Genomic DNA, 47,758 nt, shown 5'->3' on the forward strand with positions numbered 1-47,758 from the left:
GCGCTCGGGGTCGTGGGCGTTGCGCGGCGTGCCGGTATGGTTGTTGTGGCCGGTCACGCCGAGTGCGAACTCGACCATGTTGAGCCGGCCGACATCGATGGCACCGGCCTGGTCCAGGCGGGTGAGCACGGTGGCGGTGCGTGCGGCCTGGAAGTCGGCGCGGATGCGCGAGCCCTGCCCCGCGATCTGGCCCTGGCGGTAGAACATGTCCTTGTGCGCCATCGGCACGCCGTGCAGCGGCCCGCGCAGCCGGCCGTGGGCACGCTCCTCGTCGCAGCGCGCGGCCTCGCTCAGGGCATAGTCGCTCCACAGCCGCGCGGTGGCGTTCAGCGCCCGGCCGCGGCCTTCCAATGCGGTCAGCACCGCCTCGGTCGCCTCTACCGAGCTGAGCTTGCCGGTGCGGATGGCATCGGCCAGCTCGGCCAGCGACAGGGCCAGGATGGCGCTGGTCATGGCTTCTGCTCCGCGGTCGCGTTGCGCTCCAGGGCGACCAGGAAGTCGCCGGGCTCGCATTCCACAGGCAGGTCGCGGCACTCCTCGCGCAGGAGTGCTACCAGTTCCTCGCAGGTCGCGACCGCCGAGCGGGGCACGGCCACGCCCGACACGGTGTCGACCTGATTGTCAGCTTCGCCCGCCACCCTGAACCACCCCCCTGTAGATCGGTGCCGACTGCGCGCCAGCGCATGGCAGAGCGTCTAGCACTCCGCTACGCTTTGAGACAGCCACGGCGACAACGAGACCAGGAGAGGGCCCCATGATCGACTCACGCACCGTCCAGAGGCTGGAGGCGATCGAGAAGAAGCTGCTCTGGCTCTCGTCCTGGACCATCCACCACGCCAACCATCTCCGTCCGGCGCGCGACAAGCTCAAGGTCGGCGGCCACCAGGCCTCCTGCGCGTCCTGCGCCACCATCCTGACCGCCCTGTTCTTCCACACCATGCGCGGCGCCGACCGGATCGCGGTCAAGCCGCACGCCTCGCCGATCATGCACGCCGCCCTCTATCTGATGGGGCTGGAGCCGAAAGAGCGGCTGGAGCGGTTCCGGGCACTGGGCGGTGCCCAGGCCTATCCGTCGCGCACCAAGGACGTGCCGGTGGTCGACTTCTCCACGGGCTCGGTGGGCCTGGGCGCGGCGGTCACCCTGTTCGCCTCGCTGACCCAGGACCTGTTGCGCCAGCGCGGCCTGGTCGACGACGCGCCGGCTCCTGGCCGGATGATCGCGGTGGTGGGCGATGCCGAGCTGGACGAGGGCAACGTGTTCGAGGCCCTGCTGGAGGGCTGGAAATACGACGTCCGCAACGTCTGGTGGGTGATCGACTACAACCGCCAGTCGCTGGACCGGGTGGTGCCGGAAAAGCTGTTCAGCAAGATCGAGGGCTTCTTCGACGAGGTCGGCTGGGAGGTCGTCACGGTCAAGTACGGCAAGAAGCTCCAGGCCGTGTTCGCCGAGCCGGGCGGCGAGGTGCTGCGCCGCTGGATCGACGACTGCCCGAACGACCTCTATGCCGCACTGACCTTCAAGGGCGGGGCCGCCTGGCGGGCCGAGCTGCAGGCGACCGCGGGCGGCGACCCGTTCATCAAGGCGCTGCTGGAGCGGCTGGGTGACGACGAGCTGGCCCAGCTCATGACCAATCTCGGCGGGCATGACGTCGAGGCGATGCTGGAGGCGTTCGGTGCGGTCCAGGACGACCGGCCGCGCTGCTTCATCGCCTATACCGTCAAGGGCTGGGGCCTGCCGCTGGCCGGGCACAAGGACAACCATGCCGGCCTGATGACGCCCGACCAGATCGACCATCTGCGCACGCAGATGGGTATCGCCCAGGGCGAGGAATGGCAGCCTTTTGCCGGCATGGCCGAGTTCGCGGAGGACCTGACGGCCTTCATCGACCAGGTGCCGTTCCGCCAGCGCATCTTCCGCCACCAGGCGCCGCCGGTGGCGGTGCCGGAGGGCCTGGGCGACGTGTCGATCGGCCAGACGGCGTCCACCCAGGAAGTGTTCGGCAAGCTGATGGCGGAGCTGGGCCGCAACGATTCCGAGCTGGCCGGGCGGCTGGTGACCACCTCGCCGGACGTGACCGTCTCGACCTCGCTGGGTGCCTGGGTCAGCCGGCGCGCGGTCTTCCATGGCACGGCGCGCGAGGACGTGTTCCGCCAGCACAATGTCGCGTCGCCGACCCGCTGGCGGACTTCGCCCACCGGCCAGCACATGGAGCTGGGCATCGCCGAGAACAATCTGTTCCTGCTGCTGGCGGCACTGGGCCTGGCGCACGAGACCTTCGGCGCGCGCCTCCTGCCGATCGGTACGCTGTATGACCCGTTCATCTGCCGCGGCCTCGATGCGCTGAACTATGCCTGCTACCAGGACGCCCGCTTCCTGCTGGTCGCCACCCCTTCCGGGGTGACGCTCTCGCCCGAGGGCGGCGCTCACCAGTCGATCTCCACACCGCTGATCGGCATGGGCCAGCCGGGCCTGACCTATTTCGAGCCGGCCTTCGCCGACGAGCTGGCGCCGCTCATGCGCTTTGCCTTCGAGCACATGCAGGCAGAGGGGGGCGGCTCGGTCTATCTGCGCCTGTCCACCCGGCAGATCGCCCAGCCGCAGCGCAAGCTGGACGAGGCGGCGCTGCTGGCCGGTGGCTACTGGCTGGTTCCGCCGGCGGAAGGTGCGGAGCTGGCGATCGTTGCCCAGGGTGCCGTGCTGCCCGAGGCGATGGCGGCCCATGCCGAACTGGCCGAGGACGTGCCGGGCATCGGCCTTCTGGTGGTGAGTTCGGCCGACCGGCTGATCCATGACTGGCGCTCCGCCGGCAAGGGCTCGCACGTGGCGGGGCTGCTGGCACCCCTGGCGCCGGACGCGGCCCTGGTGACGGTGCTGGACGGCCATCCTGCCACGCTCGCCTGGCTGGGCTCGGTGCGCGGCCAGCTGGTCGAGAGCCTGGGTGTGGACCGGTTCGGCCAGTCGGCGGATATCCCCGATCTCTATGCGGTGCACGGGCTGGATCCGCTGGCGATCGTGGACGCGGCGGCACGCGCCATGGTGGCGAAGTTGTCCAGGAGCGTTATCGTGAATTCTGGAACCACGCGATAAGCTTGCGTGTTTTCGTGACCTGGGGCACCGCTCCCCGGGGCCGAGATTAGACGAGAGGAACGCTCTACATGGACATGACCGGCGAGTACCGGATCCCGGCTCCGCGCCAGATCGTCTGGGATGCGTTGAACGATCCTGAAACGCTCAAGGCGGCGATCGTCGGCTGCGAAGAGCTGAACCGCACCGGCCCGAACAGCTTCGAGGCCAAGGTCACCGCCAAGGTCGGGCCGGTGAAGGCCAAGTTCGGCGGCAAGGTGACGCTCGAGGACCTGGACCCGCCGAACGGCTACCGGATCGTCGGCGAGGGCTCGGGCGGGGCCGCGGGCTTCGCCAAGGGCGGTGCCAAGGTGGACCTGATCGACGAGGGTGCCGAGACGATCCTGCGCTACGAGGCGAAGGCCGATGTCGGCGGCAAGCTTGCCCAGATCGGCTCGCGCCTGGTGGCCGGCACGGCGAAGAAGATGGCCGACGACTTCTTCGGCCGATTCTCCCAGATCGTGAGCCAGCGGGCGGCGGCGAGCGGCGCGCCGGCAGCGGCGGCCCCGATCGCGTCGACCACCGTCCCGCCGGCCGCAGCCGCGGTGGGCGCCCCGGTCGTGGAGACCCCGCCCGAGCCCGCCACGCCGCCGGATCTCGGCACGGTCCCGCCGAGCGTGCCGCCGGCATCCGCACCGGATGCCGTCGCGGCCACGGGTGCGGAAGGTGCGGTGGAGCGACCCTATGTCGGCGGGATGCCCGAGCCCCAGCCGGTGGCCGAGACCGACCCCCATGCCGGGGGCTACGAGCCCGGCCGGGTCACGACGGAGCCGACCACCGCCCCGCCCGGTCCGGTCGCCACCGCCGCGGAGCCGCTGGAGCCGGTCACGGTGGACGATCCCGCCCGGACCTCCGCCCATATCCAGGCCGCCGCGGAGCCTGCCGCAGTGACCCCGCCCCCGCCGGTAGCGCCCGCGGCACCGGCGACGATGCCCAGGGCCGAGCCGCGTCCGGCCACCCCGCCGGCACCCGCGAAGGGCGGCCTGCCCTGGACCTGGATCATCGTCGCGATCGTGGTCGTGCTGATCCTGCTGTTCCTACTGAACTGACTTTAGAAAGCGCCAACGCCGCGTTGACGCTGCGTTGGCATTTCAATAGCTTCCGCGCAAAGACCGCGTGGTTCCAGCGGCCCGCCTCCAGCGGGCCGCGTCCGTTCCGGACCATGCGGCGCAGGACAGGTGCAGGCAGCCCGCGCCGAAAGGCGGGTGGGGGAGAGGTTGATGACCAGCGTCACGATGACCGTCAACGGCAAGGCGGTTACGAAGGATATCGAGCCGCGCATGCTGCTCTCCACCTTCCTGCGCGAGGAGTTGGGGCTGACCGGCACCCATGTCGGCTGCGACACCTCCCAGTGCGGCTGCTGCGTGGTGCATGTGGACGGCGATTCGGTGAAGGCCTGCACCGCACTCGCGGTGCAGTTCGACGGCGCCTCGGTGACCACGATCGAGGGCCTCGGCCAGAACGGCAGCCTGCACCCGATGCAGGAGGCGTTCCGCGAGAACCACGGCCTGCAGTGCGGCTTCTGCACGACCGGCATGATCATGTCCTCGGTCGACCTGGTGAAGAAGGCCAAGGAGCAGGGCATCACGATCGACGAGCACTATGTGCGCGAGGGTCTGGAAGGCAACATCTGCCGCTGCACCGGCTACCACAACATCGTCAAGGCGGTCATCGCCGGCGCCCAGGCCATGTGAGCCGGGGGCGCACCGGCATCCGACAAGAACAACGAAGACAGCTGACCTCGTGATCAGGGGCGGACCACCACATGGCGACCAACGGCATCGGTAGCTCGGTGAAGCGCAAGGAAGACCTGCGCTTCATCACCGGGAGCGGACGCTACACCGACGACATCCAGGTTCCGCACCAGGCCTATGCCTGCTTCGTGCGCAGCCCGCATGCCCACGCGACGATCGAATCGATCGACCGCTCCGCGGCCGAGGCGATGCCGGGCGTGCTCGGCGTGTTCACCGGCGAGGAGGTGGCGGCCGACGGGCTGGGCGGCCTGATCTGCGGCTGGATGGTCAAGTCCAAGGACGGCTCGCCGATGAAGGCCGGGCCGCACCCGATCCTGGCGCACGGCAAGGTGCGCTATGTGGGCGACCATGTCGCCGTGGTGGTGGCCGAGACCCTGCAGCAGGCGCGCGACGCGGCCGAGGCGGTGATCGTCGATTATGGCGTCCTGCCGGCCGCAGTGGACGTGGCCAAGACGCACGACAGCGGCATCGAGATCCACGCCGACATTCCGAACAACCTGGTCTATGACTGGGAGATCGGCGACAAGGCGGCGACCGATGCGGCCTTCGCCCAGGCCAAGCACGTCACCCGTGTCGAGCTGATCAACAACCGCCTGGTGCCCAACGCGATGGAGCCCCGGGCGGCGCTCGGCCACTACGATGCGGGCCAGGACGCCTACACGCTCTACACCACCAGCCAGAACCCGCACGTGGCCCGGCTGGTGATCTCGGCCTTCGTCGGCATCGCGCCTGAGCACAAGCTCACTGTGATCGCGCCCGACGTAGGCGGCGGGTTCGGCTCCAAGATCTTCATCTATGCCGAGGAATGCGTCTGCCTCTGGGCGTCGAAGAAGGTGCGCCGGCCGGTCAAGTGGACCGCCGACCGGACCGAGGCGTTCCTGTCGGACGCCCATGGCCGCGACCATGTCTCGGTCGCCGAGATGGCGATGGACGAGAACGGCCAGTTCCTGGCGCTGCGGGTGAACACCAAGGCGAACATGGGTGCCTACCTGAGCACCTTCTCGTCCTGCATCCCTACATATCTCTACGCGACGCTCTTGGCCGGCCAGTACAAGACCCCGGCCATCTATTGCGACGTCCAGGCCTACTACACCAACACCGCGCCGGTGGACGCCTATCGCGGTGCCGGCCGGCCGGAGGCGACCTACCTCCTGGAGACGCTGGTCGAGGAGTGCGCCAAGGACATGCGGATGGACCCGGCGGAGATCCGCCGGCGCAACTTCATCCCGAAGGACGCCTTCCCCTACCAGACCCCGGTGGCCCTGCAGTACGACACGGGCGACTACGAGCCCTGCCTGGACAAGGCGCTGGAGCTGGCCGACTATGCCGGGTTCCCGGAGCGGCGCCGGCAGTCCGAGGCCAAGGGCAAGCTGCGCGGCATCGGCTTCTCCGCCTATATCGAGGCCTGCGGCATCGCGCCTTCGGCGGTGATCGGCTCGCTGGGTGCCGGCGTGGGCCTGTGGGAGAGTGCCAAGGTCCGCTTCAGCCATACCGGCAAGGTGCAGGTGCTGACCGGCACGCACAGCCACGGCCAGGGCCACGAGACCACCTTCGCCCAGCTGGTCGCCTCCAAGCTCGGCGTGGCCTATGAGGACGTGGACGTGATCCACGGCGACACGTCCAAGACCACGGTCGGCATGGGCACCTATGGCTCGCGCTCGCTGGCGGTCGGCGGCGAGGCGCTGGTCAAGGCCTGCGACAAGGTCATCGCCAAGGGCAAGAAGATCGCCGCGCACCTGCTGGAAGCGTCCGAGCAGGACATCGTCTTCCAGGACGGCAACTTCTCGGTGGCGGGCACCGACCGGTCCAAGTCGATCGGCGAGATCGTGTTCGCTGCCCTGGTGCCGCACAACTACCCGGCCGGCCTCGAGCCCGGCATGGAAGAGACCGCCTATTACGACCCGGCGAACTTCACCTACCCGTCCGGCGTCTACATCTGCGAGCTCGAGGTCGACCCGGACAGCGGCGTCGTCGAGATCCAGAAGTTCACCGCGGTCGACGATTTCGGCAACGTCATCAACCCGATGATCGTCGAGGGCCAGGTGCATGGCGGGCTTGCCCAGGGCATCGGCCAGGCGCTGCTGGAAAACGCCGTCTATGACGAGAGCGGCCAGCTCATCTCCGCGTCCTACATGGACTACACCATGCCGCGCGCGGACGACCTGCCCTCGTTCGTCGTGCACACCACCGCCGGCACGGCCTGCACCCACAACTCGCTGGGCGTGAAGGGCTGCGGCGAGGCGGGTGCGATCGGCTCGCCGCCCGCGGTGATGAATGCCATCGCCGACGCGATCGGCACCCGCATCTCCATGCCGGCCACCCCGGAGAAGGTGTGGCGCGCCCTGCAGAAGACCCAACTGGCCCAGGCGGCCGAGTGAACCTGAGAGAGAGCTGAAGCGATGTATGCATTCGGATATCATCGGCCCGGGTCGGTCGCGGATGCGGTGAAGCTGCTGGCCGATCATCCGGACGCCAAGCTGCTGGCCGGCGGTCAGACCTTCATCCCGACGCTCAAGCAGCGCCTGGCCCAGCCCAGCGACGTGATCGACCTGGGCGGCATCGCCGAGCTGCGCGGGATCCGCGCCGAGGGCGACAACCTCGTCATCGGCGCCATGACCAAGCATGGCGAGGTGGCGAAGGACGCCACGGTGAAGTCGATGATCCCGGCGCTGGCCGACCTGGCGGGCGTCATCGGCGACACGCAGGTGCGCAATCGCGGCACGCTCGGTGGCTCGATCAGCAACAACGACCCGGCCGCGGACTATCCGGGTGCCGTGGTCGGCCTGGGTGCGACGGTGATCACCGACCGCCGCCGGATCGCCGGCGACGACTTCTTCACCGGCCTGTTCGAGACCGCGCTGGAGGAAGGCGAGATCGTCACGGCGGTGAGCTTCCCCAAGCCGGTGGCCGCGGCCTACGAGAAGTTCCGCAACCCCGCCTCGCGTTATGCCATGGTCGGCGTGTTCGTGGCCAAGACCGCGAGCGGCGTGCGGGTCGCGGTGACCGGGGCCGGTCCCTGCGTGTTCCGCCTGCCCGAGTTCGAGCAGGCGCTGTCCACGAACTTCGCCGCGGATGCCATCCAGCACCTGAACGTCGACGCGAGCGGCCTGAACGCGGACATCCACGCCTCGGCCGAGTATCGCGCCCATCTGGTCAAGGTAGTCGCCAAGCGGGCGCTGGCAAAGATCGGCTGATCAAGCCGGACCAGGCTTATCGGTAACGGTGGAGGGCCCCCTTTTGCGGGGCCCTTTGCTTTTGGTGCCCTGGCTCAGGCAGTACCGTCGTTCAGCCAGAGCGGATCCAGGAGCTGGGCGAGCGCGGTCAGCAGGTCGGTGGAGATCCGGTCCACCCCCTGCTCCACCGCCCCGGACAGGAAGTGGTGGATGGCGTGCTCCACCGGCTCCTCCGCTGCCACCGGCAGGCCCAGCTGCGCCAGATCGGCGGTGATCTTCTGGTCGGCCGGCATGTAGCGGTTGCCGGCCTCGACCTCCTCCTGGCCCGCCGGCACCCGCACCATCACGACCCTCGTAGTGCACAGGGGCGGCTGCGGGCCGATCAGGGCGGCACCGGTCAGGTGGCCGATCAGCACGCTGCTGGGCGCGTTCGGGCGCAGCAGCGAGAAGAACAGCGGCTGCTCGCCCTGGTCATGCGTCAGGCTCAGCACCAGCGTACTGGGGCTGTCGAGACTGCTGCCGTGCATCCGGGTCAGGCCCGCGGCGAGCATCTCGCTGTATACGACATCCAGCCGGCCCGGCCGCTTCGATCCCTGGATCGCCAGCGTGCCGCGGATGAGCCGGCCGGACTGATATGGCGACCAGGCCCAGGAATAGGTAGCGAACACCCCTTCCATCTGCCGGTGGAACGCCAGCGGCGAGCCTTCGACGGCCTCCTTGCCGAGAAAGGACTTGGCCTGCTGCCAGAGCTCCGTTCTGTCCTGTCCCAGACTGCCAGCGACCGCGTCCAGGAACTCCTCCGTGCTGCTCTCCAGGATCCAGTCACGCGATCGGCCCAGCCGCAGCAGGCCCAGCCATTCCGTGTACAGCCTGGGATCACGCGGCTGGGCCCGGCCCTGCAGCCATTTGTACGACCGGTCCAGGTCGAAGCTCGTGCCAGGATTGGCCTTGGCGAAGGCGCGGGCCAGATCCTTGCGCGTGGCGCAACCAAGTACCGCAGCCGTGATCGCGAACTTCACGGCCAAGTTAATCGCCATCCGCGGTTCCTTGACCAAAGTGACGATGCCCGTCCAGCGGACCGTATTTCGCGACCACGGTCTGCTGGCAGGACGGCACCATTGATCTCAGAGAACACTACCGGCATGGCGATGGCAATATCGCGATCGAGGTGCGGCTCACCACTCCTGGTCCCGTCGATCTTCCAGACGCGGCCCGGCGCGAATCCGCTCCTGTGCTTGGTTGCCTGTCAGGCTCGCAGGACTGGCGCAGCCTCGCCGTGGCGTCGCGGCGGCGGCTCGTGGGCGATGACATAGCGATGGTGCGCGTTGCAGCGGGTCACCTCGGCCAGCCGCCGCCACTCGCCCAGCGCCCGCTCATAGCTCAAGAACGGGCCGGTCAGGCTCTGGGTGCCGTCGACCAGCCGCTCGAAGCTGACATCGTCGTACTCGGCACCGATGATCCAGAACTTGCTCGCGATCGTGGTCATGACGCTCTCCTTGCCCGTCTGGTCAGTGGAACTGGCTGGCCTCGGTGGATTCGCCGAGCGCGGTGGTCGCAGCCCGGCCGCCGGAAATGGCCAGGCTCACCAGGTCGAAATAGCCGGTGCCGACCTCGCGCTGGTGGCGGGTGGCGGTGTAGCCCTGGGCTTCGGCGGCGAACTCCGCCTGCTGCAGCTCGACATAGGCCGCCATCTGCCGCTGGGCATAGCCGCGGGCCAGCTCGAAGGTCGCGTAGTTGAGGCTGTGGAACCCGGCCAGGGTGATGAACTGGAACTTGTAGCCCATGGCCCCCAGCTCGCGCTGGAACTTCGCGATGGTGGCGTCGTCCAGCTTGGCTTTCCAGTTGAAGCTGGGCGAGCAGTTGTAGGCCAGGAGCTTGCCCGGGAACTCGCGGTGGATGGCTTCGGCAAAGCGCCGCGCCTGGCCGAGGTCCGGGGTCGAGGTCTCCATCCAGAGCAGGTCGGCATAGGGCGCGAACGCCAGGCCGCGGGCGATGCAATACTCCATGCGCTGGCCGGGCAGGATCGGGTGGAAGCCCTCGTCGGTGCGGCTGGTCCGGTCGATGAACGGATGGTCGCGCTCGTCGATGTCCGAGGTGATCAGCTTGGCGCTCTCGGCATCGGTGCGCGCGATCAGCACGGTTGGCACGTCCATCACGTCGGCGGCGAGCCGCGCGGCGTTGAGCGTGCGCACGAAGCTCTTCATCGGCACCAGCACCTTGCCGCCCAGATGGCCGCACTTCTTCTCCGAGGCGAGCTGGTCCTCGAAATGCACCCCGGCAGCACCGGCCTCGATCATCGCCTTCATCAGCTCGAAGGCGTTGAGCGGACCACCGAAGCCGGCTTCGGCATCGGCCACGATCGGGACGAACCAGCGGCGCTGCGCCCCGCCCTCGGCATGCTCGATCTGGTCGGCGCGCTGCAGGGCGCGGTTCAGCCGGCGCACCACTTCCGGGACCGAGTTGGCGGGGTAGAGGCTCTGATCGGGATACATCGCACCGGCGGTGTTGGCATCCGCCGCGACCTGCCAGCCCGAGAGATAGATCGCCTCCAGACCGGCGCGGACCATCTGCATGGCCTGGTTGCCGTTGGTGGCGCCGAACGTGTTCACGAACTCGCGGCTGTGCAGCAGCTGCCAGAGCTGCTCGGCGCCGATCCTTGCCAGCGTGTGCTCGATGTGGAGCGAGCCGCGCAGCCGCGCCACGTCCTCGTCGCCATAGTCGCGGCGGATGCCGTCGAACCTGCCGCCGACGGTCGGCCGGCGTTCGAGCACCGGCAATGCGTCCCTGCCCATATTTGTAAATCCTTTACACCTGATGCCCGGTGGGCGATGGGTTGCCTTGCATGATCACCAATGCGGGGCGGTTCGCAATGGATCGAGGCAGGTCGGAGCAAGGTGATCAGGCGAAATTGTAAATCGTAGCGGTGAAGTTCTGTAAGTTTGTATCATTTTTTACAAGCGAGGACCGATGAGCCGCAAGCGCATGCTCGGCCACAAGATTCGGCGGCTGCGTCGCGAGCGCGGGCTGACCCAGGCGCAGCTCGCCCAGCAGCTCGCCATCTCCACCAGCTATCTGAACCTGATCGAGAGCAACCAGCGCGCGGTCACCGTCGAGATCCTGCTCAAGGTCGGCGCAGTGTTCGACGTCGACCTCGCCAGCTTTGCCGAGGACGAGGCCGAGCGCCTGGTGAGCGGCCTCACCGAGGTGTTCGGCGACCCGCTGTTCAGCCAGTCCGGCCGGCCGGGGGGCGCGCTCGCACGTCAGGACCTGCTCGATCTCGCCAGCGAGGCGCCGGCTGCCGCGGAGGCGGTGATCACTCTCTACCGCTCGTTCGCCGAGGCGCGCGAAACCCTGCGCCTCCTGGGCGAGCAGGAGGCCGTGCCCGATGCGCCGCTCCGGACCAGCTCGCCGTTCGACCAGATCAATGACTGGGTGCAGGGCCGCGAGCATCATTTCCCGGAGCTGGAGGCCGCCGCCGAGGAGATCTGGCAGGTGGGCGAGATCGAGGACGGCGACACGCTGGCCGGGCTGGTCCGCTATCTCGAGCAGGAGCTGGCCCTCAAGGTGCGGGTGATGCCGGTCGACGTGATGGGCACGGTGCGGCGCCGCCACGACCGGCACAGCCGCCGGATCCTCCTGTCCGAGATGCTGCCGATCCCGAGCCGGACCTTCCAGCTGGCGGTCCAGGTGGCGCTGCTGCGCTACCGCCCGCTGCTCGACGAGATGGTGGCGCGGACCGGCCTGTCCGGCCCGGACACGGCCAGGCTCGGCCGGATCGTCTTCGCCAACTACCTGGCCGGTGCGGTGATGATGCCCTACGAGCGCTTCTGGCGCTCGGCCACCGCGCTTCGCTACGACATCGAGCTGCTGCAGAGCCGGTTCGGCGCCAGCTTCGAGCAGGTGGCGATCCGGCTCACCACCCTGCACCGCCCGGGTGCCAAGGGCATCCCGTTCATCCTGATCCGCGGCGACAAGGCCGGCAACGTGTCCAAGCGGCTGGGCGGCGCCCATACCGCGTTCGCCCGCCAGGGCGGTGCCTGCCCGCGCTGGAACCTGTACGACGCCTTCCGCGCCCCCGGGCGTATCCTGGTCCAGGTCTCGGAGATGCCGGACGGCATGCGCTGGTTCAGCGTGGCCCGACTGATCAACAAGCCGGGCGTGGGCTACCGCACGCCCGGCAAGAGCTTCGCCCTGGCCCTTGCCTGCGACGTCGCCCATGCCGCGGGCATCGTCTATGCGGACGGGATCAACTTCCGCTCCGATGACACCGCCGTGCCGATCGGGCTGCACTGCCGCCTGTGCGAGCGGCTGGACTGCGACCAGCGTGCCTTCCCGCCGCTCAACCACCGCATCGTGGTCGACGAGAATCTGCGCGGTCCCAACAACTACCTGTTCGAGCCCCGCCCGTCCTGATCGGGAACCCTGCCCCGGCCGGGCAACTAGGTGAAAGCACCACCAAACTCGGGGGAATGGAACGCATGAGCACCACCAGCGGATCGGCAGTCTGGCAGGGCGGCCTGAAGGACGGCAAGGGCGCCATCTCGACCAAGAGCGGCGCGCTCGAGAACTACCCGTACGGCTTCGCCAGCCGCTTCGAGGGCAAGCCCGGCACCAATCCCGAGGAGCTGATCGGTGCGGCCCATGCCGGCTGCTTCACCATGGCCCTGTCGTTGATCCTGGGCGAAGCCGGCTTCAAGGCCGACGAGATGTCCACCCGTGCGGACGTGACCCTGGACAAGCAGGACGACGGCTTTGCGATCACGGCCGTCCACCTGACCCTGAAGGCGAAGATCCCGGGCATCGACCAGGCGAAGTTCCAGGAGCTCACCGACAAGGCCAAGGCCGGCTGCCCGGTCTCCAAGGTGCTGAACGCGAAGATCAGCCTGGATGCGTCACTGGCCGGATAGCCGCCCGGCGCAGGGCTACCAGCCGCACTGGCGATCGCGGTTCTGCTCGTCGAGCCAGGTTTTCAGCGGGGCGAAATAGGCGAGCAGCGCCGTGGCATCCAGGCGGTCCGTGCCGGTGAACGCCTGGAGGACCTCCGGCCAGGGGCGGCTGGCGCCCATCGCCAGCATCGCCTGGAGGCGCTGGCCCACCTGCTTGTCGTCGTAGATCGAGCAGCGGTGCAGCGGCCCCTCGAAGCCGGCCTGCGCACAGGCGGCCTGGTGCAGCTGGTACTGGAGGATGCGGGCCAGGAAGTAGCGCATGTAGGGCACGTTGCCGGGGATGTGGTACTTCGCCCCCGGATCGAACGCGTCCGGCCGGCGTGCGACCGGCGCCTTAATTCCCTGAAAGTCCTCCCGGAGCTTCCACCAGGCCGCGTTGTACTCGGCAGGTTCCACTTCTCCGCTGAACACCTGCCAGCGCCAATGGTCGACCAGCAACCCGAACGGCAGGAAGGCCACCCCGTCCAGCGCCTGCCTCAGCAGCAGGCCCGTGTCCCGCGATGCGTCCGGCGCCTGATCCAGCAGGCCGATCTTCACGAGATATTCAGGGGTGATCGACAAGGCGATCGTGTCGCCGATCGCCTCGTGGAAGCCGTCATTGGCGCCGTCGCGGAACAGGAGCGGCTGGTCCTTGTAGGCGCGGAAGTAGAAATTGTGCCCGAGCTCGTGGTGGGCCGTGCGGAAGTCCTCCTCGTTGATCTTGACGCACATCTTGATGCGCAGGTCTTCCTGGTCGTCGAGGTCCCAGGCACTGGCGTGGCAGACCACCTCGCGGTCCTCCGGCTTGGTCAGGAGCGACCTTTGCCAGAACGTCTCCGGCAGGGGCGTGAAGCCCAGGCTGGTGAAGAACCCCTCCGCCGTCCGGACGATGGCTTTGGCATCGAACTCGCGCGCCTCCAGGATCTCGGTCAGGTCATAGCCTTGGCCGGCGCCCTCGGGTGCTACCAGATCGTAGATGTTGCCCCATTCCTGCGCCCACATGTTGCCGAGCAGGTGGGCGGGAATCGGCCCGGTCGGCGGCACCACGTCCGTACCGTAGGCCTCGCCGAGCTTCGCCCGCACGTGGCAGTGCAGCGCCTGGTAGAGCGGCTTGACCTCGTTCCAGAGCCGGTCGGTCTCCGCCACGAAGTCGGCGGGCGGCATGTCGTAGCGGGACTGCCAGAAGCTGCCGACGTCGGCGAAGCCCAGGTCGCGGGCTCCCTCGTTGGCGATCGCCACCATGCGGGCATACTTGTCCTTCATAGGTGGTGCGATGCCGTGCCAGCCGGTCCATGCGTCGAGCAGCGCCGCCTCGTCGCGCGAGGTGCGCATCAGCTCCGACAGCTCTTCCAGGTCCCGGCACTTGCCGTCTTCGCAGTACTCGCCCTGGCCATACATGCTGTCCAGCTCGGTGGTGAGCCTGGCCAGCTCCGCCGACTTGGCCGGGTCATCGGGCGGCGGCACGTCGATCTGGCGCTTCAGCAGCTCGAGCTTGCGCGCGAGCTCGTCCGGCAGGTCCATTCCGTCATAGGACTTGGCGCGCCCGAGCAGGTCCACGATCAGGTTGTTGTAGTTCTCGGTGGCATTGGCCGCGAGCAGGTCGGTGTCGAAGGTGATGAAGTTCTGCTTCACCCAGAGCGTCCGGTTCAGATGCTCACGCGCCTGGGCGAGCTGAGCCTCCGCTTCGTCCACGAAGGTCTGGGCCGCGGCAACGCCGGGAGCCGCCCCCTCGTCATTGCCCGCCGCCGATCCAGCGCATGGATGCAGGGCTGCCAGCGCCACCAGACCAAGCAGCAGGTTGCGGCTCATCGGATCGCTCCCAGACCGGACCCATGGGAAGGTATCTGCCAGGGGCCGACAGTGCGCCCATGCGGCCTGTCCGTCAAAGGACCCGCAGCGCCGGCCTCTCGCATGCCGGCAGGCTTGTCCCGACCGCTGCCGGTCGCCAACTGAATACCGGCTGGCGGCAGGCCATGATTCCTCTATCCTGCCAAGGCAGCCACCTTTGCTCTACCGTCCACGAGAATCTGATGCCCCTGCCGATGCCCTCGTCCGTCGACGCCACCGTCGACCTGCTCCGTCACGGCTCCTATGTGGCCGACCGCTCGCTCGCGACCTCGCTGTACCTCGCCCTGAAGCTCGGCAGGCCACTGTTCCTGGAAGGCGAGGCCGGCGTCGGCAAGACCGAGATCGCCAAGGTCCTGTCCGAGACGCTCGGCCGCAAGCTGGTGCGCCTGCAGTGCTACGAGGGCCTGGACGTCGCCTCGGCGGTCTATGAGTGGAACTATGCCCGGCAGATGCTGGAGATCCGCCTGGCCGAGGCGTCGGGCGACACCGACCGCTCCACGCTCGCCAAGGACATCTTCTCCGAGGAGTTCCTGATCCGCCGGCCCCTGCTCCAGGCCCTGGAGCCCGATGTCGGCGGGGCGCCGGTGCTGCTGATCGACGAGCTGGACCGTACCGACGAGCCATTCGAGGCCTATCTCCTGGAGGTGCTGTCCGACTTCCAGATCAGCATCCCCGAGCTCGGCACGGTCAGGGCCGAGCAGCCGCCGATCGTGATCATCACCTCCAACCGGACCCGCGAGATCCACGACGCGCTCAAGCGCCGCTGCTTCTACCACTGGGTCGATTACCCGAAGGCGGAGCGCGAGGTGGAGATCGTCCGCGCCCGGCTGCCGGACGTGGAGCGCGCCTTGAGCGAGCAGATCGTGGCGTTCGTCCAGAAGCTGCGCCAGCAGGACCTGTTCAAGCTGCCGGGCGTGGCCGAGACGCTGGACTGGACCCGGGCGCTCAACACGCTGGACTGCATGGAGCTCACCAACGAGGTGATCAACGATACGCTCGGCACGCTGCTGAAGTACCAGGACGACATCCAGCGCATCCAGGGCAGCGAGGCGGCCCGGCTGCTTTCCGAGGTCAACCTGGCCACGCGGCCGGCCGTGCGCTGAGCCGGGACGACCACGGCATGGAGAAGTCCGAAGCGCCGGCGCGCGCCCGCGCCCCGGTCGAGGTGTTCGAGACGACCGGCACGCCCGGCCGCCTGGCCCTCAACATCATGCATTTCGCCCGCACCCTGCGCGCCGCCGGCATGCCGGTGGGACCAGGTCATGTGCTGCGCGCGATGGAGGCGGTGCGCACCGTCGGTATCGGCCGGCGCGACGACTTCTACTGGGCGCTGTTCTCCGTGTTCGTGGCGCGAAGGGAGCACAAGGAGCTGTTCGACCAGGCCTTCCACATCTTCTGGAAGGACCCGCGCCTGCTCGAGCGGCTGATGCAGATGCTGCTGCCGCAGATCCGCCCCGACGAGAACTTCAAGCAGACCGACCAGCCGAACCGGCGCCTGGCCGAGGCCCTGGCCCCGCAGCGCCTGCCCGGCCAGGGCGAGGACGAGGGCGAGCTCGCCGAGGAAGAGATCGAGCTCGACATGTCGCTGACCTGGTCGGACAAGGAGCTCCTCCAGAAGAAGGACTTCGAGCAGATGTCCGCGGACGAGCTGGAGGAGGCCAAGCGCGAGATCGCGCGGCTCCGCCTGCCGATCGTGGACGTGCCGACCCGCCGCTTCCGGGCCGACGCGCTGGGCTCCCGGGTCGACATGCGCAAGACCCTGCGCAACTCGCTGCGCGGCGGGGGCGCCGCCATCGACCTCGCCCGCAAGGAGCGGGTGCGCCGCCATCCGCCGCTCGTGGTCATGTGCGACATCTCCGGCAGCATGGCACGCTACTCGCGCATGCTGCTCCTGTTCATGCACGCGATCACCAACGACCGCGACCGCGTCCACAGCTTCCTGTTCGGCACGCGGCTGACCAACGTCACCCGGGCGCTGCGCGCGCGCGACGTGGACGTGGCGCTCGACAAGATCGGCAAGCTGGTCGACGACTGGGAAGGTGGCACCCGGATCGGCCATACGCTCGCGGAGTTCAACCGGCGCTGGTCGCGCCGGGTGCTGGGCCAGGGTGCCATGGTGCTGCTGATCACCGACGGCCTGGACCGTGATGCCGGGGACGGGCTGGAGGAGGAGATGGAGCGGCTGCACAAGTCCTGCCGCCGCCTGATCTGGCTGAACCCCTTGTTGCGCTATGACGGCTACGAACCCATCTCGAAGGGTGCCCAGGCGATGATCCGGCACGTGGACGAGCTGCGCTCGGTGCACAGCCTGTCCAGCCTGAAGCAGCTCACCCAGGTCCTGTCCCAGGAGGGGCAGCGCCGGCCGGAGAGCGTCGACAGCTGGGTGAAACGCGCCCGCAAGGAGGCGGCATGATCGCCGACGAGAATCTCTTGGAGCTGGCCCGCGACTGGAAGCAGGCCGGCAGGAAGGTGGCGCTGGCCACCGTGGTCAGCACCTGGGGCAGCTCGCCCCGCCCGGCCGGCAGCCAGCTGGTCGTGGACGAGACCGGGGCGATGATGGGCTCGGTCTCGGGCGGCTGCATCGAGGGTGCGGTGGTGCGCGAGGCGAAGGACGTCATGGACGGGGCCCCACCGAAGCTGCTCGAGTTCGGCGTGACCAACGAGCAGGCCTGGGAAGTCGGTCTGGCCTGCGGCGGCAAGGTCCAGGTCTGGGTCGAGGCGGTGGAATGAAGCTCGCCCTGCTGGACGCGCTGGAGGCTGCGCGCAAGGCCAAGCGCCAGGTCTGCCTGGTCCGCCTCCTGGACCAGGGCGGCACCGAGGCGCTGGTGGTCGATGGCCGGCAGACCGAAGGTGCGCCCTTGCCCGAGGACGCGCTGGAGGCGGCGCGCGCCGCCCTGCGCGAGGACCGCTCCAAGACCGCTGAGACCAGCGCCGGCAAGGCGTTTCTCCAGGTGTTCAACCCGCCCTTGCGCATGATCATCGTGGGGGCCGTCCACATCACCCAGTCGCTGGCGCCGATGGCGGAGCTGGCCGGCTACGAGGTGACGGTGGTCGACCCGCGCCGCGCGTTCGCCACCGACCAGCGCTTCCCGAACACGCGCGTCACCCAGGACTGGCCCGACGAGGCGCTGGAGCAGCTGGCGCCCGACCGGCGCACCGCGGTGATCGCCCTGGTCCACGATCCGAAGCTGGACGATCCGGCGCTGGACGTGGCGCTGAAGAGCGACGCCTTCTACATCGCAGCCCTGGGCTCCAAGAAGAACGCCGCCGCCCGGCAGGAACGCCTGCAGGCGCTGGGCCACGACCCGGCGACCACCGCGCGGATCCGCGGCCCGGCGGGCCTGCCGATCGGTGCCGTGAGTCCGGCGGAGATCGCGATCTCCGTGCTGGCGGAATGCACCCAGGCGCTGCGGCAGGGCAGCTGACCGGCGAGCCGTTGCGGGTCGATGCGGGATCGCGCGGCCTTCTGCGGCTCGTTTCACTTTATTGCCACACTAGAATCGAGCGCAAAGCCTGGGTATGTCGGGCGCAGCGCCGCCGCAGGCAGGGGAAAAAGGCATGGCTAAATTCGGCTTCGGACAGTCGGTCAAGCGCGTGGAGGATGCGCGCCTGGTCAAGGGCGAAGGGCGCTACACCGTCGACGTCAGCGTGCCGGGCCAGGCAGTGGGCTTCGTCCTGCGCTCGCCGGTCGCTCATGCGACCATCACCTCCATCGACACGTCGGCCGCCGAGGCGGCTCCGGGCGTGCTCTGCGTGGTGACGGGCAAGGAGCTGGCCGCCGCGGACGCCAACAACCTGCCCTGCCTGGTCCCGCTCAAGAACCATGACGGCACCGACCGGACCGATCCCGGCCGGCAGATCCTGGCGGTGAACAAGGTCCGCCATGTCGGCGACCACGTGGCCTTCGTCGTCGCGGAGACCATGGAGCAGGCCAAGGATGCGGCCGACCTGATCACGGTCGACTACGACACCCATCCGGCCGTGGCGGACATGCTGAAGGCGATCGAGCCCGGCGCGCCCCTGGTGCACGACAGCACCAGCTCGAACCTGTGCTTCGACTGGGTGCACGGCGATGCCGGCGCCACCGACCAGGCCTTCGCCTCGGCCGCGAAGACCGTGAAGATCGACCTGATCAACAACAAGGTCGTCGCGAACTCCATGGAGCCGCGGGCCTGCGTCGCCGAGTGGGATGCCGCCGAAGGCAAGCTCACCATGCATGCCGGCACCCAGGGCGGCTGGATGTTCCAGGACATGCTGGCCGAGCAGGTCCTCAAGCTGCCCAAGGACAAGGTCCGGGTGATCACGCCGGACGTCGGCGGCGGCTTCGGCATGAAGGCGTTCTTCTATCCCGAGTACGCCATGGCGGCCTGGGCGGCGCGCAAGACCGGGCGCCCGGTGGCCTGGACCGCCGAGCGGACCGAGGGCTTCCTGTCCGACGTGATGGGCCGCGACCACATCACCACGGCCGAGCTCGCCTTCGACGCAAACAACAAGATCCTGGCGCTGCGCGTCATGGTCCATGCCGGCATGGGCGCGTATCTGTCGATGTTCGCGCCGTTCATCCCGACCTATGCGGCGCTCAAGGTCCTGCCCGGCGTCTACGACATCAAGACGCTGACCTACCGGGTGAAGGGCATCTTCACCCACACCACCCCGGTCGACGCCTATCGTGGCGCCGGCCGTCCGGAATCGATCTACTGCATCGAGCGCCTGATGGACGCTGCCGCGCGCGAGCTCGGGGTCGACCCGATCGAGCTGCGCAAGCAGAACTACATCAAGCCGGAGCAGATGCCCTACACGACCCCGGCCGGCGAGACCTACGACACCGGCGAGTTCGCCAAGGTCACCGACCTGGCGCTCGCCAAGCACGGCTATGAGAGCTTCGCCAGCCGCAAGGCGCAGAGCGAGGCCAAGGGCCTGCTGCGCGGCATCGGGCTCGCCTATTACATCGAATCGACGATGGGCAATCCCGAGGAAGCGGCGGCGATCAAGTTCGTCGACGACGGCACGGTCGAGGTCTGGGTCGGCACCCAGACCAACGGCCAGGGCCACGAGACCGCCTATGCCCAGGTCTTCGCCGACGCGCTCGGCATCGACATGGACAAGATCCGGGTCAAGCAGGGCGACACCGACGTGGTGAAGTTCGGCGGCGGCACCGGCGGCTCGCGCTCGCTGACCGCCCAGGGTGTGGCCATCCGTGCCGGTGCCCGCGAGGTCATCCGCAAGGGCATCGAGGCCGCGGCCCAGCAGTTCGAGACGGCCGCCGCCGACATCGCCTACGAGGACGGCGTCTTCAAGGTGAAGGGCACCGACAAGCAGGTCGACGTCTTCACCCTGGCCCGGACCGTGAAGGCCCAGCCCGGCAGCATCGACGGCCTGAACGCCGACGTGAAGATCAAGCTGGACGCCTGGACCTTCCCGAACGGCTGCCACATCGCCGAGGTCGAGGTCGACCCGGACACCGGCGTCACCAAGGTCGACCGCTACACGGTGGTCGACGATTTCGGCAAGGTGCTGAACCCGATGCTGGTGGCGGGCCAGGTCCATGGCGGCGTGGCCCAGGGCATCGGCCAGGCGCTCTACGAGCAGGTCGTCTATGACGACACCGCGCAGCTGATCTCCGGCTCGTTCATGGACTACACCATGCCGCGCGCCGACAACCTGCCGAGCTTCGACACCGACACCTACGAGGTTCTGTGCAAGAACAACGAGATGGGCGTGAAGGGCTGCGGTGAGGCCGGTTCGGTCGGTGCCTGCGGGGCGGTGATGAACGCGCTGCTGGATGCGCTGCGGCCGCTGGGTGTCGACCGGGTCGACATGCCGGCCACGCCGGAAAAGGTGTGGCAGTACATCCAGGCCGCACAGGTCGCCAAGGCCGCCTGAGCCGGATCCGGCTCTAGCGCCAAGGCACGGAACTCGACGGGGCGGGATCGGCGACGGTCCCGCCCCTCGTGATTCCTGGACCGGATCGCTATATCTGACGGGAAACGACGGACGGTAGCGATGTTCTTCGGCAGCATGGCGGTGAAGGACGCCCTAGGCGCCACCCTGGCCCATGGCGTGAAGTTTGGCCGGAGCGGCTTCAAGAAGGGCCGCACCCTGGACGCGGCCGACCTGGCGCTCCTGGAGGAGGCGGGGATCGAGCGGGTGAGCGCCGTCCGGTTCGAGCCGGGCGATGTCGAGGAGGACGCCGCCGCCCATAGCCTGGCCAAGGCGGTGGCCGGCCCGGGCCTGCGGGTGGCCGAGCCGTTCACCGGCCGCAGCAACCTGTTCGCCGAAGAGGACGGCATCCTGGTGCTCGACCTGGAGCGCCTCCAGGCGCTCAACCAGGTCGATCCCGACCTCACGGTCGCCACCCTGCCCCCGTTCGCCCGGGTTGCCGCCAAGGACATGGTCGCGACCGTCAAGATCATCCCGTTCGCCACGCGGGAGGACGTGCTGGCGCGCGGCCTGGCGGTGACCGAAGGCGGGCCGCTGCTGCGCCTTGCCCCCTTCGTCGGCCTGCGGGTACGGCTGGTCCAGTCGACCACCTCGGCGACCTCGGACAAGCTCCTGGACAAGACGGTGGAGGTGACCCGGCAGCGCCTGGAGGCGGTGGGCGCCACGCTGCTGGGCGAGCGCCGCTGTCCGCACACTACCGAAGGCATCGCGGCGGCGGTGACGGCCAGCCTCGCCGAGGGTGGCGACATGGTCCTGATCGCCGGGGCCTCCGCGGTCACCGACCGGCGCGACGTGCTGCCGGCCGGCATCGAGGCTGCGGGCGGCACGGTCGAGCATGTCGGCATGCCGGTCGATCCCGGCAATCTCCTGGTGTTCGGCCGCCACGGCGACATCCCGGTCATCGGCCTGCCCGGCTGCGCCCGCTCGATCAAGCTGAACGGATTCGACTGGGTGCTGGAGCGGCTGGCGGCAGGGTTGCGGGTGACGCCGCGGGACATCATGGCGATGGGGGTCGGCGGCCTGCTTTCCGAGATCCCGACCCGGCCACAGCCGCGCGGCGGCGCCAAGCCGGGCGAGCAGGCCGGCGCCACGATGCGCCTGCCGCGGATCACCGCCCTGGTCCTGGCCGCGGGCCGCTCGTCGCGGATGCGCGGGGCGAACAAGCTGCTGACCCCGATCGACGGCAAGCCGCTGGTCGCTCACGTGGTCGACGCGGCGCTCCAGTCGTCCTGCGACCGGGTGGTGGTGGTCACCGGCCACATGCAGGCCGAGCTGGCCGAGGCCCTGGCTGGCCGACCCCTCACCCTGACCCACAACCCCGACTTCGCCGACGGGCTCGCCTCCTCGCTCAAAGCCGGGCTGGCGGCGGTGCCGGCCGAAGCGGACGGGGTGCTGGTGCTGCTGGGCGACATGCCGGACATCGACCGACGGCTGATCGACCGGATGATCGCCGCCTTCAGCCCGGCCGACCGCCGCTCGATCGTGGTGCCGGTGGCGAACGGCAGGCGCGGCAACCCGGTGCTCTGGTCGAGCGCTTTCTTCGGCGAGATGCGCGAGCTGGCAGGCGATGCCGGTGCCCGCGCGCTCATCGACCGGCACGAGGACCAGGTGGCGGAGATCGCCGTCGAGCATCGTGGGCCACTGGTCGATCTCGACACGCCCGAGGCGCTCGCCGCCTATCTGGAGAACCGCACGTGAACCCGATCCGCCAGGATTTTCCGGCCTTCGATCAGCTGGATCGGCCGCTGCACTTTTTGGACAACGCCGCGACCAGCCAGATCTGCCGGCCGGCCCTCGACGCGCTGATCCGGTTCGAGACGGCAGACCGGTCGAACGTCAAGCGCGGCGTCTATGCCCGTGCCGAGCGCGCCTCGATGGCGTTCGACGATGCGCGCAAGGCCGCCATGGAGTTCCTGAACGCGTCTTTGCCTGAGGAGGTCGTGTTCACCTCGGGCGCCACGCTCGGGCTGAACACGGCGGCGCACATCCTCCAGGACCGGCTCCAGCCCGGCGACGTGATCCTGGTGAGCCTGCTGGAGCACCACAGCAACCTGGTGCCCTGGCAGCTCGCCGCCGAGCGGCGCGGCGCCAGCCTGCGGGCGATCCCGGTGACCGATGGCGGGAGGCTCGACCTGGAACGGCTGGACGAGCTGGCCGACCGGGTGAAGATCGTGGCGGTGACCCATGCGTCCAACGTGACCGGGGCGATCACCGATGTCGCCCGGCTGCGCTCGTTCTGCGACGCCACCGGCGCGCTGCTGGTGCTGGACGGCGCCCAGCGTGCCGCGCACGGGCCGATCGACGTGCAGGCGCTCGGCTGCGACCTCTACGCCTTCTCCGGCCACAAATGCTTCGGCCCGACCGGGATCGGCGTGCTCTGGGGCCGCTACGACCTGCTGGATGCCGCACCGCCCTTTCTGGGCGGTGGCGAGATGATCCGCCGGGTGAACCTGGAGCGCTCGACCTTCGCGCCCCCGCCGCACCGCTACGAGGCCGGCACTCCGCCGATCGGCGGTGCCATCGCGCTGGGCGCCGCGCTGGACTGGTCGATGGCGCAGGACTGGGACCGGCTGGGCACACAGGAGCGCGAGCTCGCCGTCAGGATGCTGGACGGGCTGGCAGCGCTGCCGGGCTGCCGCATCTATGGCGACACCGGCACCCAGCAGCGCATCGGCGTGGTCTCGTTCGAGCTGGAGGACGTGCATGCCCATGACGTCTGCCAGCTCCTGGACAGCGACCACGGCGTGATGCTGCGCGGCGGCCACCATTGCGCGCAGCCTTTGATGGAGCGGTTCGACACGGTCGCCACCGTGCGCGCCTCGCTCGCCCCCTACAACGACAGCGCGGATGTCGACGCGCTGCTGAACGGCCTGGAAGCCGTACGCCGGAAGCTGGCATGAACGACGCTCTCTACGACCAGGCGATCATCGCCGAAGCGCGATCCAAGACCGGTGCCGGCCGGCTGGAAGCCCCCACCGTCACCGCCGAGTGCGACAACCCCCTGTGCGGCGACCGCATCACCGTGGATCTGGCGGTACAGGACGGGGCCATCAGCGACCTCGCGCACAAGACCCGCGGCTGCCTGCTCACCCAAGCCTCCGCCTCCCTGCTGGCGCGCTACGCCAAGGGCGGAGACGTGGCGGCGGCAGGCGAGCTGCGCGCGGCGATCGAGGCGTTCCTCAAGGGGCAGGAGGACGAGCGGTTCGCCATCCTCACCCCGGTGCGCAACGCCAAGAGCCGCTGGGACTGCGTCACCCTGCCGTTCCAGGCGCTGGCGGACGCCCTGGCCGACCTGGAGAAACGGGGCTGACCCGCGGCATCGCCGGGCTTCCCTGATCCCGAGGCTGGACGGACGGCGCTGACCCGGGACACTTGATCGCGATCAATGCCCGGCGGGAAAAGCTTGGGCATTTCCGGGCAGCGGACCGCGATCAACCAGGGACAGAGGACGCGATGGCGACGGCCCTCGATGCAGGCAAGCGGCAACTCGCTCGGGAGCCGGCCGAGACACCCTGGCATGCGCTGGCCGTCGACGACGTCCTGAAGCGGCTCGACACCGATTGGCACGGCCTGCCGAGCGACGAGGCGCGGCGGCGCCTGGAGCGGCACGGCCCGAACAGCCTGCCACAAGCGCCGGGGCGCCACCCGGTCCTGCGCTTCCTCGCCCAGTTCCACAGCGCGCTGATCTATTTCCTCCTGGCGGCGGCGGTCGGCGCCTGGGTGCTCGGCCATCACGTCGACGCGGTCGTGATCCTCCTGGTCGTCACCATCAACGCGATCGTCGGCTTCGTGCAGGAAGGCAAGGCCGAGGAGGCGCTGGCCGCGATCCGCCAGATGATCTCGCCCCAGGCCAACGTGCTGCGCGATGGCCAGCGGGTGGCGGTGGCGGTGGCCGAGCTGGTCCCGGGCGACATCGTGCTGCTGGAGGCGGGCGACCGGGTCCCGGCCGACCTGCGCCTGCTGAAGGTCCACGGTCTGCTGATCCAGGAGGCGGCGCTCACCGGGGAATCGGTGGCGGCCGAGAAGGACGGCCGGCCGGCCGCGGCCGACGCGGCGCTGGGCGATCGCCACGGCATGGCGTTCTCCGGCACGCTGGTGGTGGCAGGTCGGGCAAGCGGCTTGGTGGTCGCGACCGGTAGCGGCACCGAGATCGGCCGGATCAGCCGGCTGATCAGCTCGGTGCAGGAACTGACCACGCCACTCCTGCGCCAGATCAACCGCTTCGGCGAGCGCTTCACCCTGTTCGTGTTCGTCGGCGCGGTGCTGCTGTTCACCTTCGCGATCCTGGTCCGGGGCCATGACTGGAGCGATTCGCTCCTGGCGGTGGTCGCGGTCGCGGTCGGCGTGGTGCCGGAGGGCCTGCCGGCGGTGATCACCATCACGCTGGCGGTGGGCGTGCGGCGCATGGCGGCGCGCAAGGCGGTGGTCCGCCGCCTGCCGGCGGTGGAGACGCTGGGCGCCACCTCGGTGATCTGCTCGGACAAGACCGGCACGCTGACCCGCAACGAGATGACTGCGCGCCGGATCGTCACCGGCGGCCACCGGATCCAGGTGGAAGGCTCCGGCTATCAGCCTGAGGGCGCGCTGGAGGCGCTGGGTGTCGATGACGATGCGGCAGCGCTGGCCGCGGCCGTTCCACTGATCAGCTGCGCCCTGCTCTGCAACGACGCGGAACTCCGCCAGGACGGGACGGGCTGGAGCGTGAACGGCGACCCGATGGAGGGCGCGCTCGTGGCGCTCGCCATGAAGGCCGGCCTCGATCCCCGGCATGCCCGCGCCGAATGGCCGAGGCTCGACGAGATCCCGTTCGACGCCCAGCATCGCTTCATGGCCAGCCTGCACCGCCGCCCGGGCGGCGGGACCACCCTGTTCGTCAAGGGCGCGCCCGAGCGGGTCCTGGAGATGAGCCGGGCCGAGCTGGGTCCGGACGGACGTCCCCGGCCGGTCGACCAGGCGTTCTGGGCCGAGGCCATTGCGGCTACCGCGCGGGACGGCGAGCGGATCCTGGGCTTCGCCATGGCCGAACTGCCGGATGGCCAGGAGCAGTTGGCCTTCGCCGACCTGGAGCGGGCGCCACTCATCTTCCTCGGCATCGTCGGCTTCATCGATCCGCCGCGCGACGAGGCGATGGATGCCATCGCCGAGTGCCGCTCGGCAGGCATCAGGGTCAAAATGATCACCGGCGACCATGCTGCCACCGCCGGGGCGATCGCCCGCCAGCTCGGCATGAGCGAGGACCCCGAGGTCGTCACCGGCGCGGAGCTGGACCGTATGGACGAGCCGGCGCTGGACCAGGCGGCCAAGCGTGCCACCGTGTTCGCCCGCACCAGCCCCGAGCACAAGCTCCGGATCGTGCAGGCTCTGCAACGGCAGGGTGCCGTGGTGGCGATGACCGGCGACGGGGTCAACGACGCGCCGTCGCTCAAGCAGGCTGATGTCGGCGTCGCCATGGGCCACAAGGGCACCGAGGCCGCCAAGGAGGCGGCCGAGATGGTGCTGCTCGACGACAATTTCGCCTCGATCGTGGCCGCGGTCCACGAGGGCCGCACCGTCTACGACAATATCCGCAAGGTGATCTCCTGGACCCTGCCGACCAATGGCGGCGAGGTGATCGCGGTGATCGCGGCGATCCTGTTCGGCTTCGTCATGCCGATGACCGCCACCCAGATCCTGTGGATCAACCTGATCCTGACCGTGACGCTGGGCCTGGTGCTGGCGTTCGAGCCTTCCGAGGACGGCGTGATGGCACGCCCGCCGCGCCGGCCCGACGCCCCGCTGCTCTCGCCCTTCCTGCTCTGGCGGGTGGTGTTCGTCTCGGCCCTGTTCACGATCGCCGTGCTGGCCGTGTTCTTCTATGTGCTCGGCCGGGGCGACGACGTGGCGACCGCCCGGACCATGGTGGTGAACACGCTGGTCGTGCTGGAGATCTTCTACCTGTTCAACGTGCGCTACCTGCACATGACCTCGATCACCTGGAAGGGTGCGATGGGTACGCCCTTCGTGCTGGCGGCGGTCGCCGCGGTGGTGGTGGCGCAGTTCGCCTTCACCTATCTGCCGTTCATGAACAGGATCTTCGACAGCCGCCCCCTGTCCTTTTCCGACGGCATGCTCACCGTGGTCATCGGAATCACGATGCTCATGGTACTGGAAGCGGAGAAGGCCCTTTTCCAGCGCTTCGGCATCTTCCAGACCTCGCGCAACTGATCATCGCCCTTCGGGAGGACCGACATGACCACCGCCCCGCCAAAGCCGACCATCCTGCTCGCCTCCGACCTGTCGCCCCGGTCAGACCGGGCGACCGACCGCGCCATCGCCCTGGCGCAGGCCTGGGGGACGCGGCTCGTGGCGGTCCATGCCCTGCCGCCAGAGAGCAAGGTCCTGCCGCTCGGCACGGGCTCGCCCCATCCCGAGGTGACCGCCCGCCGCCGGCTAGCCGCCGAGTTCGCGGTGCTGGGCGACCAGGCCGTGCTCGTGGTGGCGGAGGGCAAGCCGGCCGAGGTGGTGGCCCGCTATGCCAAGGAGCAGGACTGCGAGCTGATCGTCACTGGCGTGGCGCGCGAGGAAACGATCGGCCGGATGTTCCTGGGCGATACGGTGGACGACATCCTGCGCAGGTCGGCCGCGCCGGTCCTGGTGGTGAAGAACCGCATGCGCGGCGACTACCGCACGCTGGTGTTCGCCACCGACTTCTCCGACACGTCGAAGCTGGCGCTCGACACCGCCCTCACCCTGTTCCCGCCGGAGCGCCTCGTCCTGTTCCACGGCTATTCCACGCCGCTGGCCGGGATCACCGGTGATCCGGCCAGCTACCGGCGCCAGTATGGCGACGGCGTGGTCCGCAAGGACTGCGAGGCGTTCGTGGCGAAGCTGGACCTGCCCGAGCGCCTGCGCAACGGCCTGGAGATGGTGCTGCAGGACGGCTTCCCCGGCCAGCTCCTGGCCGAATATGTCGAGACCCATCCGGCCGACCTCGTGGTCGTGGGTGCGCGCGGCCAGAGCCCGCTCCGGGAGATCGTGCTCGGCAGCACCGCCAAGGAGATCCTGGCGACGGTGTGCTGCGACACGCTGGTGGTGCGGCGCTGACCTTCCCGCCGCCGGAGCCTCTTGGACCGGCGGCAAACCATCCGCTAGGCTTTGCCCGCGTCACAGGGCGGGGAGGCATGATGAGTGGGTCCGACATCCTGATCGGCAAGGCCGGAACCCTCGACCAGCACCTCCTGCTCCGCCAGGCCAACCGGCACGGCTTGGTCGCCGGTGCCACCGGCACCGGCAAGACGGTGACGCTGCAGCGGCTCGCGGAGAGCTTCGCCAAGGCCGGGGTGCCGGTGTTCGCGGCCGACGTGAAGGGTGATCTCTCCGGCATCGCCAGACCCGGCGCCACCGACAGCAAGCTCGCCGAACGTGCCCGGGAACTGGCCATTCCGGACTGGGTGCCGGCGGGCGTGCCCACTGTGTTCTGGGACGTGTTCGGCGAGCAGGGCCATCCGGTGCGCACCACCGTGGCCGAGATGGGCCCACTCCTGCTCGCCCGGCTGCTCGAGTTGAACGACGTCCAGGAGGGCATCCTCAACATCGTCTTCCGCATCGCCGACGAGGAGAAGCTGCTGTTGCTCGACCTCGCCGACCTGCGCGCCATGCTGAACGAGGTGGCCGAGCGGGCGGACGAGCTGCGCGCCACCTATGGCAATGTCAGCAAGGCCTCGGTGGGCGCCGTGCAGCGGGCACTATTGGTGCTGGAGCAGCAGGGCGGCGACCGGTTCTTCGGCGAGCCGGCCCTGGCGCTGGCCGACCTGATGCGCACCACACCGGACGGGATTGGCCAGGTGAGCCTGCTGGCAGCCGACCGGCTGCTGCACAGCCCCAGGCTCTACTCGACCCTCCTGCTCTGGCTGATGTCCGAGCTGTTTGAGGAGCTGCCCGAGGCCGGCGACCTGGACAAGCCCAAGCTCGTGTTCTTCTTCGACGAGGCGCATCTCCTGTTCGATGGCGCGCCCAGGGTGCTGCTCGACAAGATCGAGCAGGTGGTCCGGCTGATTCGCTCCAAGGGGGTGGGCGTCTATTTCGTCACGCAGAACCCGGCCGACGTGCCCGACCAGGTGCTGGGCCAGCTCGGCAACCGGGTGCAGCACGCGCTGCGCGCCTTCACCCCGCGCGATCAGAAGGCGGTGCGGACCGCGGCCGAGACCTTCCGGGCCAATCCGGCCTTCGACACGGCCGCGGCGATCACCGAGCTCGGCATCGGCGAAGCGCTGGTCTCGACGCTCGATGCCAAGGGTGTGCCGGGCGAAGTGCAGCGCACCCTGGTGGCCCCGCCCTGCAGCCGGGTCGGCCCGCTCACGGCCGAGGAGCGCAAGGCGGAGCTGGCGGCGAGCCCGCTGGCCGGCCGCTATGATCAGGCGGTCGACCGGGAGTCCGCGGCGGAGCTCCTGGCGGCGCGGGCCGGCAAGGCCACCGCACCTGCCGCGGCCGCGGCCGGTACGGTCGACCCCGAGCTTGCGGCCAGGCTCGACGCGGCGCTCGGCCGTACCGGCACGCGGCCTGCCGGCGGTACCCGCTATCCGCCGCCCGAGCCTGCACCAGAGCCGGCCAACCGGCGGCAGGGTGGCAGCCGCCGGGCGCCGCCGGCCTCCATGGCCGAGCAGATCGCCACCACGGCAGTGAAGAACATGGCCTCGTCCATGGCCCGCTCGCTGGGCTCCCGGGTGGGCAGCGCCATCGTTCGCGGCGTGCTGGGCTCGCTGCTGAAGGGTGGGCGCTGAGCGCTGCGATTGTCTCGGCACAATTTGCGCGTGACTGCCGTCTTACTGTCGGGTGCGGCGCTGGCGGCACGCTCGACCTGACAAGAGTGGTGGACATCCGGGCAGGACGGGATCAGTTTGCCTGTCCTGCGCGATCCAGGATTCCGGCCGTGAATGATCACCTGACCGGCTTCCAGGACACGCCCTCGCCCGGCCTGACGGGCACCGACCTTCTGGGTGACGTACTCCATGGCTTCCGGCCCCACGGCCTCCGGCACGCTCAGCGCCGAGTCCCTGAGCGCTCCGGTCACCGCCCCCGACCGGTCGGGCGGTGACATCGCGATCGCGATCCTGATCTCCGCCAGCGTCTGCCATCTGCTGAACGACATGATGCAGTCGATGCTGGCGTCGATCTATCCGCTCATCAAGGACGACTTCCACCTCGACTTCGTCCAGATCGGCATCATCACGCTGGCCTTCCAGCTCACCGCCTCGCTGCTCCAGCCGTTCGTCGGCATGTGGACCGACAAGCATCCGATGCCGTTCTCGCTCCCGGTCGGCATGGGCTTCACCCTGGTGGGCTTGGTCCTGCTGGCGTTCGCGAGCGGCTTTACCAGCGTGCTGATCGCAGCGGCGATGATCGGCGTCGGCTCGTCCGTGTTCCATCCCGAAGCCTCGCGCGTGGCGCGCCTGGCGTCCGGCGGCCGTCATGGCCTGGCCCAGTCGCTGTTCCAGGTGGGCGGCAATTTCGGCACCGCGGTCGGCCCGCTGCTCGCTGCCTTCATCGTGGTGCCCTATGGGCGGCAGAACGTCCTGTTCTTCATCCTGGCCGCCGTGATCGGCATCGCGATCCTGTCCTACATGGGCAACTGGTACAATCGCCACCTGATCGCCAGGCGCGCCAAGAGCGTGGCCAAGGCGCTGGTCTCGCCGGTGCCCAGGCGGATGGTGCAGATCTCGCTCGCCATCCTGATCCTGCTGACGTTCTCCAAGAACTTCTACATGGCGAGCTTTTCCAGCTACTACACTTTCTACCTGATGGACCGCTTCGACCTGTCGATCCAGTCGGCGCAGGTCCATCTGTTCCTGTTCCTGGGTGCCGCCGCTGCCGGCACGATCCTGGGCGGGCCGATCGGCGACGCGATCGGGCGCAAGCTGGTGATCTGGATCTCGATCCTGGGCGTGGTGCCGTTCACCCTGGCCCTGCCCTACGCCAACCTGTTCTGGACCGACGTGTTCGCCATCCTGACCGGGCTGATCATGGCCTCGGCCTTCCCGGCGATCGTGGTGTATGCCCAGGAATTGCTGCCGGGCAAGGTCGGCATGGTGGCCGGCCTGTTCTTCGGCTTCGCCTTCGGCATGGGCGGGCTGGGTGCCGCCTTGCTCGGCTGGCTGGCCGATCACACCAGCATCGCCTTCGTCTACCAGGTCTGCTCCTTCCTGCCGCTGATCGGCATCCTGACCTGGTTCCTGCCAAACCTGGAGACGTCCCGGATGCGCCAGCGCGCCGCTGCGCGCGGCTGAGCGGGTGGCCGCGTCCGAGCGCCCGGGCCGGGGGGAACGCTGGTTCCTCACCGGTCTCGGCATCGGCCAGATCTGCGCCTACGGCTCGCTCTATTACGGCTTCCCGCTGATCGCCGAGGCGATGGCGGCCGATCTCGGCCTGGGCAAGCCGGAAATCTATGTCGGCGCAGCGCTGGGCCTGATCGTGGCGGCGCTGGCCGCCTGGCCGGTGGGGGTGCTGATCGATCGCGGCCATGGCCGGGCCGTGATGAGCGGAGGTGCCGTGCTCGGCAGCCTCCTGCTGCTGCTCTGGTCGCAGGTCCATTCCCTGCTGCCCTACTACCTGATCCTGGCCGCGCTCGGTCTGGTCCAGGCCGCCGTGTTCTACGAGCCGGTGTTCGCCGTGGCGGCACGCCGGTTCGGCCCGGAGGGTGCCAGGCGCGGCGTCACCGCGCTCACCATGTGGGGCGGCTTCTCCAGTACGGTGTTCCTGCCGATCATCCAGTTCCTGCTGGACCAGCAGGGCTGGCGGGCCACGCTGGTGGTGCTGGGCGCCATCAACCTGCTGGTCACCGCCAGCCTGAACTTCCTGGTGATCGACCGGCGCAAGGACCGGCTGGAACCGCCCGGCGCCGCCGGACGCCCGGCCCCGGCCAGGCCCGGCACGAGCGAGATCCTGCGCATGCCGGTGTTCTGGGCGCTGGCCCTGGCGTTCACCGCGCAGTCGGCGGCGATCTCCGCCTTTCTGTTCCACCTCTACCCCCTCCTGCTGGAGCGGGGCTTCCAGGCGCATGACGTCGTGCTGGCGATGATGGTGATCGGGCCGGCCCAGGTGGGCGCCCGCATGCTGCTCTGGCTGTTCGCACCGGGGATCCGGGTCAGCCGGCTGGGCATCGTGACCACGCTGGCCTTCCCGCTCTCCTTCCTGGCGCTGACCCTGGCACCGCCCGGCCTCCTCACGATCGTGCTGATCACCATCGTCTACGGCACGGCCAACGGGATCATGACCATCGTGCGCGGCATCGCGGTACCGGAGATGGTGACCCGGCAAGGCTATGGCGCGGTCAACGGGCTGATGGCGATCCCGGCCACCGTCACGCGCGCGGCGGCACCGGTGGGTGCCGCCATGCTCTGGGCGGCGACCGGCAGCTATGATGCGGTGCTGTGGGCGATCACGGCCGCCACCGTGGTGCTGGCGGCGGCCTTTGCCCTGGCAGTGCTGGTGGCGAACCGGCCGGCCCGCCGGATGATCGTCGCCTGAACCCTACGGGCAGGCCTTGGCCCCGGCGGCATGACGGGCGCCGCCGGTGCAGCGCAGCCCGACCAGATCCGGCATGTCCGCGGCACGCTAGACCCGGATCAGCAGGTAGGCCGTGCCGTCCAGCCGATTGCGCGCCAGAACCACGTCGAGGTCCAGCCCATAGTGGACGGCGTCGTAGCCGTCGTTGCCGAAGGTGGAGAAGAACGGGTCGATCGCCCTGGCGGTCCCGCGGCCAACGCCATCATCTTGCCCAGGACCATCGCACCGCCGCCGCCGAATCCATTCCGGCAGATTACGACGGATTTCCTCAGTACGACGATTGATTTTGGCGCAAGGCGGCGTCGGCGTGGCCAGGCGCAGCGGCTGCCGGCTTCTCAGCCGGGATAGGTCAGCACCGTCTCCACCGGCACGCTCAGCCGGTCGCGCCCGCCCAGCCCGTCGAGCTCGATCAGGCAGATGGCCGCGACCGGCTCGGCACCGATCTTGCGCAGCAGCTGGATCGAGGCCTCGGCAGTGCCGCCGGTGGCGATCAGGTCGTCGATCAGGACGGCCCGGGCCCCCTTGGGGATCAGGTCCTCGACGATCTGCACGGTGTCGCTGCCATATTCCAGGTCATAGTCGTGGCTGACCACGGCGCCAGGCAGCTTGCCCACTTTACGGACCATGACGAAGCCGCGATCCATATGCAGCGCCAAGGGTGCCGCGAAGATGAACCCCCGGCTCTCGATGCCGACCAGGACATCGGGCCGGTACTTCTCCGCCAGCCCGGCCATCTGCGTCACTGCGGCGCGGTAGGCCAAGTGGTTCGCGAGCAGGGTCGAGATGTCATAGAAGAGGATGCCGGGCTTGGGAAAATCGGGAACGGTGCGGATGTGGTCGGAAATGTTCATGGGCGGGCTCGCAGTGCTGGCGGCGCGCATGGTTGCCAGAGCCGGCTGCAAGGGTAAAGCCGCGGTGGCGCTGCTGCTCGTGCTGCTGGCGCCGGCAGCCGGTCTCGCCATGGAGACCCGTGAGCTCGCTGTCGAGACCCGGCAGGGACCGCTCACCTATTTCATCGAGGTGGCGCGCACGCCCTCCGAGCGCAGCCAGGGGCTGATGTATCGCGAGGAACTGGCCCGCGACCACGGCATGCTGTTCGATTTCGGCCAGCCGCAGCATGTTTCGTTCTGGATGAAGAACACCCCATTGCCGCTCGACCTGCTGTTCGCCGATGCAGAGGGCGTCATCGTGCGCATCCACGCGCAAGCCGAGCCGTTCTCGGAGACCCTGATCCCATCCGGGCAGCCGGTGCGCTACGTGCTGGAAATCATTGGCGGCTCGGCCGCCGAGCGCGGCATCCGCACCGGGGACCGCCTGACGCTCGGCAACTAGGGCCCGCTTGCGCCGATCGTCGCGGCGACCACCGGCGCGCCGGCTGCCCGCTAGGCACGCACGCCCAGCTCGTCGAGATGGGCCATCAGCATGGCCGGGTCGTCATAGACCCGGTACGCGCCGGCCCGCTCCAGCTCGTCCACGCCATAGCCGCCGGAGAGCAGGCCCACGCCCAGGGTCCGAGCGCGGCGCGCGGCCAGCATGTCCCACACGCTGTCGCCTACCACGTAGACGTTGGCGGCAGGCACGCCCAGCCGCTCGATCGCGGCCAGGAACAGGTCGGGATCGGGCTTGGCGTGGGGCACCTGGTCGCGGGTCACCACCGGTACGTCGGGCGGGATGGCCAGGCGCTCCAGCACCGGGCCCGCCGTTTCCAGGTGCCCGCTGGTGGCGATCGCCCAGGGGCAGCCGATCTCGGTCAGGTAGGCCAGGAGCTGCGTCGTGCCCGGCAGCGGGCGCACGTCGCCGGCGAGCCGCCGGTACGCTGCGGCATGCCGCGCCTGCAGCTGCTGGAGCACCGTGGCGTCCAGGTCCCGCCCGGTCTCACGCAGCAATGCCCGCGTGAACAGGCCGCCGCTCATGCCGATCCGGCGATGGATGCGCCAGATCGACAGCTCGATGCCGCTCTCCAGCAGCGCATGGTGCCATGCCAGGACATGCTGGTAGACGCTATCGACGAGCGTGCCGTCGAGGTCGAACACCAGGGCAACAGGGCGAGATGCGCTGTTCGAGTCGCCGGTCATCCAGGTAGCCCCTCGCTGGCCCGGCCGGCGCGGATCCGAGGCTCAGGCCGGAACCGTCACCATGCCTGCGTCACTGCTCTCCGGCGCCTCGCCCGGCATGGCGTTCAGCCGCGCCCGCAGCATCACGCGGAAGCTGTCCTGCAGCTGGCCGGTACGGCAGAACTCTTCGAACTCGTGCTCGGCATCCAGAATCGACCCGTAGTAACGCTGCATCAGCGCCTCGGGTTCCATGCCTAGCCGCCTGACCGCCAGGGCCAGCAGCTCCGTGTCGGACATGAACGGGTTCATCTGGAGGTCCCCCCTCATTCGTTTGTGACAGTCCGGAGGCGTTTTCCGGAATGGACCTGCCTAGAACCCGTGCAAGGCGGCGTCCAGGGTGAATGCAAATTAGGCGTAATCCGGTGCCCGGCAAAACGCTGCGTGATGCATTCGCCCCCTGGAAGGCCGGGACGATCAGGACAGTGCCGCGCAGGCCTTCTGGATCCGCGCGCAGGCATCCTCCAGGACGGAGGTCGCGGTCGCGTAGGAGATCCGGAAGTAGGGGTCCAGGCCGAACGCGCTGCCATGGACCACGGCCACGCCGACACCTTCCAGGAGGTAGCGGGCGAAATCCTCGCTCGACCCGATCACCTGGCCGTCCGGGGTCTTCTTGCCGATCACGCCCTGGCAGGACGGATAGACATAGAAGGCACCCTCGGGCTTGTGGCAGGACAGGCCCTGGGCCTCGTTCAGCCGCGCCACCACCAGGTCGCGCCGCTGCCGGTAGACCTCGTTGCGCTCCGGCAGGAAGGACAGGTCGCCCTCCAGCGCCGCCACCGCCGCCGCCTGGCTGATCGAGCTGGGGTTCGACGTGCTCTGCGACTGGATGGTGCCCATCGCCTTGATCAGGTCCTTCGGCCCGCCGGCATAGCCGATTCGCCAGCCGGTCATGGCGAAGGCCTTGGACACGCCGTTGCAGGTGAGCGTGCGCTCCATCAGGCGCGGCTCGACCTCAGCCGGAGTCGCGAAGGTGAAGCCGTCATAGACCAAGTGCTCGTACATGTCGTCGGTCATGACGTAGACCTGGGGGTGCTTCAGCAGCACCTCGGTCAACGCCTTGAGCTCGGCGGCGGTATAGGCGCTGCCGGTGGGGTTGCTCGGCGAGTTCAGCACCAGCCACTTGGTCTTGGGCGTGATCGCCCGGTCCAGGTCCTCGGCCTGAAGCTTGAAGCCGTGCTGCTCCAGGCAGGGCACGAACACCGGGGTGCCGCCGGCCAGCAGCACCATGTCGGGATAGCTCACCCAGTAGGGCGCCGGGATGACCACCTCGTCGCCCGGGTTCAGCGTCGCCATGAAGGCGTTGTAGAGCACCTGCTTGCCGCCGGTGCCGACCGTGATCTGCTCGGGCGCGTAGGTCAGGCCGTTCTCGCGGGCGAACTTGGCGACGATCGCCTTCTTCAGGCGCGGCGTCCCGTCCACGGCGGTGTACTTGGTCTGGCCCTGGTTGATCGCCTCGATCGCCGCGGCCTTGATGTGGTCCGGCGTGTCGAAGTCCGGCTCGCCGGCCGCCAGCCCGATCACGTCCCGGCCCTTGGCCTGGAGCTCGCGGGCGAGGTTGGTGATCGCGATGGTCGGCGAGGGCTTGATCCGGCCCAGCGCCGCGGAGATGAGAGCCATGGAAAGCTACCCGAGCATGATCGAGACGGTTTGCGGCCTGCATCTAGCAGGCAAATCCCGTACTTCCCACCCCTGCCGCCGCACGGTCCCGAAGGATTCGTGCAGCGGCAAGACGACCGGGCCGTTCAGCCACGCCGGTCGAGCGGAACGAACGAGCGGCGGTCGTAGCCCGCATAGAGCTGACGCGGCCGGCCGATCTTCTGCTCGGGGTCCTGGATCATCTCGTCCCATTGCGCGACCCAGCCCACCGTGCGGGCCAGGGCGAAGATCGCGGTGAACATCTTCGACGGGATGCCTAGCGCTTCCAGGATGATGCCCGAATAGAAGTCGACGTTCGGGAACAGCTTGCGCTTGACGAAGTAATCGTCGGAGAGCGCGATCTTCTCCAGTTCGCGCGCGATCGCCAGCAGCGGGTTGTCGGCCTTGCCGAGCTGCGCCAGGACCTGGTCCGCACTTTCCTTCAGCACCTGGGCGCGCGGGTCGTAGTTCTTGTAGACCCGGTGGCCGAAGCCCATCAGGCGGAAGCCGCTGTCCTTGTCCTTGGCCTTCTCGATGAACTCGGGAATGCGCGCAGGATCGCTGATCTCGCGCAGCATGGTGAGCACCGCCTCGTTCGCACCGCCATGGGCGGGACCCCACAGGGCCGCGATGCCCGCCGCGATCGCCGCATAGGGACTGGCGCCGGTCGAACCCACTAGGCGGACCGTCGAGGTCGAGGCGTTCTGCTCGTGGTCGGCATGGAGGATGAAGATCCGGTCCAGCGCCTTGGCGTGGATCGGGTCGACCTCGTAGCGCTCGCACGGCACCGAGAACATCATGTGCAGGAAGTTCTCGGCGTAGGAAAGGTCGTTGCGCGGGTAAACGAACGGCTGGCCGATCGTGTACTTGTAGGCCATCGCCGCGATGGTCGGCAGCTTGGCGATCAGCCGGTGCGTCGCGATCATCCGGTGGTGCGGATCGTCGGAGTTCAGGTCCTCGTAGTAGAAGGCCGAGAGCGCCCCCACTACGCCGATCATCACCGCCATCGGATGGCTGTCGCGGCGAAAGCCGCGGAACAGGAAGTGGATCTGCTCGTGCAGCATCGTGTGATAGGTGATGTCGCGCACGAACAGGGCCTTCTGCGCGGCGGTCGGCAGCTCGCCGTTCAGGAGGAGGTAGCAGACTTCCAGATAGTCGCTCTTGGTCGCCAGTTCCTCGATCGAGTAGCCGCGATGGAGCAGCACGCCCTCGTCGCCGTCGATATAGGTGATCTTCGAGGTGGTGCTGGCGGTCGACGTGTAGCCGGGATCATAGGTGAACATCCCGGTCTGGGCGTAGAGCTTGCGGATGTCGATGACATTGGGCCCAAGCACGCCGCCCAGCACGGGGAGCTCGGCGGTCTTGCCATCAGGTGTGGTCAAGGTCGCCGACTTGCCGGTTGAAGCTGTCATCGAGCTCTCCTCGTTGTTCCTTGCATTATCGAAACGCCAGTCTTCATCCGGTCAGCCGGAGATTGGCACGGAATGTCCTTGGCCGGCATCTGCCTGCGGCTCATCGATGCGTGCAGGAAACGCAGCATCGATGCGCCGGTTGCGCGCTACCGCCTGGGGTTCTTCTCCGGATTGCGGCCGGCCGCGGCGTCCTCCAGCCGGGCCTTCACCTCGTCCCTGCCCAGCACCACCATGACCTCGAATAACCCGGGCGACACCGTAGAACCAGTCAGGGCCACACGCAGCGGCTGCGCCAGCTTGCCGAACCCCAGCCCGATCTCCGTGGCATAGGCCCGGCACTCGGCTTCCAGCGTCGCCTCGTCGAACGGCTCCACCGCCGTCAGCCGGGCCGCCACCGCGCCCAGCCGCTCACGCGCCGCCGGGTCGAGCAGCTTGGCGGCATCGCTGGCGATCCGGATCGGGCGCGGCTCCACGTAGAAGGCCGCCGCCTCGGCCAGCTCGACCAGCGTGCGGCAGCGCGCCTTGAGCCCGCCCATCCCCGCCTGGAGCCGCGCAGCGCCGGCCTCGTCCAGCGTGAAGCCGGCCTCGGCCAGGATCGGGCGGATCAGCCCGATCAGCTCCTCGTCGGAGCACGCCCGCAGCCAGTGGGCGTTGAGCGAGGTCAGCTTCTGCATGTCGAAGCGGGACGGCGACCGGCCGACCTGCGCCATGTCGAACCAGCGGATCGCGTCCTCGGTCGAGATCACGTCGGCATCGCCGTGCGACCAGCCCAGGCGCATCAGGTAGTTGCGCATCGCTTCCGGCAGCATGCCCATGTCGCGATAGGCCTCAATGCCCAGCGCGCCGTGCCGCTTGCTGAGCTTGGCCCCGTCCGGCCCGTGGATCAGCGGGATGTGGCCGAAGACCGGCGGCTCCACGCCCATCGCCCGATAGAGCTGCACCTGGCGGAAGGTGTTGGTCAGATGGTCGTCGCCGCGGATCACATGGGTGATGCCCATGTCGGCATCGTCCACCACCACGGACAGCATGTAGGTGGGCGTGCCGTCGCCGCGCAGCAGGACCATGTCGTCGAGCTGGACGTTCGCCACGGTGACCTCGCCCTGGACCATGTCCTGGACGGTGGTCTCGCCGGTCTGGGGCATCTTCAGCCGGATCACCGGGTCGACGCCAGCCGGGGCCAGGGACGGGTCGCGGTCGCGCCAGGTCCCGTCATAGCGGGGCTGACGGCCTTCCGCGCGCGCCTTGGCACGCATCGCCTCCAGCTCCTCCGGCGTGGACCAGCAGCGATAGGCCTTGCCCTCGGCCAGCAGCCGGTGCGCGATCTCGGCATGGCGGCCGGCCCGCGCGAACTGGAAGACCGGCTCCTCGTCCCAGTCCAGGCCCAGCCATTCCAGGCCCTGGAAGATCTTCTGGATCGCGTCCTCGGTGCTGCGCGCGCGGTCGGTGTCCTCGATGCGCAGCAGGAACTTGCCACCCTTGGACCGGGCGAACAGCCAGTTGAACAGGGCCGTACGCGCCCCGCCGATATGCAGATAGCCCGTCGGCGAGGGCGCGAACCGGACGATTACACTCATTAGTTGATATCCTGTCCGACCCGAATTAACCTTAAGTTGATGCGACGCTAACCCGCGCGTCGCGCTTTAGCACGGGACCGCTCGCAGGTGCAGCAAGGTCGCACGACCTGGTCGGCGGCAGTCCGGCAGGGTGCCGGAGCGGGTGCCATCCGCGCGGTCCTCGCCGCCCTGCGCCAGCTGCTCCTGGCGGAACGGCATCGCTGGGCGCTGTGGGCGCCCGTGCTCATGGGCCTGGGCGTCCTTCTCTATATGGTCCCGCCAGACGATCCGCCGAGCGGCTGGACCGGGATCGCCCTCCTCGTCCTGGCCGCGGCCACGATCGCCGCCTTGCGTGCCCTGTACGCGCGCCAGACCGCCGTGGCGACCCTGGCCTGCCTGCTGGCCGCCCTGCCCGCGGGATACCTCGTCGCCGTCTGGCGCACCGCCCAGGTCGACACGATCTCGCTGGCCCGCCCGCTCACCCTGGAGGTGGAGGGCCGCGTCGTCGCCATCGAGGGCCGCGCGCGCGGCCACCGGCTGACCCTGGACCAGGTGGCGGTGCTGGATCGCCAACTCGCCACGGTGCCGCAACGGATCCGCATCGGCGTGGCGAAGGGTGCCGAACTGCTGGCGGCCGGCGACCGGATCCGGGTCCGGGCGCGCCTGGAGGCGCCGCAGCCGCCGGCCCTCCCCGGCAGCTACGACTGGGCCCGGGACGCATGGTTCCAGGGCCTGGGTGCGGTCGGCTGGTCACTGGGTGCGCCGACCTTGATCGCGGCCGGCGCCGGCGAAAGCGGCCCGGCTCTGTTTGTCGAGCGGATCCGCACCGCACTGAGCCATCGGATCGCCAGCACCACCCCGGGTGCCGCCGGGGCCGTGGCCGCCGCACTGGTGACCGGACAGCGGGGTGCCGTCGACAACCGGGTCTGGGAGGACATGCAGCGTTCGGGCCTGGCCCACCTGATCTCGATCTCCGGGCTGCACTTCACCCTGGTGGCCAGTGTGGTGTTCTTCCTGGCGCGCTGGTGCCTCTCATTGTGCCCGCCCTTGTGCCTGCGCCTGCCGGCCCAGAAGGGTGCCGCCCTCGCCGCGATCCTGGGCTGTGCCCTCTATCTGGTGATTTCCGGAGCCTCCGTGCCGGCCCAGCGCTCCTTCGTCACCGCCACGATCGTGTTCACCGCCGTGCTGGTCGACCGCGACCCGATCTCCCTGCGCCTGCTCGCCGTGGCGGCCGCTGCCGTGCTGCTCGTGGCCCCGCACAGCCTGCTGGGCCCGTCCTTCCAGCTGACCTTCGCGGCCATGGTCGGCCTGATCGCCCTGTTCGAGGCACTCTCGGCACGTCGCGCCCAAACACCGGCAGCACCTGGCGGCCCGACACGGCGCATGCTCGCCTATCTGGGCGGGATCGTGCTGACCACGGTGATCGCGACGATCGCCACCGCACCGTTCGGCGCCTGGCATTTCGGCGTGGTCGCGACCTGGGGCGTGGCCGCGAACATGCTGGCCGTGCCCATCACCTCGTTCGTGGTGATGCCGGCCGCCGTGCTGGGCACCGCACTGCTACCGCTGGGCCTGGACCAGCCGGCCTTCATGGTCATGGGTGCGGGCGTGGCCCTGGTGCTGTGGATCGCGGCGGAGATCGCCGCCTGGCCCCATGCCAGCTTCGCCATCCCCGGCATGACCGGCGGCTGCATCGCCCTGATCGTGCTGGGCGGGCTGTGGCTCGCCATCTGGCAGCGCCCCTGGCGGCTCTTGGGCCTGCCGCCCGTGCTGCTGGGCCTGGGCATGGCGGTGCTGGGCCAGCCGCCGCGCCTGTTCGTGGCACCCGATGCGCAGGTGGTGGCCGTGCTAGCCGAAGATGGCCGGCTCCTGCGCACGCCCGGCAAGCTGGATGGGCGGGTCGCCGAGGCCTGGCGCACCCGCACCGGTGCCTCGGGCCGCCTCGCGCGCTGGCCAGACGCGGCACCCGGCCGGCCCGGCTGCGACCCGTTCGGCTGCACCCTGGAGCTGGCCGGGCACCGGGTGGCGGTGCTGACCGGCCCGGGCGATGCCGGTGACGACTGCCGCCATGCCGACCTGGTGCTCGATCTGGTGGCCGAACGACGCTGCCCGCTGCCGACCCGCTCGATCGGACGCAGCGCGCTCAGGGCCGCCCGCGGGCTGGAAGCCAGGCTCGAGCCCGAGGGCATCCTGCTCGCGACCCTCAGTGCCGCCCGCGGCGACCGGCCCTGGAGCCGGAGCACCCACCCGCAACCTCGCATCCCGGATCCCACCGATGACGCCGACCCCTGACCTGCCGGATCCGCTGCTCCGCTGCACCAGTGCAAGGCTGCGCACCAGCGACCTCCTGACTGCCCTGGTGGTGGCCGCCGCTTTGGTACTGGTGGTAGCGGTCACCTGGGGAGCCCGGCTGGACGCGACCGGGCCGGCTCCGCCGGATCCGGCCGTGGCCGCCGCGGTCGCCGATCTGCGCCGGAGCTTCGGCCATGACGGCATCGCCCACGATCTGGAGCGCCCGCGCCAGGGCGGCGATCCGGCGATCCACGAGGCGGCCGAGGTGGGCCTGCGCCGGGCACGTGCTGCGATCGGGCTGCTGCGCGGCCGGCTGGACGACGCCGCCGGCCGGGTCCAGGTCGCGCTCGACGAGCTGGAAGCCGCCGGACGGCGGGCGGAGATCCTGCTGCGCGCGGGCGCGAGCGAGCCGGCTGGACGGCTGCTCGACCTGCCGGTGATCGAGCCTCTGCTCGTGCTGGACGATGCGATCGAGACGCTGCGTGATCAGGCTGCTTCGAGCCATGGCGGCCTGCCCGACCGCCTGATGCTGCTGCTGGCCGGCTCGGCCTGCCTCCTGGCGGCGAGCGCGCTCCTGCTGGCCGGCTGGCTGCGCCTGGGGCTGCTCCTCCCGCTGCGCCGGCTGGCGGGTGGGCTCGCTGCCGACGACGCGCCGGAACTGGCGCGCCTGGCCCTGCGCGGCGACGAGATCGGCCTCCTGGCGCGGCGCTGTGTCCAGGAACTGCCGCCGGCCGGACGTGCCGAGGCACTGCCCGCCGAGCAGCAGCGTATCCTGGAGGAGATCCGCGACCTGGTGCGCAGCCAGGCGGAACGTGCGGCAGCGCCCGCCCCGGCAGGGCCGCCGCTTCGCCTCGACTTGTCGCTTCCTATCGCCCCGGAACCCTTGCCAGAGCGGCCGCTTCTGACCGGGGCCGCAGTGCCGGAGCCGTCGCAAGGCGATACCACCGCGCTCCACTCGATCGTGGAGATGGTCGCGAAGGAGCAGCTGCGCCGCCATGGCGAGCGGCCGGTCCTGACGGGAAACGGCCTACCGGACGACCGGGTGATGGCCGCCCTGGTCGACCGGGTGCTGGCGCGGCTGGACCAGGTGACCCAGCGGGTCAGGGGCTCGGACGGCGCGGCGCGGCGCGCTTCCTGAGGCTCAGCCGGGACCGGCCTGCACCGCGCGCAGGCTGTGGGCGAATCGCTCGGTCGCCATCAGCCGGCGGCAGCGCTCGAACCGGCCGACCGCATAGGCCCAGAAGTCCTCGGCCGGGTTGCCGTCGGCGTGCTGGATCAGGCCCCAGAGCGTCCAGAGCAGGTCGCACATCGCCTGGTAGATCACCATCCGCCCGGCATCGAACGGCCGCACCGGCCCGCCGAAATAGGCCTGGAGGAGGCGCCGGTCCATGTCCTGGTCGAACTCCGCCTCGACCGACAGGTCGCCCAAGTCCCACATCGGATCGTTGATGCCGGAATATTCCCAGTCGACCAGCCAGATGCGTTCGCCATCGTCGAGAAAGTTCTCGCACAAGGGGTCGCAGTGGCAGGCGGTGAGCGGCAGTTCGTGCGCCGCCAGTGCCGCGCGCACCGACCCCGCCTCGCGGACCACGTCGTGGTAGCGTTCCGGCACCGCCGCCCCTTTCTGGCCCAGCACCTGCAGGTACTGGTCGATCATGCCGAACAGCTCGAAGCGGAAGGTGAAGCCGCTGGCCTCGGTGTGCAGCCGCCGGAGTGCTAGTGCCGCCCGCTCGACGGCGCCCGGCCGGCTGCGGAACCGCTCCGGGCTCATGGTCACCACCTCTGGCAGGAACCGGGTGACCATCACCCCGTCCGCACCGAAGTGAACCAGCTCCGGCGACACCCCGGCCGCGGCGGCCGCGCGGGCGTTCACCGCCTCGACCTTGCGGTCGATATAGTCCTCCGTGCCCCGACCCGGCAGGCGCAGGCACCATGGCTCCGGCCCGCCGGTCACGGCGAACACCAGGTTGGTGAGCCCGCCCAGGCGGCGCAGCTCCAGCCCGCCGTCGCTGCCCGGCAGGCCCAGCCGGGCCAGTGCCTGCCGCGCCTGCACCAACTCCTCGCCCATGGCACTTCTCCCTCCGCCGATCACGCCCGCAGCCGCTCGCCCTTCGGGTCGTAGAGCGCGCGCCGCCCGCGCCAGACCGGCCAACGCTGGCCATAGGCCTCGATCTCGAAACGCTCCTCCTTCGCCAGCGCTGCCGGCAGGAACGCGAAGGCGACCGTGTGTCCGACCGTGTGGCCGAATCCGGCGCTGGTCGTGCTGCCGACCGGCCGGCCGTCCAGCAGCACCACTTCCCCGCCGACCAGCGGTGCGAAGCCGTCGATGCCGAGTGTGACCAGCCGGCGCGCCGGCCCCTGCTCCCGGATCCGCAGGAGTGCGTCGCGGCCGATGAACGGACCCTTGCCCAGCGCCACGGCGAAGCCCAGGCCCGCGGAGAACGGGTCGATCTCCGGGCTCACCTCGCTGGACCAGTAGACATAGCCCTTCTCCAGCCGGAGCGTGTCGAGCGCCCGGTAGCCGACATCGGCGATGCCATGGGCTTCGCCTGCCCGGCGCAGCTCTTCGTACACATGAGCCGCGTGCTCGACCGGCACGTGCAGCTCGTAGCCGAGCTCGCCGACATAGCCGATCCGGGCGGCGAAGGCCCGGCCCAACCCGATCTCGATCTCCCTGCCGGACAGATAGGGCAGTGCGGCATCCGACACGTCGTCGTCGCTCACCGCCGCCAGGACCTCGCGCGCCCTGGGCCCCGCCAGGTCGATCACGGCCAGCGCCCCGGTCACCTCACGCAGCTCCAGCCCGTCCGGCAGGTGGCGGCGCAGCCATCCGGCATCGCGGATGCCGAATTGGCTGCCGGTGACGATATAGAAGCGATCCTCGGCAAGCCGCATCACGGTGAGGTCGGCCTCGATGCCGCCCCGCTCGTTGCAGCACTGGGTATAGACGCAGCTGCCGACCGGCCGGTCGAGGTCGTTGGCGACGATCCGCTGCAAGGCCGCGAACGCGCCGCTGCCGGCCAGCTCGAACTTGCTGAACGAGGTCAGGTCGATCAGCGCCACCCGCTCGCGCACCGCCCGGTGCTCGGCAGCCACCGCCTCGAACCAGCCGGGCCGCTCGAGAAAGCTCGGCCGCTCCTCGGCCAGGCTGCCCGGCAGGCGGAACCAGTTGGGCCGCTCCCACCCGGCCTTGGATCCGTACACGGCACCCCGTGCCTTCAGCGTGTCGTAGAGCGGACTGCGCCTGGCACCACGGGCGCTGGCCAGTTCCTCCACCGGCCAGTGGATGCTGTAATAGTTGCCGTAGGCTTCGCTGCTGCGCTCGGCGAGATAGCGGCGGTTGGCCTGCTGGCGGGCGAAGCGGCGGATGTCGAACGGCCACAAATCCATGCCGGGGTCGCCTTGCGTGATCCAATTGGCCATGGCGAGGCCCGCCCCGCCCGAGGCCGCGATCCCGGCGGTGAAGCCGCAGGCGACGAAGAAATTGTCGAGCTCCGGGGCCAGGCCCATCACCGGCTCGCCATCCGCGGAGACCGGGATCGGCCCATTGATCAGGGTCTGAATGCCCACTGCGTTCAGGACCGGCAGGCGCTCGGCGGCACCGAGTGCGATCGGCTCGAACCGTTCGAAGTCGGAGGGAAACAGCTCGCGGCCGAACTCGAACGGCACGCCGCCTTGCCAGCAGGCCGGCGCCCCCTTCTCCCAGCCGCCGATGGCGAACGCGCGCACGTCCGGCTTCAGGTAGAAGATCCGGTCCGGGTCGCGGAAGGTGGGCAGGTCCTTCGGCAGGTCGAGCTTCTTCTCAGTCACCATGTACTGGTGCTCGACCGCACCCGCGGCGATCGCCACCCCGGCCATTTCACCCACCCGCTTGGCCCAGATGCCAGCGCAGTTGACCACGATCTCGCACCTGATCCGGCCGTGGTCGGTCAGTACCGCGGTGATGCGCCGACCCTGCTTCTCGAACCCGGTGACCAGCACGCCTTCTCGGATCCGCACCCCGTCCCGCCGTGCCACCGCGGCGAAGGCCTGAGTCAGGCCATAGGGGTCGATGTAGCCGTCCGACGAAATCCAGGCGGCACCGACCACTCCCTCCGTCGTCATGAACGGGAAGCGCGCCTTCGCCTCGGCCGCCGAGATCTCGTGGGCCTCGAAGCCGAACCCCTTGGCCTGGGTCAGCGAGCGGCGGATCTCGGCCATCCGCTCCTCGGACGACGCGATCCGCAGCGAGCCGCACTTGCGCCAATCGATCGCCTGACCGGATTCCGCCTCCAGCCGGTCGAACACCGCGACCGAATCCTGCATCAGCCGGGTCAGGTTGCGCTTGGAGCGAAGCTGGCCCACCAGCCCCGCCGCATGCCAGGTCGAGCCATGGGTGAGCTGAGCCTTCTCCAGCAGCAGCACGTCGCGCTGGCCGGCACGGGCCAGATGATAGGCGATCGCGCAGCCGATCGCGCCGCCGCCGATGATCACGATCCGGGCCTGGGTGTCGGACATGCCCTCAGGCCTTCACGCGCAGGGACGCCGGGTCGTAGGGCGGCTGAAGGAACACCTCGGCCGGCACCCGCTCAGAAGCGACCTCCAGCTCGTAGCGCCCGGACAGCACGAACGCCTCGTCCACCCCCTCGTCCGGCCGACGGACATAGCCGTAGCCGATCGGCCGGCCGATCGTGTGGCCGAACCCGCCGCTGGTGAGCCAGCCGACCCTCTTTCCGTCGCGATAGATCGTCTCGCGGCCGAGCAGGACCACCTCCGGGTCGGCCACGGTGAAGCCCGCGAGCAAGCGAGGCAGCGGTGCTGCCGCCTGTGCCGCCAGCGCCTCGCGCCCGAGGAAGGGCAGGTTCTTCTTCAGCTTCACGGCAAAGCCCAGGCCCGCCATCAGCGGCGAGTGGTCCGGGCCGATGTCGGAGCCCCAGGCGCGGTAGCCCTTCTCCAGCCTGAGCGATTCGATGGCCCGGTAGCCGGCATTGGCGATGCCGTGCGGCTGGCCGGCCGCCATCAGCCGGTCGTAGAGCGTCGCCGCGAACTCGACCGGGACGTGCAGCTCGTAGCCGAGCTCGCCCACATAGGTGATGCGCAGCGCCAGCACCGGCGCACCAGCCAGCGCCAGCCTGCGGCAGCGGCCGAACCGGAACGCCTCGTTGCCGACATCGTCCGTGGTGAGTGACTGGAGCACGTCGCGCGACCGCGGCCCCATCAGGGAGAACACCGCATGGGCCGAGGTGACGTCGACTACCCGCGCGTCCAGGCCGTCCGGCAGGTTGCGCCGGATCCAATCCAAGTCATGGGTGGCGAAGCCCGTCCCGGTGGTGAGGTAGAATTCGTCCTCCGCCAGCCGGGCCACGGTCAGGTCGCACTCGATCCCGCCCCTGGCATTCAGCATCTGGGTGTAGGTGAGCGTGCCGGGCGGACGGGCCACGTCGTTGGCGCACAGCCAGGAGAGCGCAGCCTCCGCATCCCTCCCCACCACCAGGAACTTGGCGAAGCTGGTCTGGTCGATCACCACGACCCGCTCCCGGCAGGCCCGGTGCTCGCGCGCAACCGCCGCGAACCAGTTCGGCCGGCCATAGGTGTAGACGTCCCGCGCGTTCTCGCCCTCGGTAGCGAACCAGTTGGGCCGCTCCCAGCCGAGCTTCTCGCCAAAGCAGGCACCTTGCGCCTTCAGCCGGTCATAGACCGGCGAGCGGCGCAGCGGCCGGCCGCTCTCGTGCTCCTCCTGGGGCCAGGCCATGGTGTAGTGCTTGCCGTAGGCTTCGAGCGTGCGGGTGCGCACCCAGTCCGGATCGGCATGGGCGCGGCCGAACCGGCGGATGTCGACCGGCCAGAGATCGAAGGGCGGCGCGCCGTTCCTGACCCATTCGGCCAGCGCCATCCCGGCACCGCCACCGGACGCGATCCCGAACGCGTTGAATCCGGCGCCGACGAACAGTCCGGACAGCTCCGGCGCTTCGCCCAGGATGAAGTTGCCGTCCGGGGTGAAGCTTTCCGGGCCGTTGACCAGCTGCTTGACCCCGGCCGTCTCCAGCGCCGGCACCCGGCCCAGCGCCAGCTCCATGATCGGCTCGAAATGATCCCATTCGGGCTGGAGCAGCTGGAACTCGAACCGGTCCGGCACCTCCAGATTCCAGGGCAGCGGGTTCGGCTCGTAGCCGCCCATCACCAGGCCGCCGACCTCCTCCTTGTAGTAGGTGAGCCGGTCGGGATCGCGCAGGGTCGGCAGATTTGGGGTGACGCCCGGGATCGCCTCGGTGATCAGGTACTGGTGCTGCACCGGGACGAGCGGGACGTTGATGCCCACCGTGCGGGCGAGCTGCCGGGTCCACTGGCCGCAGCAGAGCACCAGCTTGCCGCAGCGGATCGTGCCGCCGGACGTCCTGACACCGGTGACCTTGCCGCCTTCCGCCAGGATCTCCTGGACCGCCACGCCCTCGCGGATCACTACGCCGG

General features: G+C 69.4%; 38 protein-coding genes. 23 read left to right on the top strand and 15 right to left on the bottom strand.

Features of this window, described 5'->3' with window-relative positions:
- Both VNS22_RS08210 and VNS22_RS08215 read right to left on the bottom strand, forming a co-directional pair.
- Positions 1-453 (bottom strand): amidase family protein (locus tag VNS22_RS08210; RefSeq protein ID WP_325731418.1); only part of this gene is annotated, 453 nt, incomplete at its 3' end.
- On the bottom strand, positions 450-638 hold the full coding sequence (locus VNS22_RS08215) for a hypothetical protein (protein ID WP_325731420.1): 189 nt from the start codon (positions 636-638) through the stop codon (positions 450-452). The genes VNS22_RS08215 and VNS22_RS08210, both read right to left, overlap by 4 nt.
- A gap of 116 nt (positions 639-754) precedes the next feature.
- Here VNS22_RS08215 and VNS22_RS08220 point away from each other — a divergent pair, with 116 nt between their 5' ends.
- The 5 genes from VNS22_RS08220 (at position 755) to VNS22_RS08240 (ending at position 8,072) form a co-directional block, all read left to right on the top strand.
- A complete protein-coding gene (locus VNS22_RS08220) occupies positions 755-3,088 on the top strand; it encodes a transketolase (RefSeq protein WP_325731421.1) in 2,334 nt (777 codons plus the stop codon).
- Between the two features lie 68 nt (positions 3,089-3,156).
- Complete coding sequence (locus VNS22_RS28535) at positions 3,157-4,173, top strand: SRPBCC family protein (protein ID WP_325731422.1); 1,017 nt, start codon at positions 3,157-3,159, stop codon at positions 4,171-4,173.
- Between the two features lie 171 nt (positions 4,174-4,344).
- On the top strand, positions 4,345-4,818 hold the full coding sequence (locus VNS22_RS08230; RefSeq protein WP_325731423.1) for a (2Fe-2S)-binding protein: 474 nt from the start codon (positions 4,345-4,347) through the stop codon (positions 4,816-4,818).
- Positions 4,819-4,889: 71 nt separating this feature from the next.
- Positions 4,890-7,256, top strand: coding sequence for a xanthine dehydrogenase family protein molybdopterin-binding subunit (locus VNS22_RS08235; RefSeq protein ID WP_325731425.1), 2,367 nt, complete (start codon positions 4,890-4,892; stop codon positions 7,254-7,256).
- 21 nt (positions 7,257-7,277) lie between these two features.
- The gene (locus VNS22_RS08240; protein WP_325731426.1) at positions 7,278-8,072 is read left to right on the top strand and encodes a xanthine dehydrogenase family protein subunit M; all 795 of its coding nucleotides are present in this window, start codon (positions 7,278-7,280) and stop codon (positions 8,070-8,072) included.
- A gap of 74 nt (positions 8,073-8,146) precedes the next feature.
- Here VNS22_RS08240 and VNS22_RS08245 read toward each other — a convergent pair whose 3' ends face one another.
- From VNS22_RS08245 to aceA, 3 genes are all read right to left on the bottom strand, one after another.
- Positions 8,147-9,088, bottom strand: a complete 942-nt coding sequence (locus tag VNS22_RS08245) for a hypothetical protein (RefSeq protein WP_325731428.1) — start codon at positions 9,086-9,088, stop codon at positions 8,147-8,149.
- A gap of 209 nt (positions 9,089-9,297) precedes the next feature.
- Positions 9,298-9,537, bottom strand: coding sequence for a DUF4170 domain-containing protein (locus VNS22_RS08250; protein WP_325731430.1), 240 nt, complete (start codon positions 9,535-9,537; stop codon positions 9,298-9,300).
- Positions 9,538-9,559: 22 nt separating this feature from the next.
- Positions 9,560-10,843, bottom strand: coding sequence for an isocitrate lyase (gene aceA, locus VNS22_RS08255; RefSeq protein WP_349261744.1), 1,284 nt, complete (start codon positions 10,841-10,843; stop codon positions 9,560-9,562).
- Positions 10,844-11,018: 175 nt separating this feature from the next.
- Here aceA and VNS22_RS08260 point away from each other — a divergent pair, with 175 nt between their 5' ends.
- Positions 11,019-12,464, top strand: coding sequence for a helix-turn-helix domain-containing protein (locus VNS22_RS08260; RefSeq protein WP_325731432.1), 1,446 nt, complete (start codon positions 11,019-11,021; stop codon positions 12,462-12,464).
- Between the two features lie 65 nt (positions 12,465-12,529).
- Positions 12,530-12,958 carry an OsmC family protein gene (locus VNS22_RS08265; protein ID WP_325731434.1) on the top strand — a complete coding sequence of 143 codons (429 nt, stop codon included), beginning with the start codon at positions 12,530-12,532 and terminating at the stop codon, positions 12,956-12,958.
- 15 nt (positions 12,959-12,973) lie between these two features.
- Here VNS22_RS08265 and VNS22_RS08270 read toward each other — a convergent pair whose 3' ends face one another.
- Complete coding sequence (locus VNS22_RS08270; RefSeq protein ID WP_325731436.1) at positions 12,974-14,785, bottom strand: M2 family metallopeptidase; 1,812 nt, start codon at positions 14,783-14,785, stop codon at positions 12,974-12,976.
- A gap of 221 nt (positions 14,786-15,006) precedes the next feature.
- Here VNS22_RS08270 and VNS22_RS08275 point away from each other — a divergent pair, with 221 nt between their 5' ends.
- The 13 genes from VNS22_RS08275 (at position 15,007) to VNS22_RS08335 (ending at position 32,266) form a co-directional block, all read left to right on the top strand.
- A complete protein-coding gene (locus VNS22_RS08275; RefSeq protein ID WP_325731438.1) occupies positions 15,007-15,927 on the top strand; it encodes a MoxR family ATPase in 921 nt (306 codons plus the stop codon).
- 17 nt (positions 15,928-15,944) lie between these two features.
- Positions 15,945-17,237, top strand: a complete 1,293-nt coding sequence (locus VNS22_RS08280; RefSeq protein ID WP_325731440.1) for a VWA domain-containing protein — start codon at positions 15,945-15,947, stop codon at positions 17,235-17,237.
- Positions 17,234-17,554 (top strand): XdhC family protein, encoded by a 321-nt coding sequence (locus VNS22_RS08285; protein ID WP_325731442.1) that lies wholly within the window; start codon positions 17,234-17,236, stop codon positions 17,552-17,554. Before VNS22_RS08280 ends, VNS22_RS08285 begins: the two co-directional genes overlap by 4 nt.
- Positions 17,551-18,249 (top strand): XdhC family protein, encoded by a 699-nt coding sequence (locus VNS22_RS08290; RefSeq protein ID WP_325731444.1) that lies wholly within the window; start codon positions 17,551-17,553, stop codon positions 18,247-18,249. Before VNS22_RS08285 ends, VNS22_RS08290 begins: the two co-directional genes overlap by 4 nt.
- A 133-nt stretch (positions 18,250-18,382) precedes the next feature.
- Positions 18,383-20,707: a xanthine dehydrogenase family protein molybdopterin-binding subunit gene (locus tag VNS22_RS08295; protein ID WP_325731446.1), complete on the top strand. Its 2,325-nt coding sequence runs from the start codon at positions 18,383-18,385 to the stop codon at positions 20,705-20,707.
- 120 nt (positions 20,708-20,827) lie between these two features.
- The gene (locus VNS22_RS08300) at positions 20,828-22,462 is read left to right on the top strand and encodes a molybdopterin-binding/glycosyltransferase family 2 protein (RefSeq protein WP_325731448.1); all 1,635 of its coding nucleotides are present in this window, start codon (positions 20,828-20,830) and stop codon (positions 22,460-22,462) included.
- On the top strand, positions 22,459-23,664 hold the full coding sequence (locus VNS22_RS08305) for an aminotransferase class V-fold PLP-dependent enzyme (RefSeq protein ID WP_325731450.1): 1,206 nt from the start codon (positions 22,459-22,461) through the stop codon (positions 23,662-23,664). Before VNS22_RS08300 ends, VNS22_RS08305 begins: the two co-directional genes overlap by 4 nt.
- Positions 23,661-24,074, top strand: coding sequence for an iron-sulfur cluster assembly scaffold protein (locus tag VNS22_RS08310; protein WP_325731452.1), 414 nt, complete (start codon positions 23,661-23,663; stop codon positions 24,072-24,074). Before VNS22_RS08305 ends, VNS22_RS08310 begins: the two co-directional genes overlap by 4 nt.
- A gap of 143 nt (positions 24,075-24,217) precedes the next feature.
- On the top strand, positions 24,218-26,968 hold the full coding sequence (locus VNS22_RS08315; RefSeq protein ID WP_325731454.1) for a cation-transporting P-type ATPase: 2,751 nt from the start codon (positions 24,218-24,220) through the stop codon (positions 26,966-26,968).
- Positions 26,969-26,992: 24 nt separating this feature from the next.
- Positions 26,993-27,847 (top strand): universal stress protein, encoded by an 855-nt coding sequence (locus tag VNS22_RS08320; protein ID WP_325731456.1) that lies wholly within the window; start codon positions 26,993-26,995, stop codon positions 27,845-27,847.
- 77 nt (positions 27,848-27,924) lie between these two features.
- Positions 27,925-29,523 carry a helicase HerA-like domain-containing protein gene (locus VNS22_RS08325; protein WP_349261745.1) on the top strand — a complete coding sequence of 533 codons (1,599 nt, stop codon included), beginning with the start codon at positions 27,925-27,927 and terminating at the stop codon, positions 29,521-29,523.
- 228 nt (positions 29,524-29,751) lie between these two features.
- Complete coding sequence (locus VNS22_RS08330) at positions 29,752-31,026, top strand: MFS transporter (protein WP_325731460.1); 1,275 nt, start codon at positions 29,752-29,754, stop codon at positions 31,024-31,026.
- 4 nt (positions 31,027-31,030) lie between these two features.
- Entirely contained in the window at positions 31,031-32,266 is a 1,236-nt protein-coding gene (locus tag VNS22_RS08335) for an MFS transporter (RefSeq protein WP_325731462.1), read from the top strand.
- Between the two features lie 374 nt (positions 32,267-32,640).
- Here the strand turns inward: VNS22_RS08335 and VNS22_RS08340 are convergent, their stop codons facing one another.
- Positions 32,641-33,156, bottom strand: coding sequence for an adenine phosphoribosyltransferase (locus tag VNS22_RS08340; protein ID WP_325731464.1), 516 nt, complete (start codon positions 33,154-33,156; stop codon positions 32,641-32,643).
- Here VNS22_RS08340 and VNS22_RS08345 point away from each other — a divergent pair.
- Positions 33,155-33,637, top strand: coding sequence for a DUF192 domain-containing protein (locus VNS22_RS08345; protein ID WP_325731465.1), 483 nt, complete (start codon positions 33,155-33,157; stop codon positions 33,635-33,637). The genes VNS22_RS08340 and VNS22_RS08345 overlap by 2 nt on opposite strands.
- Before the next feature lie 50 nt (positions 33,638-33,687).
- Here VNS22_RS08345 and VNS22_RS08350 read toward each other — a convergent pair whose 3' ends face one another.
- From VNS22_RS08350 to gltX, 5 genes are all read right to left on the bottom strand, one after another.
- Positions 33,688-34,380: an HAD family hydrolase gene (locus tag VNS22_RS08350; RefSeq protein WP_325731467.1), complete on the bottom strand. Its 693-nt coding sequence runs from the start codon at positions 34,378-34,380 to the stop codon at positions 33,688-33,690.
- A 42-nt stretch (positions 34,381-34,422) separates the two neighbouring features.
- Positions 34,423-34,686: a hypothetical protein gene (locus VNS22_RS08355; protein WP_325731468.1), complete on the bottom strand. Its 264-nt coding sequence runs from the start codon at positions 34,684-34,686 to the stop codon at positions 34,423-34,425.
- A 147-nt stretch (positions 34,687-34,833) separates the two neighbouring features.
- Positions 34,834-36,036, bottom strand: coding sequence for a pyridoxal phosphate-dependent aminotransferase (locus VNS22_RS08360; protein WP_325731470.1), 1,203 nt, complete (start codon positions 36,034-36,036; stop codon positions 34,834-34,836).
- Between the two features lie 125 nt (positions 36,037-36,161).
- A complete protein-coding gene (locus VNS22_RS08365; protein ID WP_325731472.1) occupies positions 36,162-37,466 on the bottom strand; it encodes a citrate synthase in 1,305 nt (434 codons plus the stop codon).
- 146 nt (positions 37,467-37,612) lie between these two features.
- A complete protein-coding gene (gltX, locus tag VNS22_RS08370; RefSeq protein WP_325731474.1) occupies positions 37,613-39,040 on the bottom strand; it encodes a glutamate--tRNA ligase in 1,428 nt (475 codons plus the stop codon).
- 87 nt (positions 39,041-39,127) lie between these two features.
- Here gltX and VNS22_RS08375 point away from each other — a divergent pair, with 87 nt between their 5' ends.
- A complete protein-coding gene (locus VNS22_RS08375) occupies positions 39,128-41,311 on the top strand; it encodes a ComEC/Rec2 family competence protein (protein WP_325731476.1) in 2,184 nt (727 codons plus the stop codon).
- Positions 41,295-42,449, top strand: a complete 1,155-nt coding sequence (locus VNS22_RS08380) for a hypothetical protein (protein ID WP_325731478.1) — start codon at positions 41,295-41,297, stop codon at positions 42,447-42,449. Before VNS22_RS08375 ends, VNS22_RS08380 begins: the two co-directional genes overlap by 17 nt.
- 3 nt (positions 42,450-42,452) lie before the next feature.
- Here the strand turns inward: VNS22_RS08380 and VNS22_RS08385 are convergent, their stop codons facing one another.
- The 3 genes from VNS22_RS08385 to VNS22_RS08395 form a co-directional block, all read right to left on the bottom strand.
- A complete protein-coding gene (locus tag VNS22_RS08385) occupies positions 42,453-43,379 on the bottom strand; it encodes a choline/ethanolamine kinase family protein (RefSeq protein ID WP_325731480.1) in 927 nt (308 codons plus the stop codon).
- Between the two features lie 20 nt (positions 43,380-43,399).
- Positions 43,400-45,808 (bottom strand): GcvT family protein, encoded by a 2,409-nt coding sequence (locus VNS22_RS08390; protein WP_325731482.1) that lies wholly within the window; start codon positions 45,806-45,808, stop codon positions 43,400-43,402.
- Between the two features lie 4 nt (positions 45,809-45,812).
- Positions 45,813-47,758, bottom strand: a 1,946-nt coding sequence (locus VNS22_RS08395; protein ID WP_325731484.1) for an FAD-dependent oxidoreductase, incomplete at its 5' end; no start/stop codon positions are given.

Origin of the sequence: Geminicoccus sp., assembly GCF_035556675.1 — a bacterium.
In the GTDB taxonomy this organism is placed as follows: domain Bacteria; phylum Pseudomonadota; class Alphaproteobacteria; order Geminicoccales; family Geminicoccaceae; genus Geminicoccus.

Bases quoted from the DNA above. Each gene is read 5' to 3' on its own strand.
- VNS22_RS08220 (WP_325731421.1), top strand. From the start codon at position 755: ATGATCGACTCACGCACCGTCCAGAGGCTGGAGGCGATCGAGAAGAAG.
- VNS22_RS28535 (WP_325731422.1), top strand. From the start codon at position 3,157: ATGGACATGACCGGCGAGTACCGGATCCCGGCTCCGCGCCAGATCGTC.
- VNS22_RS08230 (WP_325731423.1), top strand. From the start codon at position 4,345: ATGACCAGCGTCACGATGACCGTCAACGGCAAGGCGGTTACGAAGGAT.
- VNS22_RS08235 (WP_325731425.1), top strand. From the start codon at position 4,890: ATGGCGACCAACGGCATCGGTAGCTCGGTGAAGCGCAAGGAAGACCTG.
- VNS22_RS08240 (WP_325731426.1), top strand. From the start codon at position 7,278: ATGTATGCATTCGGATATCATCGGCCCGGGTCGGTCGCGGATGCGGTG.
- VNS22_RS08245 (WP_325731428.1), bottom strand. From the start codon at position 9,088: ATGGCGATTAACTTGGCCGTGAAGTTCGCGATCACGGCTGCGGTACTT.
- VNS22_RS08250 (WP_325731430.1), bottom strand. From the start codon at position 9,537: ATGACCACGATCGCGAGCAAGTTCTGGATCATCGGTGCCGAGTACGAC.
- aceA (WP_349261744.1), bottom strand. From the start codon at position 10,843: ATGGGCAGGGACGCATTGCCGGTGCTCGAACGCCGGCCGACCGTCGGC.
- VNS22_RS08260 (WP_325731432.1), top strand. From the start codon at position 11,019: ATGAGCCGCAAGCGCATGCTCGGCCACAAGATTCGGCGGCTGCGTCGC.
- VNS22_RS08265 (WP_325731434.1), top strand. From the start codon at position 12,530: ATGAGCACCACCAGCGGATCGGCAGTCTGGCAGGGCGGCCTGAAGGAC.
- VNS22_RS08270 (WP_325731436.1), bottom strand. From the start codon at position 14,785: ATGAGCCGCAACCTGCTGCTTGGTCTGGTGGCGCTGGCAGCCCTGCAT.
- VNS22_RS08275 (WP_325731438.1), top strand. From the start codon at position 15,007: ATGCCCCTGCCGATGCCCTCGTCCGTCGACGCCACCGTCGACCTGCTC.
- VNS22_RS08280 (WP_325731440.1), top strand. From the start codon at position 15,945: ATGGAGAAGTCCGAAGCGCCGGCGCGCGCCCGCGCCCCGGTCGAGGTG.
- VNS22_RS08285 (WP_325731442.1), top strand. From the start codon at position 17,234: ATGATCGCCGACGAGAATCTCTTGGAGCTGGCCCGCGACTGGAAGCAG.
- VNS22_RS08290 (WP_325731444.1), top strand. From the start codon at position 17,551: ATGAAGCTCGCCCTGCTGGACGCGCTGGAGGCTGCGCGCAAGGCCAAG.
- VNS22_RS08295 (WP_325731446.1), top strand. From the start codon at position 18,383: ATGGCTAAATTCGGCTTCGGACAGTCGGTCAAGCGCGTGGAGGATGCG.
- VNS22_RS08300 (WP_325731448.1), top strand. From the start codon at position 20,828: ATGTTCTTCGGCAGCATGGCGGTGAAGGACGCCCTAGGCGCCACCCTG.
- VNS22_RS08310 (WP_325731452.1), top strand. From the start codon at position 23,661: ATGAACGACGCTCTCTACGACCAGGCGATCATCGCCGAAGCGCGATCC.
- VNS22_RS08315 (WP_325731454.1), top strand. From the start codon at position 24,218: ATGGCGACGGCCCTCGATGCAGGCAAGCGGCAACTCGCTCGGGAGCCG.
- VNS22_RS08320 (WP_325731456.1), top strand. From the start codon at position 26,993: ATGACCACCGCCCCGCCAAAGCCGACCATCCTGCTCGCCTCCGACCTG.
- VNS22_RS08325 (WP_349261745.1), top strand. From the start codon at position 27,925: ATGATGAGTGGGTCCGACATCCTGATCGGCAAGGCCGGAACCCTCGAC.
- VNS22_RS08330 (WP_325731460.1), top strand. From the start codon at position 29,752: ATGGCTTCCGGCCCCACGGCCTCCGGCACGCTCAGCGCCGAGTCCCTG.
- VNS22_RS08345 (WP_325731465.1), top strand. From the start codon at position 33,155: ATGGGCGGGCTCGCAGTGCTGGCGGCGCGCATGGTTGCCAGAGCCGGC.
- VNS22_RS08340 (WP_325731464.1), bottom strand. From the start codon at position 33,156: ATGAACATTTCCGACCACATCCGCACCGTTCCCGATTTTCCCAAGCCC.
- VNS22_RS08350 (WP_325731467.1), bottom strand. From the start codon at position 34,380: ATGACCGGCGACTCGAACAGCGCATCTCGCCCTGTTGCCCTGGTGTTC.
- VNS22_RS08355 (WP_325731468.1), bottom strand. From the start codon at position 34,686: ATGAGGGGGGACCTCCAGATGAACCCGTTCATGTCCGACACGGAGCTG.
- VNS22_RS08360 (WP_325731470.1), bottom strand. From the start codon at position 36,036: ATGGCTCTCATCTCCGCGGCGCTGGGCCGGATCAAGCCCTCGCCGACC.
- VNS22_RS08365 (WP_325731472.1), bottom strand. From the start codon at position 37,466: ATGACAGCTTCAACCGGCAAGTCGGCGACCTTGACCACACCTGATGGC.
- gltX (WP_325731474.1), bottom strand. From the start codon at position 39,040: ATGAGTGTAATCGTCCGGTTCGCGCCCTCGCCGACGGGCTATCTGCAT.
- VNS22_RS08380 (WP_325731478.1), top strand. From the start codon at position 41,295: ATGACGCCGACCCCTGACCTGCCGGATCCGCTGCTCCGCTGCACCAGT.
- VNS22_RS08385 (WP_325731480.1), bottom strand. From the start codon at position 43,379: ATGGGCGAGGAGTTGGTGCAGGCGCGGCAGGCACTGGCCCGGCTGGGC.
- VNS22_RS08390 (WP_325731482.1), bottom strand. From the start codon at position 45,808: ATGTCCGACACCCAGGCCCGGATCGTGATCATCGGCGGCGGCGCGATC.